The 56,453-nt window shown below is 70.4% G+C and carries 56 protein-coding genes (1 of these 56 running past the window's edge); 24 read left to right on the plus strand and 32 right to left on the minus strand.

Annotation, left to right across the window (positions count from 1 at the left end):
* Positions 1–1,056, plus strand: the 3' portion of a protein-coding gene (locus tag GVL05_RS06410) for a beta-galactosidase family protein (protein WP_159572342.1). Its footprint begins 774 nt before the window's first position; only the last 1,056 of its 1,830 coding nucleotides appear in the window; the start codon falls outside the window, past its left edge; the stop codon is at positions 1,054–1,056.
* A gap of 88 nt (positions 1,057–1,144) precedes the next feature.
* On the opposite strand, the gene GVL05_RS06415 is transcribed toward GVL05_RS06410, so the two are convergent.
* Positions 1,145–1,609, minus strand: a complete 465-nt coding sequence (locus GVL05_RS06415) for a hypothetical protein (RefSeq protein ID WP_123938473.1) — start codon at positions 1,607–1,609, stop codon at positions 1,145–1,147.
* Positions 1,606–1,905 (minus strand): biopolymer transporter Tol, encoded by a 300-nt coding sequence (locus tag GVL05_RS06420; protein ID WP_123938474.1) that lies wholly within the window; start codon positions 1,903–1,905, stop codon positions 1,606–1,608. Before GVL05_RS06420 ends, GVL05_RS06415 begins: the two co-directional genes overlap by 4 nt.
* A 44-nt stretch (positions 1,906–1,949) precedes the next feature.
* Here GVL05_RS06420 and GVL05_RS06425 point away from each other — a divergent pair, with 44 nt between their 5' ends.
* The gene (locus tag GVL05_RS06425) at positions 1,950–3,023 is read left to right on the plus strand and encodes a spore photoproduct lyase family protein (RefSeq protein ID WP_123938475.1); all 1,074 of its coding nucleotides are present in this window, start codon (positions 1,950–1,952) and stop codon (positions 3,021–3,023) included.
* Here GVL05_RS06425 and GVL05_RS06430 read toward each other — a convergent pair.
* Entirely contained in the window at positions 3,011–3,667 is a 657-nt protein-coding gene (locus GVL05_RS06430; protein WP_159572344.1) for a TetR/AcrR family transcriptional regulator, read from the minus strand. The two genes, GVL05_RS06425 and GVL05_RS06430, sit on opposite strands and share 13 nt — an antisense overlap.
* Before the next feature lie 92 nt (positions 3,668–3,759).
* Here GVL05_RS06430 and GVL05_RS06435 point away from each other — a divergent pair, with 92 nt between their 5' ends.
* Complete coding sequence (locus GVL05_RS06435) at positions 3,760–4,107, plus strand: DoxX family protein (RefSeq protein WP_159572346.1); 348 nt, start codon at positions 3,760–3,762, stop codon at positions 4,105–4,107.
* A gap of 22 nt (positions 4,108–4,129) precedes the next feature.
* On the opposite strand, the gene GVL05_RS06440 is transcribed toward GVL05_RS06435, so the two are convergent.
* Together GVL05_RS06440 and GVL05_RS20130 are read right to left on the minus strand one after the other, a co-directional pair.
* On the minus strand, positions 4,130–5,230 hold the full coding sequence (locus GVL05_RS06440; RefSeq protein WP_132099949.1) for an SDR family oxidoreductase: 1,101 nt from the start codon (positions 5,228–5,230) through the stop codon (positions 4,130–4,132).
* 37 nt (positions 5,231–5,267) lie between these two features.
* Positions 5,268–5,519: a DUF3253 domain-containing protein gene (locus GVL05_RS20130; RefSeq protein ID WP_235035881.1), complete on the minus strand. Its 252-nt coding sequence runs from the start codon at positions 5,517–5,519 to the stop codon at positions 5,268–5,270.
* A 228-nt stretch (positions 5,520–5,747) separates the two neighbouring features.
* On the opposite strand from GVL05_RS20130, the gene GVL05_RS06450 reads away from it, so the two are divergent.
* Positions 5,748–7,088 (plus strand): alpha-amylase family glycosyl hydrolase, encoded by a 1,341-nt coding sequence (locus GVL05_RS06450; RefSeq protein WP_235035882.1) that lies wholly within the window; start codon positions 5,748–5,750, stop codon positions 7,086–7,088.
* A 78-nt stretch (positions 7,089–7,166) separates the two neighbouring features.
* Here GVL05_RS06450 and mmsB read toward each other — a convergent pair whose 3' ends face one another.
* The 3 genes from mmsB to chvE form a co-directional block, all read right to left on the minus strand.
* Positions 7,167–8,348, minus strand: a complete 1,182-nt coding sequence (mmsB, locus tag GVL05_RS06455; RefSeq protein WP_111086259.1) for a multiple monosaccharide ABC transporter permease — start codon at positions 8,346–8,348, stop codon at positions 7,167–7,169.
* Positions 8,335–9,885, minus strand: coding sequence for a multiple monosaccharide ABC transporter ATP-binding protein (gene mmsA / locus GVL05_RS06460; protein ID WP_159572348.1), 1,551 nt, complete (start codon positions 9,883–9,885; stop codon positions 8,335–8,337). The genes mmsB and mmsA overlap by 14 nt, the downstream gene beginning before the upstream one ends.
* 102 nt (positions 9,886–9,987) lie before the next feature.
* Positions 9,988–11,118: a multiple monosaccharide ABC transporter substrate-binding protein gene (gene chvE / locus GVL05_RS06465; RefSeq protein WP_111086261.1), complete on the minus strand. Its 1,131-nt coding sequence runs from the start codon at positions 11,116–11,118 to the stop codon at positions 9,988–9,990.
* A gap of 181 nt (positions 11,119–11,299) precedes the next feature.
* Here chvE and GVL05_RS06470 point away from each other — a divergent pair, with 181 nt between their 5' ends.
* Positions 11,300–12,349: a substrate-binding domain-containing protein gene (locus tag GVL05_RS06470; RefSeq protein ID WP_159572350.1), complete on the plus strand. Its 1,050-nt coding sequence runs from the start codon at positions 11,300–11,302 to the stop codon at positions 12,347–12,349.
* 210 nt (positions 12,350–12,559) lie between these two features.
* Here the strand turns inward: GVL05_RS06470 and GVL05_RS06475 are convergent, their stop codons facing one another.
* From GVL05_RS06475 to GVL05_RS06490, 4 genes are read right to left on the minus strand one after another with little or no spacing between them, the layout of a single operon-like run.
* Entirely contained in the window at positions 12,560–13,513 is a 954-nt protein-coding gene (locus GVL05_RS06475; protein ID WP_159572352.1) for a carbohydrate ABC transporter permease, read from the minus strand.
* A gap of 3 nt (positions 13,514–13,516) precedes the next feature.
* On the minus strand, positions 13,517–14,485 hold the full coding sequence (locus tag GVL05_RS06480) for a carbohydrate ABC transporter permease (protein WP_123938482.1): 969 nt from the start codon (positions 14,483–14,485) through the stop codon (positions 13,517–13,519).
* A gap of 58 nt (positions 14,486–14,543) precedes the next feature.
* On the minus strand, positions 14,544–15,851 hold the full coding sequence (locus GVL05_RS06485; protein WP_159572354.1) for a sugar ABC transporter substrate-binding protein: 1,308 nt from the start codon (positions 15,849–15,851) through the stop codon (positions 14,544–14,546).
* 4 nt (positions 15,852–15,855) lie between these two features.
* Positions 15,856–17,853 carry a glycoside hydrolase family 127 protein gene (locus GVL05_RS06490; RefSeq protein ID WP_159572356.1) on the minus strand — a complete coding sequence of 666 codons (1,998 nt, stop codon included), beginning with the start codon at positions 17,851–17,853 and terminating at the stop codon, positions 15,856–15,858.
* A gap of 172 nt (positions 17,854–18,025) precedes the next feature.
* Here GVL05_RS06490 and GVL05_RS06495 point away from each other — a divergent pair, with 172 nt between their 5' ends.
* The 11 genes from GVL05_RS06495 to GVL05_RS06545 all read left to right on the plus strand — a co-directional run bounded on the left by GVL05_RS06495 (position 18,026) and on the right by GVL05_RS06545 (position 32,252).
* Positions 18,026–19,039 (plus strand): LacI family DNA-binding transcriptional regulator, encoded by a 1,014-nt coding sequence (locus GVL05_RS06495; RefSeq protein WP_159572358.1) that lies wholly within the window; start codon positions 18,026–18,028, stop codon positions 19,037–19,039.
* A 430-nt stretch (positions 19,040–19,469) separates the two neighbouring features.
* Positions 19,470–21,161, plus strand: coding sequence for a xylulokinase (locus tag GVL05_RS06500; RefSeq protein WP_159572360.1), 1,692 nt, complete (start codon positions 19,470–19,472; stop codon positions 21,159–21,161).
* Positions 21,158–21,916: an L-ribulose-5-phosphate 4-epimerase gene (locus tag GVL05_RS06505; RefSeq protein WP_228504864.1), complete on the plus strand. Its 759-nt coding sequence runs from the start codon at positions 21,158–21,160 to the stop codon at positions 21,914–21,916. The genes GVL05_RS06500 and GVL05_RS06505 overlap by 4 nt, the downstream gene beginning before the upstream one ends.
* Entirely contained in the window at positions 21,913–23,442 is a 1,530-nt protein-coding gene (gene araA, locus GVL05_RS06510; RefSeq protein WP_159572362.1) for an L-arabinose isomerase, read from the plus strand. The genes GVL05_RS06505 and araA overlap by 4 nt, the downstream gene beginning before the upstream one ends.
* A 26-nt stretch (positions 23,443–23,468) precedes the next feature.
* Positions 23,469–24,734: a D-arabinono-1,4-lactone oxidase gene (locus GVL05_RS06515; RefSeq protein WP_327785632.1), complete on the plus strand. Its 1,266-nt coding sequence runs from the start codon at positions 23,469–23,471 to the stop codon at positions 24,732–24,734.
* 88 nt (positions 24,735–24,822) lie between these two features.
* Positions 24,823–25,287 (plus strand): DUF2510 domain-containing protein, encoded by a 465-nt coding sequence (locus GVL05_RS06520; protein ID WP_123938488.1) that lies wholly within the window; start codon positions 24,823–24,825, stop codon positions 25,285–25,287.
* 505 nt (positions 25,288–25,792) lie between these two features.
* Positions 25,793–26,704: a cation-transporting ATPase gene (locus GVL05_RS06525; protein ID WP_159572366.1), complete on the plus strand. Its 912-nt coding sequence runs from the start codon at positions 25,793–25,795 to the stop codon at positions 26,702–26,704.
* Positions 26,705–26,921: 217 nt separating this feature from the next.
* Entirely contained in the window at positions 26,922–28,586 is a 1,665-nt protein-coding gene (locus tag GVL05_RS06530; RefSeq protein ID WP_200849171.1) for an ABC transporter substrate-binding protein, read from the plus strand.
* Complete coding sequence (locus GVL05_RS06535) at positions 28,583–30,325, plus strand: ABC transporter ATP-binding protein (RefSeq protein ID WP_159572370.1); 1,743 nt, start codon at positions 28,583–28,585, stop codon at positions 30,323–30,325. Before GVL05_RS06530 ends, GVL05_RS06535 begins: the two co-directional genes overlap by 4 nt.
* Positions 30,322–31,257 carry an ABC transporter permease gene (locus GVL05_RS06540; RefSeq protein WP_159572372.1) on the plus strand — a complete coding sequence of 312 codons (936 nt, stop codon included), beginning with the start codon at positions 30,322–30,324 and terminating at the stop codon, positions 31,255–31,257. The genes GVL05_RS06535 and GVL05_RS06540 overlap by 4 nt, the downstream gene beginning before the upstream one ends.
* Positions 31,254–32,252, plus strand: coding sequence for an ABC transporter permease (locus tag GVL05_RS06545; RefSeq protein WP_159572374.1), 999 nt, complete (start codon positions 31,254–31,256; stop codon positions 32,250–32,252). Before GVL05_RS06540 ends, GVL05_RS06545 begins: the two co-directional genes overlap by 4 nt.
* Before the next feature lies 1 nt (position 32,253).
* Here GVL05_RS06545 and GVL05_RS06550 read toward each other — a convergent pair whose 3' ends face one another.
* The 5 genes from GVL05_RS06550 to GVL05_RS06570 all read right to left on the minus strand — a co-directional run bounded on the left by GVL05_RS06550 (position 32,254) and on the right by GVL05_RS06570 (position 37,137).
* Positions 32,254–33,231, minus strand: a complete 978-nt coding sequence (locus GVL05_RS06550; RefSeq protein ID WP_159572376.1) for a squalene cyclase — start codon at positions 33,229–33,231, stop codon at positions 32,254–32,256.
* A gap of 38 nt (positions 33,232–33,269) precedes the next feature.
* A complete protein-coding gene (locus GVL05_RS06555) occupies positions 33,270–34,589 on the minus strand; it encodes a GNAT family N-acetyltransferase (RefSeq protein WP_159572378.1) in 1,320 nt (439 codons plus the stop codon).
* A gap of 29 nt (positions 34,590–34,618) precedes the next feature.
* On the minus strand, positions 34,619–36,094 hold the full coding sequence (locus GVL05_RS06560) for a cryptochrome/photolyase family protein (RefSeq protein WP_159572380.1): 1,476 nt from the start codon (positions 36,092–36,094) through the stop codon (positions 34,619–34,621).
* A gap of 38 nt (positions 36,095–36,132) precedes the next feature.
* A complete protein-coding gene (locus tag GVL05_RS06565) occupies positions 36,133–36,495 on the minus strand; it encodes a hypothetical protein (RefSeq protein ID WP_123291944.1) in 363 nt (120 codons plus the stop codon).
* A 102-nt stretch (positions 36,496–36,597) separates the two neighbouring features.
* Positions 36,598–37,137 carry a hypothetical protein gene (locus tag GVL05_RS06570; protein ID WP_159572382.1) on the minus strand — a complete coding sequence of 180 codons (540 nt, stop codon included), beginning with the start codon at positions 37,135–37,137 and terminating at the stop codon, positions 36,598–36,600.
* A 99-nt stretch (positions 37,138–37,236) separates the two neighbouring features.
* Between GVL05_RS06570 and GVL05_RS06575 the strand changes: the two genes are divergently transcribed.
* A complete protein-coding gene (locus tag GVL05_RS06575; RefSeq protein ID WP_159572384.1) occupies positions 37,237–37,914 on the plus strand; it encodes a DUF402 domain-containing protein in 678 nt (225 codons plus the stop codon).
* Between the two features lie 6 nt (positions 37,915–37,920).
* Here the strand turns inward: GVL05_RS06575 and GVL05_RS06580 are convergent, their stop codons facing one another.
* Positions 37,921–38,427 carry a hypothetical protein gene (locus GVL05_RS06580; protein WP_159572386.1) on the minus strand — a complete coding sequence of 169 codons (507 nt, stop codon included), beginning with the start codon at positions 38,425–38,427 and terminating at the stop codon, positions 37,921–37,923.
* Positions 38,428–38,498: 71 nt separating this feature from the next.
* Between GVL05_RS06580 and GVL05_RS06585 the strand changes: the two genes are divergently transcribed.
* Complete coding sequence (locus GVL05_RS06585) at positions 38,499–39,110, plus strand: hypothetical protein (protein WP_159572388.1); 612 nt, start codon at positions 38,499–38,501, stop codon at positions 39,108–39,110.
* Positions 39,111–39,162: 52 nt separating this feature from the next.
* Positions 39,163–40,011, plus strand: coding sequence for an ornithine carbamoyltransferase (locus tag GVL05_RS06590; protein ID WP_159572390.1), 849 nt, complete (start codon positions 39,163–39,165; stop codon positions 40,009–40,011).
* Here GVL05_RS06590 and GVL05_RS06595 read toward each other — a convergent pair.
* From GVL05_RS06595 to GVL05_RS06620, 6 genes are all read right to left on the minus strand, one after another.
* Positions 40,005–40,145 carry a hypothetical protein gene (locus tag GVL05_RS06595; RefSeq protein WP_159572392.1) on the minus strand — a complete coding sequence of 47 codons (141 nt, stop codon included), beginning with the start codon at positions 40,143–40,145 and terminating at the stop codon, positions 40,005–40,007. The genes GVL05_RS06590 and GVL05_RS06595 overlap by 7 nt on opposite strands.
* A gap of 17 nt (positions 40,146–40,162) precedes the next feature.
* A complete protein-coding gene (locus GVL05_RS06600; RefSeq protein WP_159572394.1) occupies positions 40,163–40,690 on the minus strand; it encodes a hypothetical protein in 528 nt (175 codons plus the stop codon).
* A gap of 11 nt (positions 40,691–40,701) precedes the next feature.
* A complete protein-coding gene (locus tag GVL05_RS06605) occupies positions 40,702–41,355 on the minus strand; it encodes a signal peptidase I (protein ID WP_235035883.1) in 654 nt (217 codons plus the stop codon).
* Entirely contained in the window at positions 41,352–42,248 is an 897-nt protein-coding gene (locus tag GVL05_RS06610; protein WP_159572398.1) for a hypothetical protein, read from the minus strand. Before GVL05_RS06610 ends, GVL05_RS06605 begins: the two co-directional genes overlap by 4 nt.
* A complete protein-coding gene (locus GVL05_RS06615; protein WP_159572400.1) occupies positions 42,245–42,841 on the minus strand; it encodes a TasA family protein in 597 nt (198 codons plus the stop codon). Before GVL05_RS06615 ends, GVL05_RS06610 begins: the two co-directional genes overlap by 4 nt.
* 133 nt (positions 42,842–42,974) lie before the next feature.
* The gene (locus GVL05_RS06620; protein WP_159572402.1) at positions 42,975–43,529 is read right to left on the minus strand and encodes an alternate-type signal peptide domain-containing protein; all 555 of its coding nucleotides are present in this window, start codon (positions 43,527–43,529) and stop codon (positions 42,975–42,977) included.
* Positions 43,530–43,885: 356 nt separating this feature from the next.
* Here GVL05_RS06620 and pnuC point away from each other — a divergent pair, with 356 nt between their 5' ends.
* The 4 genes from pnuC (at position 43,886) to GVL05_RS06640 (ending at position 46,193) form a co-directional block, all read left to right on the plus strand.
* Positions 43,886–44,551 (plus strand): nicotinamide riboside transporter PnuC, encoded by a 666-nt coding sequence (gene pnuC / locus GVL05_RS06625; RefSeq protein WP_159572404.1) that lies wholly within the window; start codon positions 43,886–43,888, stop codon positions 44,549–44,551.
* A 103-nt stretch (positions 44,552–44,654) separates the two neighbouring features.
* Positions 44,655–45,377 (plus strand): hypothetical protein, encoded by a 723-nt coding sequence (locus GVL05_RS06630; protein WP_159572406.1) that lies wholly within the window; start codon positions 44,655–44,657, stop codon positions 45,375–45,377.
* A gap of 64 nt (positions 45,378–45,441) precedes the next feature.
* Positions 45,442–45,876, plus strand: coding sequence for a chemotaxis protein CheY (locus tag GVL05_RS06635; protein ID WP_159572408.1), 435 nt, complete (start codon positions 45,442–45,444; stop codon positions 45,874–45,876).
* Complete coding sequence (locus GVL05_RS06640) at positions 45,873–46,193, plus strand: transcriptional regulator (RefSeq protein ID WP_131845806.1); 321 nt, start codon at positions 45,873–45,875, stop codon at positions 46,191–46,193. The genes GVL05_RS06635 and GVL05_RS06640 overlap by 4 nt, the downstream gene beginning before the upstream one ends.
* Positions 46,194–46,247: 54 nt before the next feature.
* Here GVL05_RS06640 and GVL05_RS06645 read toward each other — a convergent pair whose 3' ends face one another.
* From GVL05_RS06645 to GVL05_RS06670, 6 genes are all read right to left on the minus strand, one after another.
* The gene (locus GVL05_RS06645) at positions 46,248–47,471 is read right to left on the minus strand and encodes an ABC transporter permease (protein WP_123291959.1); all 1,224 of its coding nucleotides are present in this window, start codon (positions 47,469–47,471) and stop codon (positions 46,248–46,250) included.
* Positions 47,468–48,394: an ABC transporter ATP-binding protein gene (locus GVL05_RS06650; protein WP_123338726.1), complete on the minus strand. Its 927-nt coding sequence runs from the start codon at positions 48,392–48,394 to the stop codon at positions 47,468–47,470. Before GVL05_RS06650 ends, GVL05_RS06645 begins: the two co-directional genes overlap by 4 nt.
* Before the next feature lie 145 nt (positions 48,395–48,539).
* A complete protein-coding gene (locus tag GVL05_RS06655; protein WP_131879595.1) occupies positions 48,540–50,201 on the minus strand; it encodes a glycoside hydrolase family 13 protein in 1,662 nt (553 codons plus the stop codon).
* Between the two features lie 68 nt (positions 50,202–50,269).
* Positions 50,270–51,175, minus strand: coding sequence for a carbohydrate ABC transporter permease (locus GVL05_RS06660; protein WP_123291961.1), 906 nt, complete (start codon positions 51,173–51,175; stop codon positions 50,270–50,272).
* Entirely contained in the window at positions 51,175–52,122 is a 948-nt protein-coding gene (locus GVL05_RS06665) for a carbohydrate ABC transporter permease (RefSeq protein WP_159572410.1), read from the minus strand. The genes GVL05_RS06660 and GVL05_RS06665 overlap by 1 nt, the downstream gene beginning before the upstream one ends.
* Positions 52,123–52,133: 11 nt before the next feature.
* The gene (locus GVL05_RS06670) at positions 52,134–53,432 is read right to left on the minus strand and encodes an ABC transporter substrate-binding protein (RefSeq protein WP_159572412.1); all 1,299 of its coding nucleotides are present in this window, start codon (positions 53,430–53,432) and stop codon (positions 52,134–52,136) included.
* 132 nt (positions 53,433–53,564) lie between these two features.
* Here GVL05_RS06670 and GVL05_RS06675 point away from each other — a divergent pair, with 132 nt between their 5' ends.
* Entirely contained in the window at positions 53,565–54,821 is a 1,257-nt protein-coding gene (locus GVL05_RS06675; protein ID WP_159572414.1) for an ROK family protein, read from the plus strand.
* Here GVL05_RS06675 and GVL05_RS06680 read toward each other — a convergent pair.
* Both GVL05_RS06680 and GVL05_RS06685 read right to left on the minus strand, forming a co-directional pair.
* Positions 54,727–55,458, minus strand: a complete 732-nt coding sequence (locus GVL05_RS06680) for a CoA pyrophosphatase (protein ID WP_235035884.1) — start codon at positions 55,456–55,458, stop codon at positions 54,727–54,729. The genes GVL05_RS06675 and GVL05_RS06680 overlap by 95 nt on opposite strands.
* Before the next feature lie 144 nt (positions 55,459–55,602).
* The gene (locus GVL05_RS06685) at positions 55,603–56,433 is read right to left on the minus strand and encodes a siderophore-interacting protein (protein ID WP_185040922.1); all 831 of its coding nucleotides are present in this window, start codon (positions 56,431–56,433) and stop codon (positions 55,603–55,605) included.
* Positions 56,434–56,453: the final 20 nt, after the last annotated feature.

Raw genomic sequence — 56,453 nt, forward strand, 5'->3', positions numbered from 1 at the left:
GACGTCCTGCTCGCCGCCGGCGGCTCGGTCAACATCTACATGTTCCACGGTGGCACGAACTTCGGCTTCACCAACGGCGCCAACGACAAGGGCGTCTACCGTCCGATCGCGACGTCGTACGACTACGACGCCCCGCTCGACGAGGCTGGTCGGCCCACCTCGAAGTTCCACGCCTTCCGCGCGGTCATCGAGCGCTACGCGCCCGTCCCGCCGCTGCCGGCATCCATGGAGCCGGGTGGGTCGGGTCGACTCGCGTCCGATGCGGCGGACGGAGTCGGCCTGGAGGCCCGGATCACCCCCGCCACGGACCTCGCCGTCCGCCTCGACCGCGTCGCGTCGCTCCGCTCCCTGCTGCCCACGCTCACGACGTGGTCGGCGCACGACGAGCCGCCGACGTTCGACGCCCTCGGTGCGGCCAGCGGCTTCGTCCTGTACCGCGCCGAGGTCGACCTGCCGACCGGCGGTGTGCTGACCATCGGGCAAGAGGTCCGCGACCGCGCGATCGTGTCCGTCGACGGCGTCGTCGTCGGCGTCCTGGAGCGCGAGCACCACGACCGCGCCGTCGTCCTGCCGCCGGTGACCGGCACGCTCGAACTGCTCGTCGAGGACCAGGGCCGGGTCGACTACGGCATCCGCATCGGCGAACCGAAGGGCCTGATCGGCGGAGTCGCCGTCGACGGTGTCCCGCTGTCGCGCTGGACCGCGGCACCGTTGGCGCTCGACCCGATCGCACCGTCCGCCCTCGATGCGCTGTCCGCGGTGGAGCCGACCGACGGCGAGGCGCTCGCCGGACCGACGTTCGCCACCGGGTCGTTCGACCTCGACGCGGTGGACGACCGCTACCTGTCGCTCGACGGCTTCCGCAAGGGTGTCGCCTGGGTCAACGGGTTCTGCCTCGGCCGGTACTGGTCGCGCGGCCCGCAGCAGACCCTGGCGATCCCCGGCCCGGTCCTGCGTCGCGGCCGGAACGCAGTCGTCGTCCTCGAGCTGCACGCGTCGGCATCCCGCACGGCCCACCTGCTCGTGCAGCCCGACCTGGGCCACACCGAGGGCTGACGCGGCTCGCCGCGTAGCTGGTCGAATCGGGCGTACCGGGTCGGAACTTCCGACCAGGTACGCCCGATTCCGCTTTCCACCGCGGGTGTCATGGGACGTTTCGGACTTCGTGAGTCGCTGCCCACGCCCGCACCTCGAGGAGCGCCTCGTGTCGCCAGCGCCAGAGCGGGGCGAACTTCGTGCCGTCGTCCGCCCAAGCCCGGGTCAGCAGCCAGATCTGCCGTCGGTGGCCGACCCCGCGATCATCGCGCCACTCGACGTACGCGTCGTCGAGCACCGCGGTGATGCCCGCACGCGGTGCGGTCCACGACGACAGGAAGCCGGAGTACCGGAGGGTTTCGTCGGACAGGTGCACGGCGACGCGACGGAGCCTGGCCGTGGCCCAGGTCCCACCGGCGATGAAGGCGACACCGAGGACGAAGACGAACACCCGCGCCGATGCTCCGGGAACGAAGGCCACGCTCGCGAGTGCGACTCCTGTCCCGATCATCACCGGGCCGAACACGATGAGGTTCAGGATGCGATCCAGGCGCGGCGGACGGATCGTCGTCACGGCAGGGCGTCCAGATCGGCGAGTGCCCGCTCGGCGTCGGCGATCCGATCGGCCTCGGGGCGCGTCCACCACTCCGGGCCGCGTTCGCCCAGACCGTGCTTCGCGAGCCCGTTCCGGTGCCGAGCCGCGGCCAGCGCAGCGTCGTCGCCGGCGCGCTTCGCGGTCTTCACCGCGTTGCGCCCGCGCCCCAGGTGGGAGCGGAGCGCGGCCGCGAGTTCCTCGGGCAGGGCCGGGTCGGTGCGGCGCCAGCGTCGGCCGTTCACCACGAAGTAATGGTCGTCGGCTTCGGCGGTCATGCCCCGAGTCTGCACCGTCAGTGATCCCCGGTAGACAGGAGTCGATGAGCAACGACCGCGCCCGCCCGATGCTCGACGTCCGTCGGATCTACGCCGAGCCCGCTGCCCTCGAACTGCAGCGCGGGCAAGAGGTGATCGGGCGCTGGCCGGACGCCGAGATCGTGCCGGTGGAGTCCCACTGGAACATCCCCGAGGTGCACGGCGACGAGCGCAACGTGCAGCGGTGGGTCCGGATCAAGACCGAGGCGCTGGTGCTCGGCGTGAAGAAGTCGTTGATCACGCGACCGAACGGCCGCTCCGCCGACTTCATCGCGCCCTCGACGGCGAACGGCTGTGCGATGGCGTGTGCGTACTGCTACGTCCCGCGGCGCAAGGGCTACAGCAACCCCGTCACGGTGTTCGCCAACATCGACCAGATCACGAAGCACGTCGCTCGCAACATCGCGAAGCAGGGGCCGAAGACCGAGCCGAACCAGTGCGATCCCGGGTCGTGGGTGTACGACATCGGCGAGAACAGCGACTGCTCGGTCGACGCGATGATCAGCGACAACGTCCGTGACCTGTGCGACCTGTTCCGGATGACCCCGACCGCGAAGGCGTCCTTCGCGACGAAGTACGTCAACCGCGAGTTGCTCGACTGGGACCCGATGGGCCGCACGCGCATCCGGTTCTCGCTCATGCCGCACGACACCGCGAAGGTCACCGACATCCGGACGAGTCCCGTCGCCGAGCGGATCGCTGCGGTGAACGAGTTCGTCGACGCCGGCTACGAGGTCCACCTGAACTTCTCGCCCGTCATCGTCACCCCGACGTGGGAGTCCGACTGGACCGAGCTGCTGCGGCAGGTCGACGACGTACTGTCACCGGCCGCCAAGGCGCAGATCGCGGCCGAGGTGATCTTCCTCACGCACAACCAACCCCTGCACGAGGTCAACCTCGGCTGGCACCCGAAGGCCGAGGACCTGCTCTGGCGCCCCGACCTGCAGGAGCAGAAGGTGTCGCAGAACGGCGCGGTGAACGTCCGCTACCGGTCCGGGATGAAGGGGCAGCTCGTCGAGCGCTTCCGCGAGCTCGTCGCCGAGCACCTGCCGTCCTGTCGGATCCGCTACGCCTTCTGACGGCCGGCGGGCTGGTTGCGCTCCGCCAGGGCCCGACGGACCTGATCGCCGCGCAGGGGGCGTCCGGCCAGCACGCCGCGCGGGACGTCCACCGCCCGGAACCCGTCGAGCACCAGGTCCACCCAGCGTCGGTACGCCTCGGGTGCGACCCGGCCGAACGTGCGGATCGTCTCCGCGATCGACAGCTGCAGGAGTGCGACGTCGGCCAGGGTGGCGTCGGCGCGGATGACCGCGGCCGCCTGTCCGGCTGTGAAGAGGGCGTCGATCCCGTCCTGCACGGCGATGCGGAGCCGGAGCAGTTCCGGAGCGTCGCGGTAGTCGGTGGTCATGAGTTCGCTGAAGCCGGTGCGGCGCGCCTCGATCGCCGCCGTCTCGCGGACGAAGGTCGCGAAGCCCTCCCACGGGTCCGAGGCGGACAACTCGCGGCAGTGCTCGACGAGGTCGAGCACCTCGTGCATCGGCTCGACCAGGACGGCTTCCCACAGCGCCGCTCGGGTCGGGAAGTGCCGGTACAGGGTCGCGTTGCCGAGTCCCGCTGCGACCGCGATCGGTTCCAGTGCAGCCTGGAGGCCGTGGTCGGTGAACGCGGACCGGGCCGCGTCGACGAGCGCCTGACGGTTCCGGGCGACGTCTCGGCGGGTCATGCACCGAGCCTAGATCGCGTGGCCGGGAATACGGGGAGCAGTCCCCGGTTTGAAACGGGGACAACCATCCGTTTCACCACCTGGAGTTCCCCGTGCACATCGCAGCCATCGTCCTGTCCCTCGTCCTCGCCGTGGCCCTGCTCGGGTCGGGCGTCATGAAACTCGTCCGCAACCCGAAGATCGTCGCCTCGATGCAGGCCGTCCACGTCACTCCCTCGCAGATGACCGTCCTCGGTGTGCTCGAGGTCGCCGCTGCCGCCGGGCTCGTCATCGGCATCTGGTGGGTGCCGCTCGCCATCGCCGCGGCCATCGGCGCGGTGGTCTACTTCGTCGGCGCCGTGGTGGCGCACCTCCGAGCGCACGACAAGGACCTGCAGGGCGCCGTCGTCCTGCTGGTGCTGTCGGTCGCGACGCTCGTGGTGCTCCTGCTCGCGCTGTAGCCCGCTGTTCCGGGCCGACGGCTCAGGGGATGAGTCGGTCGGCCCGGTAGCGCGCGAACAGGTCGGCGAACGCGCGTTCGGTCCGGCGGAAGGCCGTGAACCCGGCCTCGCGGCTCTTCCCCATGTCGGTGACGACCTCCATCGCGCGACCGAGGTCGGCGTCGGTGTGCCACCACGAGGCGAGCCGCGTGATGTCCGCCTCTGCCAGACCGTGTCGCTCGGCGATGCCGGCCCACTCCGACTCGTACGGCGCCATCTGCTGCTCGAGCGGACGCGGCTCGTCCTGGTACCCGACCACACGGGCCGGGTCGACGCCGAGGTGTGCAGCCAGGCGCGGCCACATCCAGCGCCACCGGAAGACGTCGCCGTTCACGATGTTGAAGGCCTCGTCGGCACCCTCGGGTGCGGTCGCCGCCCACACCATCTGCTCGGCGAGGATCCCCGCCTCGGTCATGTCGGTCAGGCCGTTCCACTGCGCCTCGCTGCCCGGGAACACGAAGTCCAGGTCGAGCTCCTTCGCGAGCGTCGCCTGCACCGCGATCGTCAGGCCCATGTTCATGGCGTTGCCGACGGCGTGCCCGATCACGGTGTGCGAGCGGTGCACCGACCACGTGAAGCCCTGGCGCTCGGCGGCGGCGAACAGCTCGTCCTCTTGCGCGTAGTAGAAGTTCGGGGTGTCCAAGCGGGGTTCTTCCTCGTGGAAGGGTGTGTCCGGCATCTCGCCCGCGGCGTAGGCCTCGAACGGGCCGAGGTAGTGCTTCAGCCCGGTCACGAGCGCCACGTGCGCCAGCGGGGCGTGCGCGAGTGCGGCGAGCAGGTCGCGGACCATGCCGCCGTTCACGCGGATGTTCTCCGCTTCGGTCTCCTGGCGCTGCCACGCGGTGAAGAACACGTGCGTGGGACGCTCGTCGGCCAGCGCGGCGCCGAGGCTGTCGGGATCGCGGAGGTCCGCGGCGACGGTCCGGACGTCCTGCTGGGGGAGCGGTCGGCGGGACAGCGCGGTCACGTCCCAGCCGAGGTCGAGCAGGTGGCCCACCAGGGCGGAGCCGGTAATGCCGCTCGCTCCCACGACGAGGGCTCGGGGCTGGGCGGAGGTCGGTTCGGTCGATCCGGTTGCAGTCATCCCCGTCCCCAACCGACGGTGCACGACAGGTGTTCCCTCACCGCGGGCGGCGGATGCGGATCGGACCCTTCGCTGTCGACGGGTCCACGACGGAGCCGCCCTGGGTGATCTCGACCTCGCCGCGCGCCATCATGCGCTGGGCTGCTCGACGGGCGGGTTCCATGAGCGGGCGCCAGTCGTCCGGTTCGAGCGACCGAGCGACCTCGGACGGGCAGATGCTCGAGGTGCGTGCCCGTGCGGCGAGCAGCTCGTCGATGCGCTGTTCGAGTGCCAGGTCCGTTCGGTCCACTCCGTGGCGACGGCAGGCGCGGGAACACCACTTGGTTTCGGGTGCCGCCGTCGACGGCATCCGACGGCCGCACGACGCACAGGTCCGATCGGCCTGTGCCGACTCCGACGCCGCAGCGTCCGCTTCCGTCCTGATCGCACGTCCCATGGGCACATCCTCGTCCTGCCGTCCCTGTCCGTTCCCAGCACGGGAGCGCCCAGCACAGGCGCGGCTGGCAGCATCGGAGCGGTGAGCACCGACACCGCACCCTCCCGTCCGCCCGAGCCCGCCTGGGTGCCGCACGTCATGTGGTGGCACGTGTACCCGCTCGGGTTCGTCGGGGCGGACGTCCGCCCGGGAGTGCCGGTCGAGGAGCGCGCCGTCGAGCACCGTCTCGGCCGCATCGAACCCTGGCTCGACCACGTGGTGGACCTCGGCTTGAACGGCCTGGTGCTCGGGCCGGTGTTCGCGAGCTCCACCCATGGCTACGACACGGTGGACCACTTCCGGATCGACCCTCGGCTCGGCGACGACGCCGACTTCGACCGTCTGGTGTCCGGGGCGCACGAGCGGGGGGTCCGGGTCCTGCTCGACGGTGTCTTCAACCACGTCGGCCGTGAGCACCCGGCGTTCCGGGCGCTCGAAGAAGAGGGACCGGACGCGGCGACCGCTGGCCTGTTCGCGATCGACTGGTCGGGGTGGACGCCGGGGCAGCCGGTTCCCGTCGGGTTGTTCGAGGGACACGACATCCTCGTGGCGCTGGACCACGACAGCCGAGCGACCGAGGACCTCGTCGTCCAGGTGATGACGCACTGGCTGGAGCGCGGGATCGACGGCTGGCGCCTCGATGCTGCGTACGCGGTGCCACCGGCGTTCTGGGCCAGGGTGCTGCCGCGGGTGCGGGAGCGGTTCCCGGACGCGTGGTTCAGCGGTGAGGTGATCCACGGCGACGCGGCGGCGATCGCGCGGGAGTCGACCATGGACTCGTTGACGCAGTACGAACTGTGGCAGGGCATCTGGCACGGCATCGCGGACGGCAACGGCCACGAGCTGGCGCACGCGATCGAGCGGCACGACGCCCTGCTCGAGACGTTCGCCCCGACGACCTTCATCGGCAACCACGACGTCACCCGCATCGCGAGCGCCGTGGGGGAGCAGTTCGCCGGGCACGCGGCCGCGGTGTTGTTCACCGTCGCCGGCACCCCGATCGTCTACGCGGGCGACGAGTACGGCTGGACCGGGGTGAAGGAGGAACGCGAGGGTGGCGACGACGCGGTCCGACCGGAGTTCCCGGACACACCACCCGCAGCGGGGGACCTGACGCACGCGTACGAGGCCCTGATCGCCCTGCGCCGCCGCAACCCGTGGTTGCACCGGGCGCACACCGACGTGGTGCACCTGACGAACACGGCGGTCGTCCTGCGGACCGCGACGTCGGACGCGGCCGTGGTGACCGCCCTGAACCTGTCGGCCGATCCCGTCGAGGTGCCCGCGGCGGATGCGACGCAGGTGGAGGCGGGCGGTGCCGATCTCGGGGACGGAACCCTGCGCCTCCCGGCCAGGGGTTGGGCCGTCGCGTCGCGATCGTGAGCAGAAAAGGTCGGGTCCCCACAGAGGACCCGACCTTTTCTGTTCACCAAGCGACCGCGAACGCGACCGCGGACGCCCCTACTTGCGCGCGGCGGCCGCCCGACGCTTGTTGAACACGTCGAACGCGACGGCGGCGAGCAGGACCAAGCCCTTGATGAGCGACTGGTACTCGGTGCCGACGCCGAGGATCGACATACCGTTGTTGAGCAGACCGATGATGAGACCACCGACGATGGCGCCGGGGACCGTGCCGATGCCGCCGGTGACCGCTGCGCCACCGATGAACACCGCGGCGATGGCGTCGAGTTCGAAGCCGTTGCCCGCACCGGGTGCCGCCAGGTTGAGCTGACCGGTGAAGACCACGCCGGCCAGGGCCGAGATGACCCCCATGTTGACGAACAGCATGAACGTGACGCGCTTCGTCTTCACGCCGGACAGCTGCGCGGCCAGGGCGTTGCCGCCGATGGCGTAGACGTGGCGGCCGAACACCGCGCTCCGCATGATGACCGAGTAGATCACCACGAGCGCGCCGAGGATGACGAGCACGATCGGGGTGCCGTTGTAGCTCGCGAGCAGCAGGGCCACGTAGACGACCAGCACGACGCCGAAGACGAGCTTCACGATGAACCAGGCGAACGGTTCGCTCTCGAGCTGGTACTTGCGGCGGGTGGCCCGGCCGCGGAACGCCGTGACCGCCATGACCGCCGCGGCGGCGAAGCCGAGGATCATCGTGAGCGGCTCGTACCCGGTGGTGCCGAACGACGGCAGGAAGCCGGAGCCGAGAGCACGGAACCCGTCCGGGAACGGCGAGATCTGCTGGTTGTGCAGCACGATCTGCGCCGCACCGCGGAAGGCGAGCATGCCGGCCAGGGTGACGATGAACGCCGGGATCCCGAAGTAGGCGATCCAGAACCCCTGCCAGGCGCCGACGAGCGCACCGACGACCAGGCACAGCACGACGGCGATCGGCCACGGGATGTGCCACTGCGTGATCATCACGCCGGCCATGGCGCCGGTGAAGGCGACGACCGACCCGACGGACAGGTCGATGTGCCCGGCGATGATGACCATCACCATGCCGATGGCGAGGATGAGGATGTAGCTGTTCTGGACGATCAGGTTCGAGACGTTGATCGGGGCCAGGGTGATGCCGTTGGTCGTCACCTGGAAGAAGACGACGATGACGATCAGCGCGATGAACAGGCCGATCTGTCGGAGCTGCCCGGTGAGGTAGCCGGCGGCGGACTTAAGCGCGTTCATTGACAGGGGTCTCCCGTTCCTGGGTCATGTACTGCATGAGGACCTCTGGGGTGGCCTCGGAGCGGGGCACATCGGCGGTGATGGTGCCCTCGGAGAGTGTGTAGATGCGGTCGCAGATGCCGAGGAGCTCCGGGAGCTCCGAGGAGATCACGATGACCCCCTTGCCCTGGTCCGCGAGGCTGTTGATGATCGTGTAGATCTCGTACTTCGCACCGACGTCGATGCCGCGGGTCGGCTCGTCGAGGATGAGCACGTCCGGGTCGGTGTACATCCACTTCGACAGGACGACCTTCTGCTGGTTGCCGCCGGAGAGCTTGCCCGTGATGACGTCGACGTTCGGCGCCTTGATGTTGAGGTTCTTCAGGAACTGCCCGGCGACCGTGGTCTCCTCGGACGCGTTCACGAAGCCCCAGCTGGCGAGCTTGCCGAGCGCCGACCCGGAGATGTTCCGTTTGATGTCGTCGATCAGGTTCAGGCCGTAGCGCTTGCGGTCCTCGGTGACGTACGCGATGCCGTGGTCGATCGCCTGCGACACCGTGTGGGTCTTGATCGGCTCGCCGCGCTTGTAGACGGTGCCGCTGATGCCGGATCCGTACGACCGGCCGAACACGCTCATCGCGAGTTCGGTCCGCCCGGCGCCCATGAGCCCGGCGATGCCGACGATCTCGCCGGCGCGCACGTTCAGGTCGACCTGGTGGATGATCTCGCGCGACCCGTCGAGCGGGTGGTGGACCGTCCAGTCCTCGATCCGCAGGAGTTCCTCGCCGATGTTCGGCTCGTGCTCGGGGTACCGGTTCGACAGGTCGCGGCCGACCATCCCGCGGATGATGCGGTCCTCGGAGACGTCGTCGGCGTGCATGTCGAGCGTCTCGATGGTCTTGCCGTCGCGGATGATCGTGACCTTGTCGGCGATCGCCTTGATCTCGTTGAGCTTGTGGCTGATGATGATCGCCGTCATGCCCTCGGCCTGCAGCGAGCGGATGAGCTCGAGCAGGTGCGCGGAGTCGTCGTCGTTCAGGGCAGCGGTGGGCTCGTCGAGGATGAGGAGCTTGACCTTCTTCGACAGCGCCTTCGCGATCTCGACGAGCTGCTGCTTGCCGACACCGATGTCCACGATCTTCGTGACCGGGTTGTCCTTGAGACCGACGCGCTGCAGGAGCTCGGCGGCTGCCAGGTTCGTCTTGTTCCAGTCGATGAAGCCGCCCTTGGACCGCTCGTTGCCGAGGAAGATGTTCTCGGCGATCGACAGGAACGGGCTCAGCGCGAGCTCCTGATGGATGATGACGACGCCAGCGGCTTCGGAGTCGTTGATGTTCGCGAACGAGACAGGTGCGCCGTCGAGCAGGATCTCGCCCTCGAAGGAGCCGTGCGGGTAGACGCCCGACAACACCTTCATGAGGGTCGACTTGCCGGCGCCGTTCTCGCCGCAGATGGCGTGGACCTGTCCACGCTCGACCTCGATCGAGACGCCCTGCAGGGCCTTCACGCCGGGGAACGTCTTGGTGATGTCACGCATCTCGAGGATCGTGTCCGTCACGTCGACCGCCTTCCGTGGTGCGCGCCGTGGCGCGCGGATGGGGCGGACGGGAGGCACGGGGCGGGGTCGACCCGTGCCTCCTGTCCGACAGGTGGGTTGCGACTACTTCAGGTCGGCTTCGGTGTAGTAACCCGAGTCGACGAGGACTTCCTTGTAGTTGTCCTTGGTGACGACCGTCGGCTGGAACAGGAAGGTCGGGACGACCTTGACCTTGTTGTCGTAGCTCTTCGTGTCGTTGACCTCGGGCTTGTCACCGGTGAGCAGGTCCTCGGCCATGGTGACCGACTGCTTGGCGAGCTTGCGGGTGTCCTTGTAGATGGTCGAGTACTGCTGACCGGCGATGATCGACTTGACCGAGGCCGCCTCGGCGTCCTGGCCCGTCACGATCGGCAGCGGACGGTCGCTGGTGCCGTAGCCGGCACCCTGCAGCGCCGAGATGATCCCGATCGAGATGCCGTCGTACGGCGAGAGCACGCCGTCGAGCGTGGTGCCGCCCGAGTAAGACTTCGCGACCAGGTTCTGCATGCGGGCCTTGGCGGTCGCCGGGTCCCACTGCTGCGTGGCGGCCTGCGAGAGCTGGTCCTGACCCGACTGGATCTTCAGCGTGCCGTCCTCGAGGTACGGCTTGAGGGTCTTCATGGCGCCGTTGAAGAAGAAGCTGGCGTTGTTGTCGTCGAGCGAGCCGGCGAAGACCTCGATGTTGAACGGGCCCTTCTCGCCGGTCTTCTCGCCCTTGTCGTCGAGGACGCCGAGGCCGGTGAGCAGGCTGGTCGCCTGGTCGACGCCGACCTTCTCGTTGTCGAACGACACGTAGTAGTCGACGTTCTTGTTGCCCGTCAGCAGGCGGTCGTAGGAGATCACCTTGATGCCGGCCTTGGCGGCGGCGTCGAGCTGGTCGGAGAGGGCTCCGCCGTCGATCGACGCGATGATGAGGACCTTCGCGCCCTTCGTGATCATGTTGCTGACCTGCTGGGCCTGCTGCTGGACCTTGTTGTCGCCGTACTCGAGGTCGACCTTGTAACCGGCCTTCTCGAGGTCGCTCTTGACGGCGTCGCCGTCCTTGATCCAGCGTTCCGAGACCTTGGTCGGCATGGCGACGCCGACGAGGGCGCCCTTGTTGTCGTTGCTGCTGCCGCCGCCGTCGGTGGACGCGCGGCCACCGGCCGAGCAGCCGGCGAGTGCGATCGCGATGCCGAGGGCTGCAACGCCCGCGATGATCCTGCGCTTCGTCATCGAAGTACCTCTGTTCCTCTCGCGTCGTCCTCGACGCGCTCAGGTGCCGGGGCTGCTGTGCCCCGAGGGATGTGCTCGTGTGAGCGCTCACATACTGGGGCTTTCGTAACGGGGTGTCAACTCGACCTGACCGTTTCGCGATCTTGCCGCGCGGGCCGGACTGCGCGGTACGGTTGGCCTCGTGACGACCACGACCGCCCCAGGGGGCACGGGCGGCAAACGCCGGAAGGCTCCGACGATCTTCGACGTCGCCGAGCGCGCGGGCGTCTCCCACCAGACCGTCTCGCGCGTCATCAACGGCGACCCGACGGTCCGCGACGCCTTCCGCACGCAGGTCACCGACGCCGTCCACGACCTCGGCTACCGGCCCCGCGCCGCCGCCCGCGCACTCGCCGGGGGGCGGAGCCGCGCGCTCGGCATCATCACCGCCGGCGACGCGCTGTACGGTCCGTCGAGCACCGCGATCGGCTTCGAACGCGCAGCCCGGTCGGCCGGGTACCACGTGCTGCTCTCCACCCTGCCCGAGGAACCGACGCCGTCCGACCTGTCCGGTGCACTCACGACGCTGCTCGCGCAGGACGTCGCCGCGATCGTGCTCGTCGCCGCGGACAACCGGGTGCTCGACGCCCTCGGGTCGCTCACCGTGCCGGTCACCGTGCCGGTCGTCGTGTCGAACGCCGTGCAGCGCGACGCCGTGCGGACCCCGGCGGCGTCGACCGTCGCCGCGGTCGCGATCGACCAGGCCGCCGGGACGTCGCTCGTGATGGAACACCTGTTCGCGCGCGGGTACCGGCGGATCGTGCACATCGCCGGCCCGCCCGTCTCGCAGGAGTCCGAGGTGCGTCGCGCCACGTACGTCCGGATCATGCAGGACGCCGGCCTCGAGCCCGTCGTGCTCGACGGCGACTGGACCCCGGGGAGCGGGTTCGCGGCCGCACGGCACATCGACGTGACGGCCGTCGACGCGGTGTTCGCCGGCAACGACCAGATGGCGCTCGGGGTGCTCCACGCCTTTGCCGACGAGGGCCTGCGCGTGCCCGACGACATCGCGGTGGTCGGGTTCGACGACGTGCCGGAGGCCGCGCACTTCACCCCGCCGCTGACCACCGTGCGGCAGGACTTCCGGGCGATGGGGGAGCGGGTGCTCGACACCGTGCGGGCCCTGGTCGAGGGCGAGCCGCGCGACGAGACGCTGCTGGCGCCCGAGCTCGTGGTGCGCCGGTCGGCGTAGAGCGCACGGTGCGGGGTTCTCCGGCCGGGGCGACGTTCTGCCGTGCGCGGGGCAGCGGCGCACGGTGCCGCCTTGCCCATCCGGTGCGAGGTTGGTCGCTCGGTGCGGCGCTACAGCCCCTCACCGAGCGAGCAACCTCGCACCGGCCGGACAGGGGCGCACGGTGCGGGGCCGTGCCTACCTCGCACCGGCCGGAGGCCGACCCGACCGTCAGCCCTTCAGGGCGCCCGACGACAGGCCTGCGACGTAGAACCGCTGCAGCCCGACGTAGAGCGCGATGCACGGGATCATCGCCACGACCGACCCGGCGACGAGGTTGCCGTACGATACCTGGCCGTACGCCCCGGTCTGCAGGTTGAGCAGCGCCACCGGCAGCGTGTAGAGCGAGTCCTTCGTCAGGAACGTCAGCGCCCCGAGGAACTCGGTCCACGACGCCAGGAACGCGTACAGCGCAGCGGTCGCGGCCCCGGGCAGCAGGAGCGGGCGCAGCACCGACACGACGACCCGGAAGCGTGAGGCCCCGTCGACGAACGCCGAGTCCTCGAGCTCGGTCGGGATCGACTCGAACGCGTTCCGCATCACGAACACCCCGAACGGCAGGTTCACCGTCGTGTAGAACAGCACGAGCCCGAGCAGCGAGTTCGTGAGTTTCATGGCGTTCATCTCGAGGTACAGCGGGGTGAGGATCGCCTGAAACGGCACCATCATCGTCAGCAGCACCAGACCGAACACGATGCCCGACCCGCGAAACTGGAAGCGGGCGAACCCGTACCCGGCCATCGTGGCGATCACGGCGGTCAGCACCGCGGTGGCGATCGACACGATCAACGAGTTGAACACGCCGGTCAGCAGGTGCGACGACGAACTGAAGACGGCCGCGAAGTTCTGCCAGCCGAGCTGGAAGAAGGTCGCGGGGTCGGCGGCCTGCGTGATGACGGCCTCGGACTGGAACGCCCGCAGGATCGACCACAGCAGTGGGACACCGAAGACGAGCACCGACCCGACGCCGGCGATCACGTACAGGGTGCGCTTGACGGCGGTGTCGCGGGGGTGCCGGACGCTGCCCTGGTGGTGTCGTCGACGGCGTCCGTCGCCGGTGGTGGTCAGCGTGCGGGTGGACAGGTCCGGCGCCGCGAGGCCGGCACGGGAGGTCGTGGTGCTCATGGCTCAGTCCTTCTCTCGCAGTGCCCAGAACTGGAACACCGTGACGGCGGCGATGACGACGACCAGGGCGATCGACTCGGCGGTCGCGGCGCCGAGCTGCAGGTTGACGAAGCCACGGTTGTAGATCGCGTTGACGATCGTCGTGGTCTCGGTCCCCGGCCCGCCCTGGGTCAGGATGTAGAACTGGTTGAACGCGAGCAGCGAGCCGATCACCGAGATGATGGCGCTGAGGGCGATGGTCGACCGGATCATCGGCAGGGTGATGAGCCGTTCGGTCTGCCACCAGGACGCGCCCTCGAGCTGCGCCGACTCGTACACCTCGTCGGGGATGCCCTGCATGGCCGACATCAGCAGCACCATCGTCAGGCCGGACACCGCCCAGACCACGAGCACGCAGATGAGCAGCGTGGCGAGGGGGCCGTTGACGAGCCAGGCGGTGCTGCCGTCGGTGATGCCGAGCCAGCGGAGCACCATGTTGACGGCTCCGGAGTTCGGCTGCGCCTCGAGCACGAGCATGAACGACAGCGTCGTCAGGCCGACGACGTACGGCAGGAAGAACACCGTCCGCAGCAGGGTGCTACCCCGTCGCCGCGCCCGGATGAGCACCGCCAAGAAGTAGCCGAGCACCAGGATCGGCACCGTCACGATCGCGGTGTACAGCAGCGTGTACCCGATGGCGTGCACGAACGTCGGGTCCTGGAACAGCGTCAGGTAGTTCTGCAGCCCGATGAACCGGTACGGGCCGATCAGGGGCCAGTTCGTGAACGAGATGTAGAGCGCGAACACGAGCGGGGCGAGGACGAACACCGCGACGAAGACGATCGCCGGGGTGACGAGCACGGCGCCGGCGCGCGGCGGGTGCGTGAGCGACCCGCGGGACGGACCCGAGCGACCCTGGCGGCCCGGGCGGCCGGCGCCGCGGCCGACGGTGGGGCGGCCGGCGCCGGTCCGTCGGTTGGAGATGGTGGTCATGTCTGCACCTCTCTGTGCAACGAGCGAACGAACGAGCGAACAGGCGAGCGAGCGACGGTCAGGCCTGGACCTGGTCGAGGATGCGGGTGTAGTCCGCCTGCGCCGTCTTCATCGCGGCAGCGGTGCCCGAGCCGAACACGGCCTCGCGGAACATCGCGAAGTACGGTGACGACGGCTGGTTGTTGAGCAGGTTGTACGCCAGGGTCTGCGGCGCGTAGCCCTTGTCGATGGCGTCGAGCGGGCCGAACGCCAACGGGAACCGCTTGCGGTACTCGGGCGTCGCGGCGTCCGAGCGGGTGGGGAAGTAGCCGCCGTCGGGCAGGGCCTGCTGTTGCTGCAGGCCGTTCGCGTACTGCATGAACGCCCAGCCGCCGGACGGGTTCGCCGCCCCGTTCGGGATGCACATGTTGTCGCCGCCGTCGAAGAACGACCGCTGGCCGTCCCACGACGGGATGAGCACCGTCTGCATCTTCGCCCGCATGGCCTTGGTGGCCGCGGGCACGGTGGCGCCGTACGAGGTCGGGAAGATCCCGACCTTGCCGGCCCGGAAGTCCGCGCCCCACGTGGTGCCGGCGTCCGAGTACGTCGCCTTCGACAGCGCGCCGTCCTTCCAGAGCTGCCGGTAGAACTCGAGCATCCGTTCCAGCGCTTCGTTGCCGGTGATGTTCGCCGTCTGCTTGCCGACCTCGCCGGACATCATGTCGACGCCGGTCGCCCAGACGTGCGGCTGCGTGACGAAGCCGATGATGCCGGCGGCGTTGCCGGAGATCGACCACCCGTAGACGTCATCGTCGAGCTTCCGGATGGCCTTCGCCGCGTCGAGCAGCGTGGAGAGGTCCTTCGTCGACTCCTCGACGTCGAGCCCGGCCCGGTCGAACAGTTCGGTGTTGACGAACAGCTGCGAGTTGTCCGCCAGGTAGGGCAGCCCGTAGTACCGGTCGCGGTACTCGAGCAGTCGCAGGTGGCCCGGTGAGATCGCGTCGAAGTAGTCGAGGCCCTTGACCACGTCGGTCAGGTCGGCGAACGCCTCGCGGAAGATGAACAGCTGCGAGTTGATGTCGTCGATGTCCACGACGTCCGGCGGTTCACCACCGCGGATGGCCGTCGCGAGCTTCGTCACGTACTGACCGTCCGGCACCGGGGTCAGCTCGACCTGCAGCTTCGGGTTCGCCTTGTTGAACCCGGCCACGGCCGAGGTCAGTCCGGCCTGGGTCGCGGACCGGCACCAGACGTGCACGGTGCCGGTCGCGTCCTTCCCGAAGCTCGCCACCTCCGCGTCGACCTTGGGCAGGGTGCCGGAGCACCCTGCCAGGGCGAGTGCTGCGCCGCCGGCGACACCGCCGACCAGGAACGCTCTGCGGTCCATCACGTCACCGCGCCAGCGGGAGCCACACGCGCATCGGCGCCGCGCCCCGGTTCGCCCAGGCGTAGTAGGGAACCGCGGTCGCGGTGACGGCCGGGAGGTCCGTGGTGGCGCCCTGCGAGCCGGCCGCGTCGTCGACGCTGGTCGCGTCCACGGCGTGATCCGCTCCTCCAGACCGGGTCGCGTCCAGCCGCTGGTACGGCCACGATGCCTGCTCGTGTCCGGCCGGGGCGTGTCCGGGCACGCGCAGCGTGACGATGCCGTCGAGCAGGTCGTCGCGACGTTCCTCGGTGATCGGTGCGACCGCGTCGACCGTCAGGTCGTCGACCGTGAAGCCCTGCTGGTCCGCCTGCTCCACGGCGTACACGAGGGGGCCGCGCTCGATGGCGACCTGACCGCGGGCGGCGTCGATGCGGGTGTCGGCCACGTACCGGTGCGGCGTCGTGTCGAAGACGAGCTCGACCGTGTCCCCGGCGGTCCAGTGCCGGTCGACGACGTGCAGCGTGCCCGGCTCCGGGTGCGCCGTACCGTCCGGTCCCTGCACCGTCGTCGTGTCCGACCAGACCGGGATCCGCAGGCCGAGGGCGAGCGGGCCGTCCTCGGTGACCGTGACGACCACGCGGCCGTCGTGCGGGTAGCCGGTCTCGACCGACACCGGCCCGAGGTCCGCGGTCGCGTACTGGTGGATCTGCAGGCCGCCGTCGGTCGCGGTCGCCAGGTAGCCGTCCAGGCTCGCGAACGTGCGCATGATGTTGGGCGGGCAGCAGGCGCAGTCGAACCAGCCGCGGCGCCCGTGAGCGGGGGAGCGGTTCTCGTCCTGGTGCGCGTGGTCCCGCTGCTGCAGGGGGTTCACGTAGAAGTACTCGGTGCCCGCCAGGCTCACGCCGGCCAGGAACGCGTTGTACAGCAGGCGCTCGATCGCGTCGGCGTAGACCGGCTTGCCGGTGGCGAGCAGCAGGCGCCACGCCCACTGCACACCGCCGATGGCCGCGCAGGTCTCGGCGTAGCCACGGTCGGTCGGCAGCTCGTAGGGGTCGCCGAACGCCTCCCAGTCCCAGCGCGCCCCGAGGCCGCCGGTGATGAACGCCTTCGTCGCCATCATGTCGGCGAACTGCCGCTCGCTCGCGGCCAGCAGCTCGGTGTCGCCGGTCTCGATCGCGACGTCGACGGCGCCGGCTGCCAGGTACACGGCGCGGACGGCGTGGCCCTCGACGGTCGTGGCCTGCCGGCTCGGCACCCGGTCGGAGAAGTACGTCGGCTCACCGCCGGCGCGCTCGATGATGCCCGTGCCGCGGGCGTCGACGAACCAGTGCGCCAGGTCGAGGTACTCACGGTTGGCGGTCTCGCGGTACAGCTCGACGAGGCCCATCTCGACGACGGGGTGGCCGTCGACGTCGCGGGTCTTCGGCGTGCCGTCCGGTGCGGTCCCGTCGCCGAACGTGCGGACCAGGTGGTCGGCGTTCTTGATCGCGACCTCGAGCAGGCCGGTGTCGCCCGTCGCACGGTGCTGCGCCACGGCCGCCTGGTACAGGTGGCCGGCGCAGTACATCTCGTGGCTCCACTTGAGGTCCGTGTACCGCTCGCCCTTCCCACGGATCTGCTGCACGGAGTCGAGGTAGCCGTCGTCGGCCTGCGCCTGGGCGTACAGGGCGGTGACCTCGCGCTGCAGTTCGAGCAGGTCCTCGGACGGGGCGCGGCCGTACTCCCACGCCACCGCCTCGAGCCACTTCGTCACGTCCGAGTCCATGAAGATCGGGCCGGTGGCCTCGCCCTCCTCGAGCCCCGCGGCGATGCGCAGGTTCCGGAAGTTGCCGGCGGTCTCGAGGAGGGCGTACCCGCCGCGGACCGCGTCACGGCCGTTGCGCTCCTGCCGGAGTGCCCAGAAGCCGCCGGTGATCCGGGCGTCGCCCGTCGGCAGGGGCCGGAGCGTGAGGTGCGCGTCGGCGGTCGGGAGGACCGGGGTCGCGGTGTGCGCACGGCTGTCGGTCGCGAGCGTGGTGGTCATGTCGCCTCCTTGCGATGTGACTGGGACCGTCCCGGTGCCGCCGTTCGTGCAGCGTTTCGGAAAACGGTTTCTGCGGTGGACGTTACGACACTGGTCTTCGCCGCGCAAGAGGAGTGCTGGGTTTTCTGCGTATGCTCATCGTCACGTCCCGCGATCCGGAAAGGAACTTGCCGTGACCCTCGAGCGCACCGGTGCCGACCGCAGCACGCAGCCCGTCCGGATCACCGACGTCGCCGCGCTCGCCGGGGTGTCGATCGGCACGGCGTCGAAGGCGCTCAACGGCACCGGACAGCTCCGCGACTCCACGCGGGCACGGGTCAAGGACGCCGCCGAGAAGCTCGGGTTCGTCGGCGACGCCCGGGCCCGTGCGCTGTCCTCCGGTCGGACCTACACGGTCGGCATGATCACCACCGACTCCTTCGGTCGGTTCTCGATCCCCGTGCTCCTCGGTGCCGAGGACGCCCTGTCCGCCGGGCAGATGGCGGTCCTGCTCTGCGACACCCGCGACGACCACGTCCGCGAGGCCCACTACCTCCGCTCCCTCGTAGCCCGCGGCGTCGACGGGATCATCGTGACCGGACGCTCCGCCGACCCGCGACCGCCGATCGACGTGGCGATCCCGGTCGTGTACGCGTTCACGCCGTCGACCTCGGCCGACGACGTGTCGATCACCCTCGACGACTCCGCCGGGTCCGCGCTCGTCGCCGCGCACGTGCTGACGCTCGGGCGGCAGCGGGTCGCCGTCGTCACCGGGCCCGCGCGGCACCGTTCCGCCGAACGTCGCGTGGCGGGAGCGGCCTCCGTGCTCGGGTCACGATTGGTCACGCCGCCGCTGTTCGGCGAGTGGTCGGAGCGGTGGGGGCGCCAGGCCGTCGACGTGCTCGCGCGGCAGTCGCCCGACGTCGACGCGATCGTGTGCGGCAGCGATCAGATCGCCCGCGGCGTGTGCGATCGGCTTCGGGAGCTCGGACGCTCGGTCCCCGAGGACGTCGCCGTCACCGGGTACGACGACTGGGACGTGATGGTGCTCGCCTCGAGGCCGCCGCTGACGACGGTGGACCTGCGGCTCGAGGAGCTCGGGCGCGTGGCCGGGCAGGCGTTGCTCGGGCTGATCGACGGCGGTGCGGCGGCCTCGGCGACGGTCACCCCGTCCCTCGTGATCCGCGAGAGCACCGCCGGCGCGTAGCCCGCCCCGCGCCGTCGCGCCCGCCGCGCCCGTCCGCCGAGGTTCCGAAATCTCGGCATCTGGGCGGGACTCCGAGCCGTTCGTGGAACCTCGGCGCACCGGCGGCGGCGAGTCGTGGAACCTCGGCGGGGAAGGGTCGGGCGAGTCGTCGCCGCGTCGGGGTCCGTCGGGGCGCGCCGAAGGCCGTTGCCCGGAGTTCCCGCTCGGCGCCCGGGGCTCCGAGATTTCGGCATCTGGGCGAGGATCCGAGGCGGTCGTGGAACCTGGGCGCTGCGCGGGCGGCGAGTTGTGGAACCTCGGCGGACGTGAGCGGGGTGTCTCGACTGGTGGGGTAGGCGAGAAGGGCGGCGCGCGCGGACGTTGCGAGAGTGAGCGCTCACGTGCCAGGATGTGAGCGCTCACGGAGGACGACGGAGTTCTGGAGGAACGCATGGGCGACGACCCCACCCAGCAGGTCGCGAACGGCCGCACGACACTCGGGATCGAGCTCGGCTCCACCCGCATCAAGGCATGCCTGGTGGACGAGGACCTCGTCCCCATCGCCGCCGGCTCCCACGAGTGGGAGAACGAGTTCGTCGACGGCCGCTGGACCTACTCGCTCGACGCCGTCGAGACCGGCCTCCGGGCCGCGTACGCCGCGCTCGTCGCCGACGTCGAAGCGCAGTTCGGCGTGCGTCCGACCACGTTCCGCGCGGTCGGCGTGAGCGCGATGATGCACGGCTACCTGGCGTTCGACGCCGCAGGCGACCTGCTCGTGCCGTTCCGGACCTGGCGGAACACCTCGACCGGACCCGCAGCCGAACAGCTCAGCGAGGCACTGGCCTTCAACGTGCCGCTCCGCTGGTCGATCGCACACCTGTACCAGGCGGTCCTCGACGAGGAACCGCACGTGGCCGAGGTCGCCGGCATCACGACGCTCGCGGGCTACGTGCACCGACGACTCACCGGACGGAACGTGCTCGGCGTCGGGGATGCCTCCGGCGTGTTCCCGATCGAGGGCGGACCCGTCGACAGCGGCCCCGGAGACCCGGGCGCGAAGGACTTCGACCAGGCCATGCTCGCCACCGCGCAGGACCTGATCGGTGTGCGGGACCTGCGGTCCCTGCTGCCCGAGGTCCTCGTCGCCGGTGCCGAAGCCGGTGAGCTGACCCCTGAGGGCGCCGCGTGGCTCGACCCCACCGGCACGCTCGAACCCGGCGCGCCGCTCTGCCCGCCCGAGGGTGACGCCGGCACCGGCATGGTCGCGACGAACGCCGTCGCACCCCGCACCGGCAACGTCAGCGTCGGCACGAGCATCTTCGCGATGGTGGTCCTCGAGCACCCGCTGAGCACGCCGCACGAGGAACTCGACGTCGTGACCACCCCGGCGGGCGACGCCGTGGCGATGGTGCACTGCAACAACGGCGCCAGCGAGATCGCGAGCTGGGCGAAGGTCTTCGGACGGTTCGCCGAAGCGGCCGGGCAGCCCCTCGACGTCGACACCGTCTACGCGACACTGCTCACCGAATCGATCGCGGACAGCACCGACCCCGACGCCGGCGGCCTGCTCTCGTTCAACTACCTGGCCGGCGAACCCGTCACCCACGTCGAGGACGGCCGGCCCCTGCTGCTCCGCACCCCCGACGCCCGCTTCACCCTGGGCAACCTGGTCCGCTCCGAGGTACACGGCGCGTTCGCCACCCTGGCGATCGGCATGGACGTGCTGCACGGCGAGCGGGTGCAGGTCGACCGGATGACCGCGCACGGCGGGCTCTTCCGCACGCCCGGCGCCCCGCAGCGTCTGCTCGCCGCGGCACTGCGGGTGCCGATCGCCCTCGAGGAGACCGCGGGCGAGGGCGGAGCGTGGGGCATCGCCGTCCTGGCCGCCTACCTCGAGCACACCGACCAACAGCTCCCCGACTTCCTGTCGGACACCGTGTTCGGCGGGGACGCCGTGCACGTGGCCGAGCCCGAGCCGGCCGACGTCGACGGCTTCCAGACCTACCTGGGCCGCTACCGGGCCGCACTGCCCGTGCAGGACGTGGCGGCGGCGGCGACCCGCCCCAGCGCGACCACGCGCCCGACCGAGCAGACCGACGGCGCCGACCCGCGCCTTCCGGCAGAGCAGGAAGCGACCCGATGACCGACGCGACCCAGCAGGACGCGACCCAGCAGAACGCGACCCAGCACGCCGACGCGACCGACCCGACCACGCGCCAGGCAGTGGCGACCACCCGGGAACGCGTCGCCCGCCTGCACGGCGAACTCGTCCGCTACGGCCTGGTGATCTGGACCGGCGGCAACGTCTCCGAGCGTGTGCCCGGCACCGACCTGTTCGTCATCAAGCCGAGCGGCGTCTCGAGCGACGACCTGACCCCCGAGAACCAGGTCGTCTGCACCCTCGACGGCGAGCCGGCCGACGGCTGGGGCAACGAGCACGGACCGAGCTCCGACACCGCCGCGCACGCCCACGTGTACCGGAACATGCCCGAGGTCGGCGGTGTCGTGCACACCCACTCGACGTACGCGACGGCGTGGGCCGCACGAGCGGAACCCATCCCGTGCGTGATCACCGCGATGGCCGACGAGTTCGGCGGGCCGATCCCGGTCGGCCCGTTCGCGATCATCGGCGACGACTCCATCGGCCACGGCATCGTCGAGACGCTGACCGGCCACCGATCCCGCGCGGTCCTCATGCAGAACCACGGCGTCTTCACGATCGGCAAGGACGCGAAGGACGCCGTCAAGGCCGCCGTGATGTGCGAGGACGTCGCCCGCACCGTGCACATCGCGAAGCAGGGCGGGGACGTGGTCCCGATCGCGCAAGCAGACATCGATCGACTCTTCGATCGCTACCAGAACGTCTACGGACAGAACCCCGAAGGAGCCATGCAATGACGCAGGAGACCACCGTCGACCCCCAGGCCACGCTCGACGGCTACGAGGTCTGGTTCCTCACCGGCTCCCAGGGGCTGTACGGCGAGGAGACGCTGCGCCAGGTGGAGGAGCAGAGCAAGGCCGTGCACGCCGAGCTGGCCGGCGCCCTGCCGGTCAAGCTCGTCTGGAAGCCGGTCCTGAAGGACGCCGACGGCATCCGGCGCGCCCTGATCGAGGCCAGCGCCGACGACAAGGTCATCGGCGTCACCACCTGGATGCACACCTTCAGCCCCGCGAAGATGTGGATCGGTGGCCTGCAGGCGCTGACGAAGCCGCTGCTGCACCTGCACACGCAGGCGAACGTCACGCTGCCGTGGGCGGACATCGACTTCGACTTCATGAACCTCAACCAGGCCGCGCACGGCGACCGTGAGTTCGGCTACGCGCTCGCACGCCTCGGTGTCCGACACGCCACCGCCGTCGGGCACGTCTCGGATCCCCGCGTCCAGCAGCGGGTGTCGAACTGGACCCGTGCCGCAGCCGGTGCCGCAGCAGTCCGTGAGCTGAAGCTCACCCGCTTCGGCGACAACATGCGCTACGTCGCCGTCACCGAGGGCGACAAGACCGAGGCCGAGATCGAGCTCGGCGTGCAGGTGAACACCTGGGCGGTGAACGAGCTGGCAGCGGCCGTGTCCGCCGCGTCGGACCACGAGATCGACGCGCTCGTGGCGACCTACGAGCGCGACTACGACGTGGACCCGTCACTCCGCAGCGCCGGCGGCGAACGACACGCGGCGCTCCGCGACGGCGCCGCCATCGAGATCGGCCTCCGCACCCTGCTGGCGCAGAACGGCTCCGCCGCCTTCACGACCAACTTCGAGGACCTCGGCACGCTCAAGCAGCTGCCCGGCCTCGCGGTCCAGCGCCTGATGGCGGACGGCTACGGCTTCGGCGCCGAGGGCGACTGGAAGACGGCCGTCCTGGTCCGTGCGATGAACGTCGCCGGCGCCGGACTGCCCGGTGGTGCGAGCCTGATGGAGGACTACACCTACGACCTCACGCCCGGTGCTGAGAAGATCCTCGGTGCCCACATGCTCGAGGTCTCGCCCACGCTCACCACCACGAAGCCGACGCTGGAGATCCACCCGCTCGGCATCGGCGGCAAGGACGACCCGGTCCGCCTGGTCTTCACCGCCGACTCCGGCGAGGCCGTGGTGGTCGCGCTCTCCGACACCCGCGACGGCTTCCGCCTGACCGCGAACGTCGTCGACGTCGTGCCGCCGACTTCCGCGTTGCCCAAGTTGCCGGTCGGCCGTGCCGTCTGGGAGCCGCGTCCGTCGTTCCCCGTCGCCGCCGAGGCCTGGCTCACCGCCGGCGCCGCCCACCACACCGTGATGACGACGGCCGTCGGTCTGCAGGTGGTCGAGGACCTCGCGACCATGGTCGGCACCGAGTTCCTGGTCATCGACGAGCACACCACCGCCCGCGGCTTCCGTGACGAGCTTCGTCTCCAGCAGACGTGGCACCGTCTCGACCGCGGCTTCTGAGGGACGCGGACCGTACGATGAGCGACGTGATCGCAGAGCAGCGCACGCGGACGAACTGGGCGGGCAACGTCACCTACCGGGCGTCCGGTCTGGCGCGTCCGACGTCGGTGGCCGCGTTGCAGGAACTGGTCGCGTCGACCCCGCGCCTGACGGCGCTCGGCTCACGGCACTCCTTCAACACGATCGCCGACACCGACGCCGTGCAGGTGTCGCTGCAGGACCTGCCGCCGGTCCTCGACATCGACACGTCGCGTCGTGTGGTCCGCGTGGCCGCCGGCATGACGCACAGTCGGGTCGCGGCCGGTCTGGAGGCCCGTGGCTGGGCACTCGGGAACCTCGCGTCCCTGCCGCACATCTCCACGGCCGGGGCCGTCGCCACGGGCACGCACGGCTCCGGCGTCCGCAACCCGTCGCTCGCGCAGGCGGTGGTCGGGCTCGACGTCGTCCGCGCTTCCGGCGCGATCGAGCACGTCGATGCGTCCTCGCCGGACGGGGCCCTCGACGCCCACCGGGTGGCCATCGGCGCGCTCGGGGTCGTCACCACGGTGGAGCTCGCGATCGAGCCGACGTTCGAGGTCGCCACGACGGTGCACCTCGACCTGCCGTGGGACGCGGTGTCCGAGCACTTCGACCAGGTCATGTCCGACGCCTACTCGGTGTCGATGTTCACCTCGTTCGACGACCGCGGTGCCCGGCAGGTCTGGGTGAAGCACCGCGTGGACGAGCCCTCGCCCACCGTCGACCTCGTCGCCCTCGGAGCGCGGCCCGCCACCGGCCCCGTGCACCCGGGGGAGAACGACCCCGCCGGCGTCACCGAGCAGGGCGGCGTCCCCGGGCCGTGGGCCGAGCGGCTGCCGCACTTCCGGTCCTCGTTCACGCCGTCGACCGGTGCCGAGATCCAGGCCGAGTACTTGATCCCGGCAGCGTCGGCAGTGTCCGCGCTCGAGGCCCTCCGTCCGCTCGAGTCGGTGTTCGCGCCGATCCTCATCGCCGCCGAGATCCGTACGATCGCGCCCGACACCGCCTGGCTCGCGCCGTCGTCCGGTCGGCAGTCGGTCGGCATCCACTTCACGTTCCGCCGGGACGCCGCAGCCGTGGCGGCCGCGGTGACGCGGATCGAGGAAGCGCTCGCGCCCTTCGACCCGCGGCCGCACTGGGGCAAGGTGTCCGGCGTGAGCGTCGAGCGTCTGCACGAGGCGTACCCGCGGCTGTCGGACTTCGCTGCGGTCGCGCGCGACGTCGACCCCACGGGCCGGTTCCGCAACGCGTACCTGGCGCGCGTCCTGTCCTGACGGGGCGTGCCGCGTGGCACCACGACTGGGGCGTGCGCGTGACGACACCGGTTCCGTAGCCTCCTCGGAGGCAACGGAGGGGAGCACAGTGACGCTGCCGATCGCCGGGTGGTACCCGGACCCGCAAGACTCGAACCGCACACGGTGGTGGGACGGAGCACGTTGGGGAGCACTCGCACCCCAACCTGCTGTAGCTGTCCCCGCGCCACAGTGGGAGCCGGCACCGCGTCCGCCCGCGCCGTCGGAGTACCGCGCGGCCGTCACCGAGCAACCGCTCCGAGGGCGGAAGGCCCGGATCGCCAAGGACCGGGCGACCCGTGCAGCGAATCCGTTCGGGTACGCCGGGCTGGTCCTCGCGCTGCTCGGGTTCATCGTCAACGTGTTCGCGATCCCCGGGATCCTGGGGATCGTCTTCGGCGCGATCGGTCTGGCACGCGCCGGGCAGCTCACCGGGCAACGGATCACCGGGTTCGGAGTATCACTCGCAGCGGTCATCCTCGGGTTGGCGGCGTCGGCTGCCTTCGTCGTGCGAGCGGCACAGCTGCTCGCGTGACGACAGGTGTCCCGCACCGTTGAGCGCGATGCGGGACACCCGGGTCCTCAGTCCCTGCGGGACAGGTCGATCAGGAGCCTGACCACGGTCACGAGCAAGCTCGCGATCCCCAGCCAGGGCACCCGACGCCTGGACCGATCATCGGTGTCGTTCGACATCGGTGACCTCCTGGTGTCGTCGCCGGCTGACACGAGGAGCTTCGACCAAGGGACGCGTCGCCGAGCGTGCTCGGCTACCATCGGTTCCGAGCGTTGGACTCGGGATGGTTGGTTCATCCCTTGGCTTTCCACTCGGAAGGCAAATCGAAGCCCGGAACTGTTGTCGCAGTCCCGGGCTTCGTGCTTTCGCCCGGATCGCGCTCCGGCGGTGGCGCGACCGGGTCAAGCCTACGACGAGCTGTCCGGTGACATTCCGGTCGTTGCTCACAGCGGTTTCCCGCCGGATGTGCGGGCGGCCCGCCGGTTCGTCGCTGGGAGCGCACATGTGCATCCACAAAGGTCGGGGGATGGCGAACTTCAACCGCATCCTCGGCATGGCCTCGAAGGTCATCGACAAGCAGCTCCAGAAGCGTGGGCAGGGGGACGGTGCGCCCGGCAACGGAGCGCAGCGCGCTGGCGGGACCGACTGGCGTGACGTCGTCCGCGGTGCAGCGGACCGGCTGACGGGCGACGACCGGAGCCAGCAGCAGCGGCCGCAGCAGCAGTACGGCCAGCAGCAGTACGGGCAGGCGCCCCAGCAGCAGTACGGCCAGCAGCAGCCCGGCCAGCAGCAGCAGCACGGTCCGGCCGACTCGGACAAGGTCGCCCTGGCGAAGTACGACTACCTGCTCCGCACCTCGTCACCGGACCAGCTCGAGCAGGTCCACCACGACGCCTTCGCCCGCCTCACCCCGGCGCAGCGGCAGCAGGTGCGCAACCGCCTGAACTCCGAACTCCCGCCGCACGAGCACCTGCGCGACGACTCGGCGGGCGGCATGGCGCGCGCGATGACCCGCGGCGAGGTCCGCCGTCCGGGCCTGATCCGCCGCGTCCTCGGCGGCTCGAGCAACGGCAACGGCAACGGCCGCGGGCGTGGTGGTGCCTTCGCCGGCGGTGCCGCGGTCGGCGCCGGCGCGATGGCGCTCGGCGGCATCGGTGTCGCGGTCGCCGGGGGAGCGGTGCTGAGCGCCGCCGCCGGGCCCGTGCTGGCCGAGGCAGCGAACCTCGGCGTCGACTTCGACGGCATCGCCTCGGGCATCGGCGACCTCGGACTGGCCGACCTCGGGGCCGACCTCGGTGCTGACCTCGGCGGCGGCTTCGAGGGGATCGCGGGCGAGGGTGAGCAGCTCCTCGGCGGCCTCGGTGAGCAGGCGTCGGGCCTCGGCGAGCAGGCCTCGAACCTGGGCAACGACTTCCTCGGGGGCCTGTTCGACCGCTGACCCACGCCCCTCGGGTGGACTCGGTGCAGATCCATCGGGAATAGACGGACGTCGCACGGCACTTGGATTGTTTCGTCGTGCGACGTCTGTCGCACGCGGGATTCGGACGGGCGACCGCCGCGGTGTCAGGATGGACGCCGCCCGGCGACCCGGTCCGTGCAACCACAGCGGCTGCAGCACGGTCGCCACCACCCTTCCCACGAGGAGCACCACCGTCATGAGACGCCCGAACCGCCTGACGATCACCGCGGCCGTCGCCGCAGCAGCAGCCCTGGTCCTGACCGGCTGCTCGGGTGGGAGCTCGTCCGACGACGGTGACGGCACGGCCAAGGGCGGCACGCTCAACATCCTGACGACGGCCACCGCGGTGCACCTCGACCCGGCGACGAGCCAGAACCTGAACATCACCACCTTGGGTCTGGTGCTCCGCCGGCTGACGGCGTGGGACGTCGAGCCCGGCAAGGCCGCCAAGGTGGTGCCGGACCTGGCGACGAACACCGGCGACTCGAGCGACGGCGGCAAGACCTGGACGTACCACCTGAAGGACGGGCTGAAGTTCCAGGACGGCACGCCGATCACCACGAAGGACATCAAGTGGGGCATCGAGCGCTCGTTCGCGCCGACCCTGACCGGTGGCCTGAGCTACCACAAGTCGCTCCTGGTCGGTGGCGAGGACTACAAGGGCCCGTTCGACGGCAAGACCCTCGACAGCATCGAGACGCCTGACGACTCGACCATCGTCTTCAAGCTCAACGCCGCGTACGGCGACTGGCCGTGGCTCGTGTCGATGCCGGCGTTCGCTCCGGTTCCCGACGGCGACGGCACGGACACGGGTGCGTACGACAGCAAGCCGGTCGCGTCCGGGCCGTACCAGGTGCAGTCGAACACCCAGGGCTCGCAGATCACCCTCGTCCGGAACAAGCAGTGGAGCGCGAAGACCGACGACGTCCGCACCGCCGGCCCGTCGAAGGTCGTGTTCAAGGAGAGCCAGGATCCGTCGACCGTCACGCAGACGCTGATCGCCGACAACGGTGACGCGAAGGACTCCTTCGGCGCGAGCTACCTCGGCGCAGCCGAGCTGAACCAGGTGCGGAGCAACCCCGCCGCCCAGGACCGCCTCGCCACGTCGAAGGCCGGCCCGATCAACTACATGGCGATCAACACCCAGAAGGGATCGCTCAAGGACCTCAAGGTCCGTCAGGCCCTGCAGTACGCCGTCGACAAGAAGTCGTACCGGATCGCTGCGGGCGGCGCGCTCGCCGGTTCGTACGCCACGACCCTCATCACCCCGGGCATCGCGGGCCGCGAGGACTACGACCTGTACAAGCCCGCCGCGAACGGTGACGTCGCGAAGGCGAAGCAGCTCCTCGAGGACGCGGGCGTGTCCGACCTCAAGCTGACCCTGGCGACCCAGAACGACCCGACCTACCTCGCCCAGGCGCAGGCGCTGCAGTCCGGCCTCAAGCGCGCCGGCATCACCGTCACGCTGAAGCCGCTCGACGCGGACTCGTTCTACACCGCGACGACCGACGGCACCGACTTCGACCTGGCGCTGTTCAGCTGGCAGCCGGACTTCCCGAGCGCGAACGCCAACATCCAGCCGCTCTACGACTCGTCGCAGATCGGTGGCGGCGGCTACAACGTCTCGAAGTACAGCAACCCCGACGTGGACGCCCTGATCAAGAAGGCCAGCGCCACCGTCGACCAGCAGGACGCGCAGAAGCTGTGGGTCGAAGCGGACAAGAAGATCATGGCCGACGCGCCGATCGTCCCGCTGACCTACGCGAAGCAGTCGTTCCTGGCCGGTTCGAACTTGCAGAACTTCCAGATCGCGGACTTCCCGGCGTACCCGAACTACCTCAAGGTCTCGCTCGCGAAGTGAGTTCGCCGCTGCTCGAGGTCGAGGGGCTCCACGTCGCGTTCGGCGACGCGGAGCCCGTCGTCCGTGACGTCTCCTTCACCCTGACCCCCGGTCGTGTGCTCGCCCTCGTGGGGGAGTCCGGCTCCGGCAAGTCCGTCAGCGCCATGAGCGTGCTCGGCCTGCTGCCGCCCGAGGCGCGGGTCTCCGGCAGCGTCCGGTTCCGTGGCGAGGAGCTCGTCGGTGCCTCCGACGACACGCTCCGTGCCGTTCGCGGCGCCGGCATCGGCGTCGTGTTCCAGGAACCGATGAACTCGTTCACGCCGGTGCTGTCCATCGGCACGCAGGTCGCCGAGGCGATCCGGGCGCACCCGACGGACCTCGACCGTGCGGCGGTCTCCGCGCGCGTCGACGAGCTGCTGCGTGCCGCAGGCCTCACCGACCCCGAGCGCATCCGCAAGGCCTACCCGCACGAACTGTCCGGCGGGCAGCTGCAGCGCGCCATGATCGCGATGGCCCTGGCCGGGGACCCGGTCGCGCTGATCGCCGACGAGCCGACGACCGCGCTGGACGTCACGGTGCAGGCCGGGATCCTCGACCTGCTCCGCCGACTCGGTCGCGAGCGCTCCTTGGCCGTCCTGCTCATCACGCACGACATGGGTGTGGTGGCGGACGTCGCGGACGAGCTCCTGGTGATGCGCCGCGGCGACCCCGTCGAGCACGGCATGGTGGCCGAGGTCTTCGCGCACCCGTCCGCCGACTACACGCGCGAGCTCCTCGCCGCAGTCCCCAGCCTGGAGGCCCGTCCCGCGCCCGCCACGCCGGCTGCGGGCCCCGAGACTCGGCCTGGACGACAGGACGCGGCCCCCGGGACGCACGCCGTGTCGTCGAACGCGAGTCTCGGTCCGACCGAAGCGAGTCTCACGGAGGCGAGTCGCGCCTCCCGGCTGCCGGTCGCGCAGCTGCGCGACGTCGCCGTGCGGTACTCGCGCCGCGGCGGACCGACCGTCTCGGGCATCGAACTGGACCTGCGGGCCGGCGAGACCGTCGGCCTGGTGGGGGAGTCCGGGTCGGGCAAGTCGACCATCGGACGCGCCCTGGCGGGGCTGGTGCCCGTCGTCGCCGGCTCGGTCGAGGTCGACGGCAGCGACCTGCGGACCGCCAAGGGCCGACGGCTCCGCGAGCTCCGCAGCCGCGTCGGCATCGTCTTCCAGGACCCGGCGTCGTCACTCAACCCACGGCAGACCATCGGCTGGAGCATCGCCGAACCGCTCCTCGTGCACGGGACGGCCTCGGCTGCCGACCGTGCGGAACGCGTCCGTGACCTGCTGACCGCCGTGCAGCTCGACCCCTCGTGGGCCGAGCGGTTCCCGCACCAGCTCTCCGGTGGACAGCGCCAGCGGGTCGCCGTCGCGCGGGCACTGGCGCTCCGTCCGGCGCTCGTCATCGCCGACGAGCCCACCTCGGCGCTCGACGTGACCGTGCAGGCGGCCGTGCTCGACCTGCTCGCGCAGCTGCAGGACGAGTTCGGGTTCGGCATGCTCCTCATCAGCCACGACCTGGCCGTCGTCCGACAGCTCGCCGACGAGGTCGTCGTCCTGCACGACGGTCGCGTGGTCGAGCGGGGGACCACGGACGCCGTCCTCGACGACCCGCAGCAGGACTACACGCGCATGCTGCTCGCAGCGGCGCCCGTCGCCGATCCCGTGCGACAGGCGGCCCGCCGCGAAGCCTGGCGCGCCTGGGAAGGAGTGTCCTCGTGACCGCCAACGTCGTCGAGCGCCCCGTGGCCTCGTCCGGACGCACCACCGGCTTCCGCGCCGTGGTGCGCCGCATCCGGCAGGACCGCTGGGCCGTGACCTCGGCCGTCGTCATCGTCGTGTTCCTCGTGGTCGCCGTCGCGGCGCCGCTCATCAGCGCCGTCACCGGCCAGGACCCCTACGGGTACGACATCGACGCGCTCAACTCGTTCGGGGCGCCGAAGGGCTTCGGCGGGGGGATCAGCGGCGAGCACTGGTTCGGCGTCGAGCCGCTGACGGGTCGCGACCTGTTCGCGATCGTGACGTACGGTGCGCGGACGTCGCTCGGCATCGGGCTCGCGGCGACCTTCCTGTCGATCGTCATCGGGGTGCTCGTCGGCGTCACCACCGGCTTCTTCGGCGGCTGGTACGACCGCGTGCTCTCCCGCGTGGTCGACGTGATCTTCGGCTTCCCGTCGCTCGTCTTCATGATCGCCCTGACCGCGATCGTGCCGACGTCGTTCCCGAAGCCCGTCCTGGTCGTGCTCGTCATCGGGTTCTTCGGATGGCCGTCCGTCGCCCGCGTCGTCCGCGGCCAGACGCTGTCGCTCGTCAGCCGGAACTACGTCGTCGCCTCCACCGCGATGGGCGCCGGCCGGTGGCACGTCATCCGCACCCAGCTGCTGCCGAACCTCGCGGCGACGATCACCGTCTACGCGACGATCTCGATCCCGTCGATGATCGGCGCCGAAGCCGCGCTGTCGTTCCTGGCGGTCGGCGTGACCCCACCGACGCCCTCGTGGGGCCGCAGCATCGGCGACGCCGTCGGCTGGGTGCAGACCGACCCCATGTACCTCGTGTTCCCCGGAGCGGCCCTGTTCCTCATCACCCTCGCGTTCAACGTGCTCGGCGACGCCCTGCGTGACGCCCTCGACCCGAGAGGAGCACGCCGATGAGCACGCTCCGCTTCATCGCGATCCGCGTCCTCGGTGCAGCCGTCGTGCTGCTCGTCGTCGCGGCGATCACCTACGCACTGTTCATGCTGCTGCCGACGAACCCCGCGCGGGCGATCTGCGACAAGCCCTGCACGCCGGACCGGCTGCGCGAGGTGCAGGCGTTCCTGGGCACCGACAAGCCCTGGCTGGCGCAGTTCGGCGCCTACCTGGCGGGGATCTTCACCGGCCGCACGTTCGGCAGCGGCGCATCCGTGATCACCTGCGCCGCACCGTGCTTCGGGTACTCGTTCCAGCTGCACGAGAGCGTCACCGACCTGATCCTGTCCCGGCTGCCCGTCACCGCGTCGATCGCTGTCGGTGCCGCCGTGCTCTGGCTCGTCGCCGGGGTGTTCGGCGGAGCGGTCTCGGCGCTCCGTCGCGGCACGTTCGTCGACCGGGCCGTGATGACCGTCGCGGTCGCCGGGGTCTCGTCGCCGGCGTACCTGATCGGGTTGCTCGGCATCCTGCTGTTCGGGTTCGTACTCGGCATCCTGCCGACGAGCGGGTACGTCGCGTTCACCGACGACCCGGTCGGCTGGTTCACCCACCTGATCCTGCCGTGGTGCGTGCTCGCGTTCATCAGCGCCGCGATCTACGCGCGCCTGACCCGTGGCGAGATGCTCGAGTCGATGTCGCAGGACTTCGTCCGGACCGCTCGGGCCAAGGGCCTGCGCGAGCGACAGGTCGTCGTGCGGCACGGACTGCGCACCGCGATCCTGCCGGTGGTGACGCTGTTCGGGCTCGACCTCGGGTCGCTGCTCGGCGGTGCGGTCATCACCGAGAAGGTGTTCTCGATGCAGGGCCTCGGCGCGCTGCTCATCGACGCCGTGCACACCCTCGACCTGCAGGTCGTCGTCGGCTTCACGTTGTTCTCGGCGCTGCTGATCGTCACCGCGAACGTGATCGTCGACGTGGTCTACGCGTTCGTCGACCCGCGGGTGCGGCGCCGGGCGTAGCTCAGGCGGCGTCCCACCAGCGCAGCACGCGGGTGCCGTGGAGCGTGAGCCACTTCGACGGCTCGCCCTCGGGGACGTCGACCTCGAACCACTGCCGACCCGGTGGCCGCGTTCCCTGCGTCCACGTCCCGTCGTCGTTCCTGGCGGCTCGGACGACCTCGATCGCCTCGGCCGCTCGGGGGTCCGGCGCGGTACCATCCTGCAGCGCAGCAACCCGCAGGTGGTCGGTGACCCGCAGCGCCGAGTAGATCCACCGCAGCGGGTACGCGAACCGGGTCGCCCACGGCCCGACGAGCTCGCCGTCGTGCTTCCGGAACAGCAGCCGTCGTTCGAGCAGGTACTCGGTGCCGCGGAGTCGAGCCGCTCGGAGTTCCGCCGCGCGGGGGTGGGTGCCGCCGGTCAGCTGCTCGTGCTGCAGGAGCCCCTCGATCACGTTGAGGGTCGAGTGGAACGACGACACCGTCGACCCCTCGATCCACTCGCAGTTCCAGCCGCCGTCGTCCAGCTGGTGGTCGAGGAACCACTCCGCCAGCTGCCCGACGTCGGCACCGAGCCATGCGCCGTTCGCCAGGGTGAAGGCGTTGATGCAGCAGTCGACCTCGCCGCTCCAGTACGGAAGGTCCTCGTACTCCCAGCGGCTGTTCGTCGCGAGGCGTGCAGCCGTGTCCCCGAGGACGGCCGGATTGAGCCCCCAATCGCGCAGGGCGTTCAGCGACCAGGTCGTCGCCGTGTAGGGCTGTCCGGGCTCGTCCGCCTCGGGACCGTCGAAGTCGAAGTCCGCCGGGAAGTACGCGCCGCCGGCCCACTGCCCGTCGGGGTCCTGGTGCGCGAGCATCGCCGCCCCGAGGCCCTCGGTCGCGACCCGTGCCCGGGTCTGCTGCCACACCGACGGCGGCGCACCGGTCAGGTCACGCTCGACCTGCCACCGGACCGCCGGGTCCGAGTCGAGCAGCCACTCGACCACCGCGTCGTCGCTCATGGCGCGGAGGCTACGCCGTGCGGCGCACGCGCGGTGGATCAGAAGTAGGTGATGCCGTGCGGGGTCCGAGGGGGCAGGAGCATCGCGCGCAGCAGCTCGACCGACGCGGGGTCCGCAGCGCGGACCAGGCCGGCGGCCGCCAGGGTGACGGGCGAGACCGACCCGATGAGCAGCGCACCGAGCTCTGCCACGTCGAGCTGGACGTCGGAACCGGCCGCGTCGGCGTCGTCGGCGATGCGCGTGACGCTGCCACGGGCCTCCTGGACGTCCAGCCGGTACGTGCCGGTCGTGTGGCCGAGCGCATCGGTGACCGCGAGGGTCAGCGAGCCGTCGACGGCGAACGGCCGCGACTCGAGCACCGCGGCCACGTCGAGGACGCGCAGCCAGACGTGGTCCTCTTCGTGGTCGACGTCGTACGCACGGTTGTCGCCGAGGGCCGCGACGATCGGGTCGTCGAGCCGCGAGCGGTTGTACTTCACGACGTCGTTCAGGTCGATCGAGAGCACGAACTCCCACAGCGCCGTGTAGGCCTGGTCGTTCGCGTAGACCAGGTCGACGATCTCGAGTGCGGTGTCGGAACCCCGGTCCTCCTTGACGCGCCATGTGACGTAGCCGTCGATCTCGTCGGTGCCGTCGGCACGGTGCACCGCCGCACGGACGTCCTTCGCCTTCTGGCCGTCGTTGCCGAGCAGTCCGAAGACCACCGGCCAGGTGCCCGCGTTGCGGACCATCGAGCCGGGCGTGCGGGTGTGGAAGCGCTCGAAGACCGCCTTGCCGGGGCCGTCGGCGAGCCACTGCGGCGTGACGACGGACACCGCGCCCGACGTCGGGGAGAGGAGGGGGAGCGCGCGTTCGCGACGCACGCGCACCGCGCGCTCGCGGATCGCGCTGCCGAAGCCGAAGCGGCGGTAGATCGTGCCCTCGGACGCGGTCAGGGACGCCACGGCGTAGCCCTCGGCGACACCGCGCTCGAGCGCGTGCGTCATCATGCGGCGCAGGATGCCGCGGCGACGCTCGGTCGGCCGGACCGTGACCGCGGAGATGGCCTGCGTGTCGACGGACGACCCGTCGCCCCAGCTCAGCGCCTTGCGGAACCACGTGAAGGTGCCGGCGGGCCAGGTCTCGTCGACGGAACCGGGGAAGGGCTTCCGGACGTAGACGCCCAGGAAGGTCTCCTCGTCGGCGATGAAGTGGGACGCCATGCGCGCTGCACCTTCGGCGTCCGGATCGGCTTCGTGGAAGCCGAGGCCGACGGCCTGCATCCACGATCCGGTCTCGGCGTTCGGTGCCCCCTCGTCATCCGTCCCGGGCGCGAACTCGCGCAGCTCGTAGCGGTCGTCGAATGCCTCGTTGCTCACGCTCACGACCCTATCGGGACCGGGTGACGTCACGGCAAGGTGCGACGGGCCTCCTGCGCGACGACCTCGTCGAGGTCCGCCAGCGACCGCATCTGCTGCAGCGGGCGAGCCATCCGGTGGTTGTCGCGGAGCGCCGGTTCGACGCGCGACAGGAACGCCCAGTACCCGGCCGTGAACGGGCACGCGTCGTCGCCGACCCGCTTCGTCGGGTCGAACCGGCAGCCCCCGCAGTGGTCCGACATCCGGTCGATGTAGCGACCGCCCGACGTGTACGGCTTCGTGGCGACCATCCCGCCGTCGGCGTGCTGGGACATGCCGATGATGTTCGACGGCATCACCCAGTCGGTGCCGTCGACGAACACGTCGGTGAACCACTCGGTCAGGTGCACCGGGTCGTAGCCGCGCTGCAACGCCCAATTGCCGAGCACCATGAGGCGCTGGATGTGGTGCAGCCAGCCGTGGTCGTGCAGGCCCTCGATCGCGGTCCGCACGCAGACGGCGTCGACCTCGGAAGCGTCGAGCTCCCGCCACCAGTCGGGCAGCCGTCCGTGCGCGCCGAGGGCGTTCTCCGATGCGCCGTAGTCGTCGCCGAACCACCAGTAGAGGTGCCAGACGTAGTCGCGCCATCCAGCGACCTGGCGGACGAAGCCCTCGACGCTGGCGAGCGGGGCGGCCTCGGTGCGGTGTGCTTCGAGGGCGGCGTCGATCGCCTGCCGCGGATCGAGCACCCCGAGGTTCATCGGCACGCTGAGGAGCGAGTGCGCCATCGTCCAGTCGTTCGTCAACGTGGCGTCCTCGAACGGCCCGAAGTCGCCGAGGCGCACCGCGACGAAGTCGTCGAGCGCACGCTGGGCCTCGTCCGCCGTCACCGCGAACCGACGGGTGTCGTCGCGGCCGACGAACCGGGCGGTGCCGTCCCGCTCCCACCGGTCCAGGTCGTGCCGCACCTGGTCGTCGATCTCGTCCTCGTCCGGCCACCACGGCTCGGGCAACCCGAGGGTCGTCGCACCCTTCGGCGGCGGCTGGCGGTTCTGGTCGTCGAGGCTGAACTTCCCACCGATCGGCTTGCCGTCGCGCAGCAGCCAGCCCTCACGGCGCCGGACACGCTCGTAGTGGTCCTCCATGCGAAACCGACCCGTGCCCTGCGCCGCCCACTCCGCGAACTCGTCCTCGTCGGTCACGAACCCGCGGCTCGGCAGGACCACGGTGCCCCGGCCCCAGTGCCGGATCTGCGCGCGGAGGGTGCGGGACGGCGGATCGATCGCCTCGAGGTCGTCGCGGCCGGTCAACGCTTCGCGGAGGGTGTCGACCTGGACGTGCTCGGCACGGTCACCGAGTTCGTGGACGCGGTGGCGCAGGGCACTCAACCAGAGGTGGGCCTTCGCCCGGTGGACGGGGCGAGCGGTGAAGAACTCGCGTGCCTCGACGACGAGGGCCGGGCCACCGTCGTCGAACAGGGGCCCGTACTGGCCGGGGAGGACCAGGCGACGACGTTCGGAGGGCATGGGTGGACCGTACCCAGCGGGTTGGGTCGAACTGTCAGTCAGGGGCGTTCGTCGACGAGGGCGATGAACCGGCTGCCGATCCCCTCGACCTCACGCCGGGTGAGCCCCGCGGTCGGTTCCGGCGCCTGGTACGGCTCGTGGTAGTCGCACATCAGGTAGTCCCACTCCGGCCACCACTTCTTCGGCCGCGCTTCTTCGGCGAACGCGCAGACGACGCACTCGAGGCGGACCCAGACCTTCTTGGCACCCGTGCGGTTCGCTCGGGACTGCACGAGCCACGCGGGCGGATCCTGTTCGATCGCGTCGAGTTCGGCTTCGCTGAGACGCGAGGGGATTCCGTGGTGGGTCGCCATCTCGAGGGTGATGTCGAGTCGAACGGCGGCGTCGCGTCGGGAGAGCATCCGACAAGATTAGGTTCTGTCGGGGCTCAGTGTTCGTCGGACCGCTCAGTGTTCGTCGGACCGCTCAGTGTTCGTCGGACCGCTCAGTGCTCGTCGGACCGCTCAGTGCCCGTCGAGGGCGTGGCATCCGCCATCGAGGACCCAGCCCGCGGTCGTGACCTCGGCCGTGCCGTCGCGCTGGACCTCGCCGATCAGGCACCCGGACATCTCGACCTGTGCCTCGAACAGCACCTTCTCACCGGTCTGCGTCGTCACGATCCAGCGGTTCGGTGCTCCGACACCGTCGAGGATCTCCTCGACCGCGGGCTGCAGGACCGGGGTCGACTGCGCGGCGAGCTCCCGCTCCACCTGAGCACGTGCGACGTCGAGCGCTGCCGCCGACTCCGCGCTCAGGTCGGTGCGGTCGTGGTGCCGCTTGTTGAGCCCGTACTGCGGTGGGCTGTCGGCGCCTGGGCCGGCGCCGTCCCCGGAAGCGGCGTACGTGCCCGCGGCGCCCGTCGGCTCTCCGGCCGTAGCGCCGGCCTGCGCGCTGCTCGTCGACGGGCCGCTCGAGGCCGTGCTGCTCTCGACCGCGCAGCCCGTCAGCACGATCAGCGCGAGCAGCGCCCCGGTCACCGATGCGGTCGTTCTGTGGTCCCCCATGGGCGGCATCCTGACAGAGCGCGAGGGAGAGCACGGGGCTCGACACCGGATCGTGATACGGGGTGCGGTGACCGAGAACTCCTGTGAGAGCATCACCGGATGCACGACGATGTTGCGAACGACGTGCGGAGCGAACCGTTCCGCGCCGGTGAATCCGTGGTCCTCCGCAGTCTGCAAACGCTCGGTTCGCACGGTCGAGCCGTCGCCTTCGCCGTCGCGGGTCGAGTCCTCGTCGATGACGACGACGTCGCGGTGGTCGCGAGTCCGCTCGGTTCCGCGGTCCGTCGCCGGGCCGGTACCGGCAGCGGACCGAACGCGCGGCTCGTCCTCCCCTCGGACTGGGACGGCTCCTACGTCGAGGACAGCTGGTTCGGAGCGACCGTGGTCCGCGTGCACCCGAAAGGCGCAGCGTGGTCGGTGTGGCGCTGGCACGACGGGACGCAGTGGCTGCCGGACTGGTACGTCAACCTCGAGCTGCCGTGGGTGCGTACCTCCGTGGGCTTCGACAGCCAGGACTGGACCCTCGACGTCATCGCGACCCGAGACGATGCGGGCCGCTGGTCGATTCGGTACAAGGACGAAGACGAACTCGCGTTCTACAGGGACGAGGGCCTGGTCACGGAAGCGGACCGCGCGATGATCGAACGCATCGGCGAGGATGCCGCCGCGGCCGTGCACGCGGGCTCGTTCCCGTTCGAGACCGACTGGTCGCGGTGGGTGCCGGACCCGAACTGGTCCGCTCCGCAGGTGCCCGCAGGGTGGGATGCCGTCCGCTAGCTCCGCTCAGTGCGTCTGCGCTGCGAGGTCCGCGTAGGCGGCGGCGTACCAGCTGACGGTCGAGTCGCCCGACGTGGGCCCGATGGTGATCGAGTTGGCCGAGGTCACGACGTAGAGGACTTCGTCGTGGCCGCACTGGACCGAGCGCGCCGCGAGCTCCCTGCCGGTGTCAGCGCCGTCGGCGATGCGACCGCCCCATACGGCCATGCGGACGGTTCCGTGTCCCTGGCAGGCGAGGGACACGCGGACGTGTGCGCGCTCGCCGCCGTCTGCGACGCCCAGGGACAGCCGACTCGACGCGTCGTTGGTCCCGGCACCAGCGCCGAGTTCGCCGGGCTGCTCCGCCCACCGATCCTGGACGTTCTCCATCCAGGAGGAAGCGACCTCGACGTCGTCGACCGGCGTCGCACGGCCGGAGCAGGCGGTGAGCGACACCACGATCACGAGCGTCAGCCCGATGACGCTGCTCCATCGGCCGCGGCGAAGGTGGTCGTGCACAGACGAAGCAATCATGTCGATCACAGTGTCGTGCACGCCTCCCGAGCCCGCACCCTCCCTTTCTGGCGTCGTACGCTGGGCGAGTGGTGAGCGCGATCGTCCTCGTGATGGCCGAGTACATGGCGGACGACTCCCCGCTCTGGTACCGCGGGTCGCGCGAGTGCATCGGGAGCGTTGATGCGGGAGCACTCGGGCTCAGCGCGCCGCTGCGCGACGACCTCCGGGCGTGGAACGACGTCTTCGATTCCCGCGGGGAGCCCGACTTCGACTGGCCTTCCGGAGCGGTCCGTGACGCTCATCGCGTCGAAGCGTTCGTGCTCGCGAGTCGTGTGCAGCTCGAGCTCGGTGACGATGCTCATGTCTGGTGTGGAGCCGGCGCCGGCATCGACACGGTGGCCGAGGCGGGTACTGCCGTCGTGCTGCCGAGTGCACGGCCCGGAACCGATGTCGAGTTCTTGCGTGACGGGGAGCGGGACGTCCGGTCGGCACGCGCCGCGGGTACTGGTGATGGCACCGCCAAGGCGATCGTGCACTGGCGTGCGCTCACCGAACGGGTCGGGACGCCGTTCGGTGACGCCGAGACCCGCGCACTCGGGCTCCGGACGGCAGCGCGCATCCAAGCCGATGTCGGCGTTGGCGCCCAGGTGGTCTTCCTCAGCGGCGCATCCGTGGCGTATCGATTGGACGAGTTCGGCTGAGGCTGACACCCTCCAAGCACACGCTGTTCCGGACAGTCCCTACGGTGGTGGGATGCGTTCTCTCGCCAAGCTCGATGACTGGTCTCCGTCCGACGTCCATGCGGTCTTCGAGCTTGCCGACGCGTACCAGCACGGCCGGGGACCGGTGACGGCGGGGTCGGCAGCCATGTTCTTCCCGCCGACCAGTCTGCGAACCAGGGTGACGTTCGAGCAGGGTGCTTCGCTGATGGGGCTCGATCCGATCGTGTTCCCGGACACGACGCTCGACAAGCCAGAGGCGCTGGCAGACGTCGCCCGGTACCTCGACAACTGGGGCGACATCATCGTGGTGCGTCATCGTGACCTCGCCGTCATCGAGGGACTGGCTGCCGCGCATGCGCTGCCTGTCGTGAACGCCATGACCGACGAGAACCACCCGTGCGAGGTCCTCTCCGACCTCTACGCACTGCGGCAGCGTGGGGAGATCTCGTCGCTCCGCTTCCTCTTCGTCGGGGCGGACGGCAACATCGCCAGGGCATGGCAGGAAGCTGCTCGAGTCCTGCGACTCGACCTGGTCCAATGCTGCCCGGCCGGCCTCGCAACGCCGGGCGCTGCATGGACCGACGACCTCGAGACTGCCGTGCGGTCAGCGGACGTGATCCTGACGGACGGCCCCGGAGCGCACGCCGACGCCCTCGAGTCGTACCGGATCACCGCGGCGCTCCTCGACCTCGCGCCCACGGGAGCCCGCTTCGACCCGTGTCCGCCGTTCGTGCGTGGCCGTGAGGTCAGCGCCGATGCCGTGGAACACCCCGCGTTCGTCGGGCACGGGTTCAAGGCCGCACTGCTCCCGGTGCAGCAAGCAGTGATGGCGTTCTGCCTCGGTCTCGGACCGTCGGGCGGCTCCGCCAGCCGTCAGTAGTCGGGGTCCTGCCGGTCCTGGTCCTGCCAGGGGAGCATCCGACCGGCGACCAGCGACAGCACGCCCCCGAACATGAAGACGAGCAGCACCGCCCACCAGGGGTTGTGTCGTTCGCGCGGCTGCTGTCCGTCCATGCCGTCACGATAGCGGCTCAGTCGGTCGCACCCCGGGGCGGTTCGACGAGCAACCCGACGCGATCGGCCAGGTAGTCGGCGAGCGGGACGGCGGAACCCGCGGCCGGTGACCAGCGGACGAGCGGCACGTCGTCCTCGACGAAGAGCACGCCGGTCGCGTCGACGAGCGTCCCGTCCAGCGCGATCGCCGTGGCGCCGTGGTTGACGGTGTCGCCGGCCGCGAAGTGTCCCTTCGCCGCAGCAGCACGGTAGGCCCGACGGACCTCGGCCGAGACCGACTGGAACTGGGCGCGGCCCGGGTCCGTCACGCGGGTGATCGCCCCGGTGGCCCAGACCCGGCTGCCGGACTCGAGCGACGACCCGATCAGCAGCACGCCGACGCGCCACACGCGACCGAGGGGCCGCATGGTCGCATCGCGGCGGATGCCGAGGACCGCCTTCGGCTGCACGTACTCGCCGAGCGCTTCGTCCGGCACCCCGGCGGCGCGGAGCCGACGTGCGGCGTCGTCGAGCAGTTCGCGCGCTCGCTGCACTCCGTCGGTCACGTCCACCAAGCCTAGACCGGGGCCTGCCCCGAGCCCCGGTGCGATGCCCTGCGGCGCCCGTGACCGGCCGTCGCACGTCGCCCGCGCCCGGACGCCCCACGTCGACGGCGAGCGGCCGCGACGGTGCCGATGGTGATCATCACGCCGCCGTACGCCAACAGGACCCCGGCGACGGTCGGGATGAGCCAGCTCCGCGAGCCGTTGACGAGCTGGTTGACGACACCGACCTCGGGGATGCTGTACCAGACCACGCCCCGGATCTGTGCGGCGGTGACGGGGTGCGGGTCGGCCTTCGCGTTGTTGTCGCCCTTGAGGACGAACGTGCGCGCCCCGTTCGACGACGAGGACACCGAGGTCACGCGGTGGCTGATGACGGCCGGCTGGCCGGAGACGATCTGGTAGGTGACGACGTCGCCCACCTCGATGTCGTCGACGGCGGTGGGACGGACGACGAGCAGGGTGCCCGGGGGCAGCGTCGGCTCCATCGACTGGGTCAGGACCGTCAGCGGCATCGACCCGGTGGCCTTGGGGACGACGATGAGCACGACGGCGAGGGCTGCGACCAGCAGGAGGAGTCCGGTGCTGAGGCCGAGGACGACGGCGTGCACGACCGCACGCCCACCGGAGCGCTCTGCACGTTCGGGACGAGCCGCCGCGCGGGTCACGCGCCGCACCGGATCGCCGCGCCGCTGTTCTGCGTGAAGAGCGTGACCGGGCCGCTGCCGGCGACGGTCGAGGTCGGGTTGCCGGCGCTGTCGAGGACCTTGACCGTGACGGTGAGCGTGCCGGAGGTACCCGCGCTCGCCGGGATGTCGCTCGGGGCGATGGTGATGAACGCCGAGTAGTCCTGCGCCTTCTGGCCGACCGCGGTGGTGCCGACGAAGGCGCCGTACCAGGTGTCCTTCGGTCGGTCCGCGGCGTCCCAGCGCACCTCGACGTACCAGCCGTCGTGGTCCGTGCAGACCAGTGCGGGACCGGTGTCCGCGGCCGTCGCCGGGGTGGTCAGGGTGAACCCGCCCTGCACGACGCCCGAGGTCCAGCTGCCGCTCGCCACGGTGAGGTTGACGTTCACGGTGGCCGTGGCGGATGCCGGCGCCGAGGACTTGAGCGTGCTGCGGGTGCACCAGATGGCCGAGGCACCGGCGGCGAGCTTGGATGTCATGCTCGGCAGCGACGCCCAGGTGCCCGTGACCGATCCGCTGCCGACCGCGGTGTTCGTCGTGCACGCCGCGGTCGAGGCGACGGGCCACGCGACGACGGTGACCGCCTGCGCGAGCGCGGTCGAGCTGCCGGAGACGACGGACACGGTGGTCGTCGCGGTGCCGGCGATCGTGCCCGAGTCGGTGAGCGTGATCGGCTTCGTGACCGACGTCACCGTGGACGAGAAAGTGGTGGTCAGCGCGCTCGTGCCGGCGATCGAGGCGGAGACCTTGCCGATCGCGACGCTCGAGGCCGTGGTGCCGGACGCACTCCACAGTGCCCAGGCGGCGCTCGACCCACCGCCGACGAACACGGCGGTGAGCAGCACGGCGACGACGAGCCGGAGTCGGCGGTTCATGCGGAGACCTGCGTTCCCGTGACGGTGAGGGTGAAGTCGGTGACGGCGCCGGAGACGCTCTGCGGTGCGTCTGCGTCGAGGACCAGCTCGACACAGCCGACGGAGCTCGCACCGGGCTGCAGCGTGAACGAGCTGCTGCCGGTGTCGAAGGCGGCGAGACGGCCGCTCGCGCCGGACAGCCCGGCGGTGCAGGTCGCAGCCGATGACACGTTGGTCAACCGGAGCGTCAGTTCGCCGAGCACGGCCGCCGACGAGGCGTTCGTTGCGGAGGCGACCTTCGTGGACGTCGTGGCGACGCGCATCGACAGCGGGATCGAACCGGTGTTCATCACGGCGAAGGTGCCGGTGACGCCGGTCCCCGGTGCGAGGACGGTGGTGTTCATCGTCGAAAGGGTGCCGACGGTGATCGTCGCCGTCGCGGACTTGACGGTGGTGGCAGCGGTGCTGGCGGTGCCGTTCCAGAGGGCGTAGGTCCCGCCGACGCCGAGGAGCGCCGTGGCGACCGCGACGACCAGGGCGAGCGCGACGGGCAGGACCCACCGGTGGCGTCGTGCTGCGCGGTGGCGGCCCGTCGTCCTCGGTGTCCCGGTCATGTGCGTCCCCTGGTGCTCGTGAGCCTCTGCTGGTGCGGACCACAAGGGGCCCAGCCGGGCCACAAGGGCCCAGCACGGGCCACGACCGGCGGATCAGGGGCCGGTCGTGGCCCGCGTCAGTGCGATCGGTGGATCAGGAACCGATCGCGGTCTGGGTGAGCGTGAAGGCCAGGGCGCCGACGTTGATCGACCCGTTCTGCCCGGTCGTCGCCGAGGACGGCAGCGTGATCGTGAAGACGACCTTGACGGTCGAGGTCGCCGCCGACGGCGAGACGACGAAGGTGTTCGCGTTCGACGTGGACTGCACGACGGTGGCGCTCGAGGACGTCACGGCGAGGGTCTTCTGCGTCGCGGCGAGGAGTGCGGAGTCACCGGTGACCGACTGGCTGGCGTAGGTCAGGTTCGCCTTGAGGTCCTGGCCGGTCGCACCGATGTTCAGCGTCTGCGTGAACTGGAACGTGTTGCCCGGCACCATCAGGGCGGTGGTGGGGTTGATCGCGGTCGAGCGGCCGTTCGTGATGTCCGTCCAGGCGCCGTCGTTGTTCGCGCTGAGGGTCAGCGTGCCGGAGCTCACCGAGGACGCGGCGCTGGAGGCACTGGCGTTCCAGAGGGCGAAGGTGCCTGCTCCACCGAGGAGGAGGGCGATGCCGGCTGCGCCGGCGATGGCACCGGTGACGATCTTGTGCATGGTGGCGGGTCCGTTCTGTGCGTTCGGGGCGCACTGGATTCCACCGGCTCGTGATTCGGGTCGTCGTGCCGGTGGGACGGTGTCATCGACCTCGCGGGTGAGGGGTCGCGGCTGACCTTTGCCGAGAGCGGTCGCCGGGCTCCGGAGCGCAGATCTGCTGCTCGGGCGGGCTGGACTCGCTCTGGTGACGACGGTACTCGTCCCCCGAAGTGCGGACAAGTAGGAACATGCTTTCGCATGGACCCAAAACGGGGGTGATTTTTGTCCACCCTGTGGAGGACATGTTTGTACCCCGATCATCACCGGAATGCCGGACGTCCCCCGACCGTTGCACCGACCGGAAACGAGGAGGGCCCATGGGCATCGTGCGCTGGCTGTTCGACGCGCAGATCGTCATCGGCGACCAGACGGTGCTCTGGCGCGAGGTGATCGGCAACGTCTTCGGGCTGCTCAGCGCGCTCGGCGGTATGCGCCGCAAGGTCTGGGCCTGGCCCGTCGGGCTGGTCGGCAACGCGCTCCTGTTCACCGTCTTCATGGGCGCACTGTTCGACACCCCGAACCCCGTCAACCTGCTCGGCCAGGCCGGCCGCCAGGTGATGTTCATCATCGTGAGCATCTACGGCTGGTACCGCTGGACCCACCGCCCCGACGACACGTCCACCGTGATCGAACCGCACTGGGCCTCGTGGCGGACCCGGGTCCTGCTGGTCGTCGGCATGGTCGGTGGGACCGCGCTGCTCACCCCGGTGTTCCGCGCCCTCGGGTCGTACGAACCGGTGTGGAGCGACGCGTGGATCTTCGTCGGTTCGCTGCTCGCCACCTACGGCATGGCGAAGGGCTGGGTGGAGTTCTGGCTCATCTGGGTCGCGGTCGACCTGGTCGGCGTCCCGCTCCTGTTCTCGGCCGGGTACTACGCGTCGGGTCTCATGTACGTCTTCTACGGCGCCTTCACGCTGACCGGTTTCTTCGTCTGGATGAACCAGCGGGTCAAGCCCCCGGCAGCGCCGGTCACGGTCGGCTGAACGGCCCGCCCACACCGAACCGGTCCACGACGACCCGGCGCGGATGTGACGGCCCCCGGTCTGGGACGAGACAATGGGGTACCGCACACGATGGGATGGTCCGATGGAACCCCTGCACGGCGAACGCGTCGAGGATGATGAGTCCCTCGCCGAGCGCACCGTCCGCGGAGCGATCCGCGCCTACCGACTGCACTCCTTCGACGCGGTCGACGCCTCGGTGGTGGCCGAGGTCGCGGGCATCCCGCTCGAGACCGTGGAGCGACTGTTCCCCGCGTGGGAGGCGTTGTTGCTGGTGACGTACGACCGGTGGACGCAGCTGCGGGGCACCCGTCGGAAGACCCCGCCGGCGTGCACGATCGACCACGTCCGATTGACCCTGGCCGAGGACGTCGCCGATCCGGGGCTCGTCCGGGTCCTCGCGGGCGTGATCACCGTCGCGAGTTCGGAGTCCGGGTTCGCCGAGCTGTTCCGCAAGCGCTTCGACGAGTACGTCGAGCAGCTCAGCAACGGTCTGCAGCGCGACTTCGACAGCGGCGCCGAGGAATCGGCGATCCCGGCGTACCAGGCGGCCACACAGCTGCTCGCGGTCTACGAGGGGCTGCAGATCCAGATGCTCGTCCGGCCGCACATTGACGTCATGGTGGAGTTCGACCGCTCGGTCCGGACGCTCCGACAGGGCTGGAAGCAGCACGAGCTGCCGTCGTGGGACCTCGATGCCGACGTCCCCGAGCGCGGAACGCGCGAACAGCAGCAGGCGCTGCCCCACCAGCAGGCGCAGCGTCACCAGCAGCAGGCGGAGCGGCAGCCGCACGAGAACCACATGTGAATCCAGCAAGTGCTTGCCGAATTGGAAAGTACTTGTAAGAATGGTGTCAACGAGAGGGGACACCATGGAACACATCACCGCACGACCCGGACCGGCGGAGGCCGCCCGACTGCTCGACCACGCCGACAGGGTCACCCGGCGGGCACACGACGCGGTCCGGTGGCCGTACATCACCTTCATCACCGCGCTCGGGGTGGCCACTGCACTCGGCACGCTCGGCATGGGGCTCACCACCGGAGACGCCTTCGCTGCGGTCTACGTCGGGACGCTGGCCGCTCTGTTCGCACTGCTCGTGTTCTTCATGATCGGGATCCGCGGGCGGTCCGCGTTCGCCCGCAGCCGACGTTGGACCGTGTACATCGCGAGCTGGGCCGTGACCTACGTCGGCGCGATCGCCGTGGTCGGGTGGGTTCACGGCTCGGTCCTCTGGTCGGGCATCACGTCCGGGCTCATCCTGGTCGTGTCCCTCGCCTGTGCTGCCTGGGAGTCGCGATCGTGACCGCCGTCGACCAGACGCACCCCCGGCACGAACTCGACGACCTGCTGCTGCACCCGGTGCGGTTCTCGGTCGTCGCGGCGCTCGCTCGGGCGGGCACGCTCGGCTTCCGCGAGGTCCGTGACGCCGTCGAGGTCAGCGACTCGGTGTTGAGCAAGCAGATGTCGTCACTCGAGGACGCCGGCTACGTCACGGTTGGCAAGGGCTTCGTCGGCAAGACGCCGAGGACCTCGTTGACGCTCACCGCACGGGGCCGTGCCGTCTGGGCCGCCCACCTCGACGCCCTGCGACGGATCGCCGGGTCTTCGCCGATCGCCTGAGCGGGCGACGCACAGACCGACGGCTCGGCCCGGCAGTGACCGACCGACCCGTGCTCAGCGGGAGACCGACCGCCGCCGCCACGACACGATCTGGCGCAGCGTCACCTTCGACCCGTACTGCGCGACCGAGTGCCGGAACAGGTACTCGGCGAACCAGAGCAGCAGGCCGGCGGCGACGAACACCTCGACGATGCAGACCACCGACTCGGTGACGCTCAGCGAGCCGACGGCGTTCCGCACCATGGCGGTGACGGGCGTGAACGTCGGGAAGTACGTGAAGAACGCGGCGACGGGCGACGTCGGGGTGGTCATCACGAAGAACGCCGCGTAGAGCGGGATGATCAGGGCGAAGATCGCCGCCGACTGCAGCGCCGAGGCGTCCTTGATCGACGGCACCGCTGCACCGACGGCGACGAACAGCCCGGACGCCAGCAGCACGCCGCCGACGAGCAGCAGGGCACCGACGAGCATCCGCCACGGGTCGATCGTCAGCCCGCCGAGCTGCGAGGCGACGAGTGGCAGGACGGCGAGCATCCCGACCAGCCCCGGGATGACGAACACCCCGACCTGCACGAACCCGACGAGCAGCATCGCGATCACCTTGCCGCGGATCAGGTCGCCCGCGGTGACGGCGGTCAGGATCATCTCGGAGATGCGGTTCTCCTTCTCCTCGACCACGACGGTCACCATGCGTGCCGCGAGCAGGATGACGAGTCCGAAGAAGGCGGCGACGTACAGGAACGGCGGAACGATCGACAGCCAACCCGGCGCGACCTGCCCGTCGGCGTAGGTCGTGACGTCGGTGGCCGGTGGGGAACGCAGGAGCTCGACGGTCTCGGGGTCGTCGACGGTCGCGGCGACGCTCTGCTCGAGCACCCGTTCGGCGAGCGACGAGTAGCCGCCGTTCGCGAACAGGCCGCGGTCGGCGGCGTCGACGGTGATCGGCGAGGTCGAGGGGGAGGACGGGAACGAGATGAAGGCGTCGAGGTCCCCGGAACGCACGGCGGCGCGGTCGGCGTCGGCGTCGGTGGACGGCGACCCGCCCCACTTCGCCGCGACGGACTCGGACACCAGCCCGGAGTGGTCGACGTAGCGGAACGGGGTCTTCGTGGCCGACGAGCCCGAGACGACCGAGTCGGTGCCGGCTGCCTGTCCGATGCCGACGAGCAGGGACACGATGACGATGACGACCGGCAGCGCGAGCGTGCCGATCCAGAACGCGGGCTTCTTGACCGCGCGGACGAACTCGAACCGGACGACGGTGCCGAGGCGGCTCACGCTGCTGCCCCCGCGGCGGCGAGCGCGTCGTGGCCGTAGACCTGCACGAAGATCTCGTCGAGCGGGATCCGACGCATCTCGAACGCGGTGACGCGGACACCGTCCGCCACGAGCGCCGCGAGGATGTCGGCACCGTCCGGTGCGGCGGCGGACGTCGGCACGAGGTAGGCGACGTGCCCCTCGTGCCGCGCGAGCTTGTACAGCGGCGAGCGGGGGACCGGTCCGTCGAGGCCGACCCGGGCGACGGCGCCGCCGAAGGCGTCCTGCACGTCGGGGATCGACCCGTAGGCGGCGGCGGTGCCGTCCTTGAGCAGCAGGATCCGGTCGCAGAGCCGCTCGACCTCGTCCATGTGGTGGGTCACGAGGATGACGGTCGCGCCGTCGGCCTTCCGTTCGTCGACCAGGTCGAGCAGCAGCCGTCGGTTCACGGGGTCGAGGCCCTTCGTCGGTTCGTCGAGGATGAGCAGCCGCGGCCGGTCCATGATCGTGATGCCGAGCTGCACCTTCTGCTGCTGCCCGCCGGAGAGCTTGTCGACGCGGAGCTTGGCGCGGTCGGCCAGACCAACGCGTGCCAGGTAGTCCATGCTCCAGGCCGTCGCCTCGGGGCCGCGCAGCCCGCGGAGCCGTCCGAAGTAGGACATCACGTCGATGACGGATTCCTTGCGGTAGAGCCCGCGCTCTTCGGGCAGGTACCCGATGCCACCGGTGGCGGGCCGGTAGGGCTGGCCGTCGATGGTCAGGGTGCCCGCGGTCGGGGTGGTGATGCCGAGCAGGGCACGGATCGTCGTGGTCTTGCCGGAGCCGTTGCTGCCGAGCAGGCCGAACGTCTCGCCGGCGGCGACGTCGAACGACAGTCCGTCGACCACGTTCCGGTCCCCGAACCGCATGACGAAGTCCTGCACGCTGATCGTCGCCCCGCTCATGCGGCGACCCTACCGTCAGCGGCTGACGTCTCGGATGCCGGTCGCGGCCCGAGATGGTGACCCCACGGCGGACGGGAGGCCCGGTGCCTGCCTGCACCGTGCCTCCCGTCCGTCACCTGGTCGCGTCCACGACGCGCACCCTGCGTCAGGAACGCAACCAGGCCGTCCCCACGCCCGTGAGAGCACCGTCTGCCACCGGTGCCGAGGCGAGCAGCAGCTCGCCGGCGGGGAGTTCGTAGGGCTCGTCACCGAACACCGTCACGCTCGTCCAGCCGTTCGGGCGTCGGAACGCGAGCACGTCGTCGCGGCCGGTCTCGAGCCACTCCAGGTGCTCCTCGGACTGCAGCTGGCCGCGCAGCCCGAGGGCCTTCCGGTACAGGCTCAGGGTCGAGTCGGGGTCGGTGTCCTCGGCCTCGACGCTGGCGTCCGCGAACCACGCCGGCTGCGGCAGGTGCGCGGAGCCGGAGCCGAAGCCGAACGACGGGCCGGACCGGGTCCACGGGATCGGGACACGGCAGCCGTCGCGGCCGACGTCGACGCCTGGGTTGCGGAAGAACGCGGGGTCCTGGCGGTCGGCGTCGGGGATGTCGCCGACCTCGTGCAGACCGAGCTCCTCGCCCTGGTACAGGTAGGCGGAGCCGGGCAGTGCGAGCTCGAGCAGGGTCGCCGCCTGCGCGCGGCGCAGCCCGAGCGAGCGGTCCAGCGCGTCCTGCGACCCACCGGCGAGCAGCCACTTGCCGCCCTGCTTGTCGGGGGAGCCGTTCCGCGCAGGCAGCGCGTAGCGGGTGGCGTGCCGGACGACGTCGTGGTTCGAGAACACCCACGTGGTCGACGAGCCGGACTGCTCGGCCAGGCCGAGGTTGAACTCGATGATCTCCTTGAACGAACCGGCGTCGAAGTCGGCCTCGAGCAGGTCGAAGTTGAACGCCTGCCCCAGACCGTCGGCGCTGGCGTACCGGGCGCGGCGGTCGGCGGCGACCCAGGCCTCGGCGACCGCAGTGCGCGCCGGGGTGTACTCGTTGAACACGGTCCGCCACTCGGCGTAGATCTCGTGCACGTCGTCGCGGTCCCACAGCGGGTGCGAGCCGTCCTTCGGGATCTCGGCGAGCTCCGCCCAGGTCGGCAGGGCTCCGGACGGCAGGTCCTTCGCGAGCCCGTGGGCGACGTCGATGCGGAAGCCGTCGACGCCACGGTCCGACCAGAAGCGCAGGGTGTGCAGGAAGTCGTCGCGGACCTCGCGGTTCGCCCAGTTCAGGTCGGGCTGCTCCTTGGCGAAGGAGTGCAGGTACCACTGGCCGTCGCCGACCGCGGTCCACGCCGGGCCGCCGAAGATCGAGATCCAGTCGGCCGGAGCCTGTTCGCCGGACGGCCCGGTGCCGTCGCGGAAGACGTAGCGGTCGCGGGCGGGGGAGCCCTTCGGAGCGGCGAGCGCCTCGCGGAACCACTCGTGCCGGTCGCTCGTGTGGTTCGGCACCACGTCGACGATCACCCGGATGCCGGCGGCGTGCAGCGCCTCGACCATCCGGTCGAAGTCGTCGAGCGTGCCGAGCTTCGGGTCGACGTCGCGGTAGTCGTCGACGTCGTAGCCGCCGTCGGCGAGGGCGGACGGGTAGAACGGGCTGAGCCAGACGGCCTCGACACCGAGCGACGCCAGGTACGGCACGCGCTCGGTGATGCCGGGCAGGTCGCCGATGCCGTCGCCGTTCGCGTCCGCGAAGGAGCGGGGGTAGATCTGGTAGACGCTCGCCTGGCGCCACCAGGTCTCGTCGGCGCTGGTGGTGGCGGGCTGGGCGAGGGTGTCGGTCACGACGGGCCTTTCGTGGTTCGTGGCGGTGTTGGTCGGTTCGGTCGTACCGGCCGGGTTGGTCGTCGTGCTCACTTGATGGCGCCCTGGGTCACACCGGCCATCACCCATCGCTGCGTGACGAGGTAGACGATGATCGCCGGGGCCATCGCCATCAGGTACGAGGCGAACGACACGTTGTAGTTGTTGCTGAACTGGGTCTGGAACATCTGCTGCAGCACCGGCAGGGTCTGCAACGCCGGGTCCGAGGTGATCAGCGACGGCATCACGAAGTCGTTCCACGACGCCAGGAACGCGAAGATGCCGACGGTGGCGCTCATCGGTGCCAGCAGCGGGAACACGAGCCGCCAGAACACCTGACCGGTGCTCGCGCCGTCGATGCGGGCGCTCTCCTCGAGCTCGGCCGGGATCGACCGCAGGAACGCGGTGAAGAGCAGCACGCTGAACGACAGCTGGAACATGACGTGCAGCAGCGCGACGCCGAAGGGGTTGTCCAGGTGCGCGAGGCCGGTGAGCTTCACCTGCGACAGCGCGAGCACCGGGAACGGCAGGAACATGGCGGCGAGCAGGTAGAAGAACGACCAGCGGAACAGCCGACGGTCCCAGTTCCGGGCGATCGCGAACGCCGTGAACGACGCGAGCAGGATCGTGCCGACGACGGTGATCGCGGCGACGAGCACCGAGACGCCGAACGCCCGCGGGAAGTCGGTGAGCTCCCACGCCTGCACGAAGCCGTCGACGCTGAACGGAGCCGGCAGCGAGAACGCGTTGCCGTCGACGGCCTGGCCGGTCGTCTTGAACGCCATCGTCAGGGTGACGTAGAGCGGCACCAGGATCGAGAGCGCGCAGAGCACGAGGACGACGGTGACGGGCCAGTTGGCGTTGCCGCCGCGGCGGCCGGCGGTCCGGTCGGCGTCGACCGATCGGATGCTGCCCGTCTTCGTCGTCCCCGGACGGAGGGGTGTCTGGATGGTCATCAGAGCGCTGCCTTCCCGCGGGTCGCCCGCAGCTGGATCACGGCGATGACGACCGCGATGATGAAGAAGATCGTGGCGTTGGCCATCTGGTAGGCGTAGTCGCCACCGTTGAAGCCCTTGAAGATCGACATCGCGACGCTCGTGGTCGAGGTGCCGGGGCCACCGTCGGTCAGGCCGACGATGATGTCGTACGAGTTCAGGAAGTTCTTGAACCCGATCACCAGGTTGATCAGGATGTAGCCGGCCGTCAGCGGTGCGGTGATCGAGATCAGCTGCCGCCACGCGCTCGCGCCGTCGAGGGCAGCTGCCTCGTAGACCTCGCCGGGGATGGACAGCACCCCGGCGATGTAGATGAGGAGCGTCGACGGGATCGCCTGCCACGCGGTGACGATCACGATGGCGACCCACGCCAGGTCGGGGTTCGCCAGGATGCTCTGCTCGAGCGGACCGAAGCCGATCGCACTGGCCAGGGCCGGCAGGCTGTTCGCGAACAGGAACGAGAACACGTACGCGATGACGATGCCCGAGATCACCATCGGCAGCACGAACACCGCGCGGAGGGCGATCTTGCCGCGGATCTTCGACGTCAGCGCGATGGCGAGCAGGAACGCGACCGCGTTGACGACGATCACGGTGACGAGCGAGAACCCGAGGGTGAACAGGTACGCCTGCAGGATCGCGGGGTCGGAGAATACCGCGACGTAGTTCGTGAGCCCGATGAAGCGGAACTCACCGAAGCCGACGGAGTTCGTGAAGCTGAGCACGATGCCCATCACGGCAGGCAGCGTGATGGCGAGCGTGAAGAGCAGCAGGGTGGGGAGCAGGAAGGCGAGGAAGAGCGGTTCGATCCGCTTCCGCTTGTGGGTGACGGACGGGAGGCCCGGGGCGGCTCCGCCACGTCGGCGGCGGTCCGCCGTCGTGATGGCTTCGGTGGTCGTGGTTGCCATGGGACGTCTCCTTACGCGGCCGTGCGGAGCGCGAGACGCGCCCAGTCGGCGTCGAGGGTGCGGAGCTGGCGCTGCGGGTCGCCGCCGAAGGCGATCGACTGCGCGTAGTTCGCGACCGGGATCTCGGCGGGGATGAGCTGCGACGCACCGAGGTAGAAGGCGGCGTCGTCGTAGTACGACTGCATGCCGGTCAGCGCCGGGTTCGACGCCGGGGGAGCGTCCTTCCGGACACCGAAGCCGTTGTTGTCGGCGTTGTACTTGTCGTTGACCTTCGACTGCATCAGGAACGTCAGGAACTCGCGGGCGGCCTCCTGCTTGCGGGACGCCTCCGGGATCCAGAGCGCCAGGTCGACGTTCACCCGCACCTTGTTGTCCGCGGCGTCGTCGGTGACGGGCAGCGGGAACGTGCCGAGGTCCATGTCCTTGTTCGTCTTGGCGATCTCGCCGAGCGCCCACGGCCCCTGCAGGTACATCGCGGCCTTGCCCTGTGCGAACGCGAGGTTGCCGTCGCCGTACCCGCGGCTGGCGGCACCGTCCTGGTGCCATGCCCGCAGCTGGGTCATGCGTTCCATCGGCGTCCGCAGGTCCTTCTCGAACGACACCGACGAGTCCTTGCCGACCTTGGTTCCTTCGTCGCGGAGTGCCGCGAACGTCTTCGGGGTGTCGATCGCACCGCCGACCGTGTAGTCGAACATGCCCTGCGCGATCGTCCAGTTGTCCTTGAACGTCCCGTAGATCGGGGCGATGCCGGCCTGCTGCAGGCGCTTGCAGAGATCGGCGAACTCGCTCCACGTCGTCGGCACCTCGAGCCCCTGCTCGGCGAACAGTGCCTTGTTGTAGATCACCGAGGCGGCGGTCACCGAGTACGGCAGGGCGCTCTTGCGACCCGGGTAGTCGGCGGTCTGCTGCATGAGCGGCCACAGGTCCGGGTTGATCGTGTCGGCCTGCGACAGGTCGGAGAGGTCCGTCAGGGCTCCGTGCTCGACGAACGGCACGACCGAGAAGTTGTAGTTCCAGCAGCCGAGGTCCGGCGGCCGGTTCCGGACGAAGTTCGCGGACATGCTCGAGGTCGAGTCACGGACGACCCGCACCTTCGACTGGCTGTCGTGGAACTGCGCGATGACGCCGTCGAAGTACCCGATGACCTCGGGCTTCGAGACGTAGAACGTGATGGTCTCCGGCTTGGCGCTCGAGGACCCGATCGGGGCGCACCCGGCGAGCGCGAGGCCCGCTCCGATGCCGCCGGCTCCGAGCAGGAACGAGCGTCGGCTCACCGATGCCGCCGTCCTGGTCGTGGCGTGTGGTTGCACGTCGTCTCCGTCCGTCCGGACCCGGCAGCCCTGCCGTTCCGTCCTGCGATCGGCTCCGATGCCGACCGCGAGACTAAATCTAGCGACAAAATCTAATTACGCAAGGAACTCGTTGCGCGATAAGGTCACGGCATGCCGCCACACCGTCGAACGAGCGCCGAGACACTGCTCGCGCACGCCTTCGACGCTGGCGCCTTCACCGCGACCGAGGCCATCGACGCCACCGGCCTGACCCGCTCGACCGTGCTGGCCGCGTGCGAGGAACTCGTCCGGCTCGGCTGGCTCCACGAGCTCGACGACGCCCGTGCCGCCGGGGAGTACCGGATCGGTCGGCCCGCCCGGCGCTACGAACTCGACACCGCCGCCGGGGTCGTCGTCGGCGTGGACGCCGGACAGCACCGGGTCACCGCCATCGTCGCCGACCTGCGCGGCACCGTGCTCGGTCGCGCCGAAGGGGCACTCGGTGAGTCGGGACTCGAGGTCCCCGTCCGGCTCGCAGTCCTCGCCGACACCGTGGACGACGCGCTCGCCGCCGCCGGAGCCGACCGCTCCCGCGTTCTGGTCACCGTCGTCGGCATCCCCGCGCCGGTCGACGCCGGCGGGGCATCGCCGGACGACGGCGGCTTCTGGGACCGGATGAACCCGGGCTTCGCCGGCGCCGTCCGGCACGGCCGCGTCGTCGTCGAGAACGACGCGAACCTCGCCGCGCTCGCCGAGCGGCCGTCCTCGGGGGACGCCTCGTTCGCCGCGCTGCTCTCCGGCGAGCGGTTCGGCAGCGGCCTCGTGGTCGACGGTGTGCTGCTCCGCGGTGCGCACGGCGGCGCGGGGGAGATGCGCGTGCTCGACATCGTCCAGGGCGTCGGGTCGTCGGACGGCATCGGCGCGACGGCGCGGACGCTGGTCGCCGAGGCGGTCGCTGCGGGCGAGGTCCGGCCGGGCAGTCCGCTCGCGGTGGACGCCGGTGCCTCCGCCGTGTTCCGCGCGGCGCAGGACGGCGACACCGTGGCGCTGGCGATCGTCGACCGCCTCGGCGACCGACTGGCCCGCGTCTGCGTCCTGCTCGCCAGCCTGCTCGACATCGACCGCGTGGTCGTCGCCGGTGCGATCGCCCAGCCCGCCGTCGCCGTCATCGACCGTGCCCGCGCGCTGCTCGACGGCTGGCACTTCGACCCCGTGCCCGACCTGGTGGCGTCGACGCTCGGCGGCGACGTCGTCGTCATCGGGGCCGTCGCCCACGCGGTGGACGCGGTCCGTGCCGACCCGCTGTCGTTCCCCCTGGGCGGTGCCGACCGGATCAGTGTCGACGATCGAGCGGCAGTTCCCGCTCCCGATCCCAGTCCTCGGTCCACCCGAGCCGGTCGAACAACGCATCCAGCAGCATCGCGGTGAACCCCCACACCAGGTGGTCGTCGTGGTGGTCGTCGTCGTCGTGGTCGCCGTGCTCCGCATCGACGGTGAAGCCCGGCCCGCGCCACTCCTGACCACCGCGTCGGATCACCGTGACCCCGCGGTTCGCCGGGTCGAGCAGGTCCGCCACGGGGACCCGGAACACCGCGGCCGACTCGCGCTCGTCGACGACCCGGATCGGAGACGGCTCGCGCCACCACCCCAGCACCGGGCGCACCAGGTGGTTCGAGAACGCCAGCGGCACCGCGGGCAGCGTGCCGAGGACCTCGACGCCCGTCGGGTCGAGCCCGGTCTCCTCACGCGCTTCGCGGAGGGCTGCGGCGACGGCGTCGACATCGCCCGGGTCGATCCGTCCGCCGGGGAACGCGACCTCGCCCGGGTGCGCGCGCAGGGTCGTGGCACGCGCGAGCAGCAGGACGTCGAGGTCGCGTGGGACGTCGGCGGCGACGGCCGGGCGGTCGTTGGGGGTGCGGTCGAGCGTGCCGAAGAGCATCAGGACGGCGGCGTGCCGCGGGCTGGACGAACCGGTGAGTTCGCCCGCCACGGGCCCGGCATCCGCCCACCCGTTCGCTGCGACGGTCGCGAGTGCCGCCCGTGCTCGCCCCTCGTCGTCCATCACCCGCCCACCCTAGGCGCGCGGCGCTGGTGGCCGTGCGCCGTGCTTCGTGCGTCCGCGTCGTGCTTCGTGAGCAGAAATGGTCGGGTCGGGAATCGGCACTCGACCATTCCTGCTCACGAAGTCGCCGAAGGTGCCCGAACGCAGTCAGCCGGACCGGCCCGCGCGCCAGTACCCGGTGAAGGCGATCCGCTCCTTCGGGATGCCCGCGCCGACCCAGTGCCGTCGTGCTCCGCCGGCGAGGGACTGCTCGCCGGCGACCCAGGCAGCGTGGTCGGGGCTCACCGACGATCGGGTGACCGCGTCGAGCGCCGCGGCTCCGGGACGTCGACCGGGTTCGCGGGTGATCCACGTCACGTCGATGCCGGTCGGCGCATCGATGGTCCGCACGTCGGCGTCCGTCGGGACCTCGAGGATCGCGGTGCCCTTGGTCGAACGGGGGAGCGACTCGAGGATCCCGGCTGCAGCGGGCAGGGCGCTCTCGTCCGCGACGATCACGATCGGACGACCGAGGGCGTCCCGGTCGAAGCCGATGCCCTCGTCGATGAGCCCGGCCACGTCGCCGGGCTGTGCGCCGAGTGCCCACCCAGCCGCGGTCGGTCCGGTCGGTGCGTGGTCGTCACCAGTGCCGTGCACCACGAAGTCGACGTCGAGCTCGTCGCCCTGGTGCAGTCGGCGGAGGCTCCGCACGGTGTAGCTGCGGAGGATCGGTCGGCTCGCCTTCGCCATCGTCAGGAACTTCAGGTAGCTCACGGTGTCGAGCTTCTGCGGGGCCCGCGTGAGGTCACCGCCGTCCACCGGCAGGAACAGGCGGAACCACTGGTCGTAGCCCATGTGGGTGAATCGGCTCAGGTCGTCGCCGCCGAACACAACGCGGATGAAGGACGGCGAGATCCGTTCGGTCCGCACGACGTGCAGGGTGAGGAGCTCGACGCGTTCCGGCTTCGTGCGGGTCGCCTGCATGTTCGTCCGTGCCATGTAGGTAAGGCTAACCTAAC

It is taken from the genome of Curtobacterium sp. 18060 (genome assembly GCF_902706105.1).
Lineage (GTDB): Bacteria > Actinomycetota > Actinomycetes > Actinomycetales > Microbacteriaceae > Curtobacterium.

Excerpts from the sequence above, each read along its gene's own strand:
- GVL05_RS06610 (WP_159572398.1), bottom strand. The coding sequence starts at position 42,248 with ATGAACCGCCGACTCCGGCTCGTCGTCGCCGTGCTGCTCACCGCCGTG.
- GVL05_RS06480 (WP_123938482.1), bottom strand. The coding sequence starts at position 14,485 with ATGACCACCATCTCCAACCGACGGACCGGCGCCGGCCGCCCCACCGTC.
- GVL05_RS06565 (WP_123291944.1), bottom strand. The coding sequence starts at position 36,495 with ATGCTCTCCCGACGCGACGCCGCCGTTCGACTCGACATCACCCTCGAG.
- GVL05_RS06685 (WP_185040922.1), bottom strand. The coding sequence starts at position 56,433 with ATGGCACGGACGAACATGCAGGCGACCCGCACGAAGCCGGAACGCGTC.
- GVL05_RS06665 (WP_159572410.1), bottom strand. The coding sequence starts at position 52,122 with ATGGCAACCACGACCACCGAAGCCATCACGACGGCGGACCGCCGCCGA.
- GVL05_RS06570 (WP_159572382.1), bottom strand. The coding sequence starts at position 37,137 with ATGGGGGACCACAGAACGACCGCATCGGTGACCGGGGCGCTGCTCGCG.
- GVL05_RS06615 (WP_159572400.1), bottom strand. The coding sequence starts at position 42,841 with ATGACCGGGACACCGAGGACGACGGGCCGCCACCGCGCAGCACGACGC.
- GVL05_RS06485 (WP_159572354.1), bottom strand. The coding sequence starts at position 15,851 with ATGGACCGCAGAGCGTTCCTGGTCGGCGGTGTCGCCGGCGGCGCAGCA.
- pnuC (WP_159572404.1), top strand. The coding sequence starts at position 43,886 with ATGGGCATCGTGCGCTGGCTGTTCGACGCGCAGATCGTCATCGGCGAC.
- GVL05_RS06525 (WP_159572366.1), top strand. The coding sequence starts at position 25,793 with ATGGCGAACTTCAACCGCATCCTCGGCATGGCCTCGAAGGTCATCGAC.
- GVL05_RS06420 (WP_123938474.1), bottom strand. The coding sequence starts at position 1,905 with ATGACCGCCGAAGCCGACGACCATTACTTCGTGGTGAACGGCCGACGC.
- GVL05_RS06635 (WP_159572408.1), top strand. The coding sequence starts at position 45,442 with ATGGAACACATCACCGCACGACCCGGACCGGCGGAGGCCGCCCGACTG.
- GVL05_RS06475 (WP_159572352.1), bottom strand. The coding sequence starts at position 13,513 with ATGAGCACCACGACCTCCCGTGCCGGCCTCGCGGCGCCGGACCTGTCC.
- GVL05_RS06675 (WP_159572414.1), top strand. The coding sequence starts at position 53,565 with ATGCCGCCACACCGTCGAACGAGCGCCGAGACACTGCTCGCGCACGCC.
- GVL05_RS06620 (WP_159572402.1), bottom strand. The coding sequence starts at position 43,529 with ATGCACAAGATCGTCACCGGTGCCATCGCCGGCGCAGCCGGCATCGCC.
- GVL05_RS06490 (WP_159572356.1), bottom strand. The coding sequence starts at position 17,853 with ATGACCACCACGCTCGCGACCGACAGCCGTGCGCACACCGCGACCCCG.
- chvE (WP_111086261.1), bottom strand. The coding sequence starts at position 11,118 with ATGACGAAGCGCAGGATCATCGCGGGCGTTGCAGCCCTCGGCATCGCG.
- GVL05_RS06630 (WP_159572406.1), top strand. The coding sequence starts at position 44,655 with ATGGAACCCCTGCACGGCGAACGCGTCGAGGATGATGAGTCCCTCGCC.
- araA (WP_159572362.1), top strand. The coding sequence starts at position 21,913 with ATGACGCAGGAGACCACCGTCGACCCCCAGGCCACGCTCGACGGCTAC.
- GVL05_RS06425 (WP_123938475.1), top strand. The coding sequence starts at position 1,950 with ATGAGCAACGACCGCGCCCGCCCGATGCTCGACGTCCGTCGGATCTAC.
- GVL05_RS06660 (WP_123291961.1), bottom strand. The coding sequence starts at position 51,175 with ATGACCATCCAGACACCCCTCCGTCCGGGGACGACGAAGACGGGCAGC.
- GVL05_RS06560 (WP_159572380.1), bottom strand. The coding sequence starts at position 36,094 with ATGCCCTCCGAACGTCGTCGCCTGGTCCTCCCCGGCCAGTACGGGCCC.
- mmsB (WP_111086259.1), bottom strand. The coding sequence starts at position 8,348 with ATGAACGCGCTTAAGTCCGCCGCCGGCTACCTCACCGGGCAGCTCCGA.
- GVL05_RS06430 (WP_159572344.1), bottom strand. The coding sequence starts at position 3,667 with ATGACCCGCCGAGACGTCGCCCGGAACCGTCAGGCGCTCGTCGACGCG.
- GVL05_RS06590 (WP_159572390.1), top strand. The coding sequence starts at position 39,163 with ATGCGTTCTCTCGCCAAGCTCGATGACTGGTCTCCGTCCGACGTCCAT.
- GVL05_RS06595 (WP_159572392.1), bottom strand. The coding sequence starts at position 40,145 with ATGGACGGACAGCAGCCGCGCGAACGACACAACCCCTGGTGGGCGGTG.
- GVL05_RS06575 (WP_159572384.1), top strand. The coding sequence starts at position 37,237 with ATGCACGACGATGTTGCGAACGACGTGCGGAGCGAACCGTTCCGCGCC.
- GVL05_RS06500 (WP_159572360.1), top strand. The coding sequence starts at position 19,470 with ATGGGCGACGACCCCACCCAGCAGGTCGCGAACGGCCGCACGACACTC.
- GVL05_RS06545 (WP_159572374.1), top strand. The coding sequence starts at position 31,254 with ATGAGCACGCTCCGCTTCATCGCGATCCGCGTCCTCGGTGCAGCCGTC.
- GVL05_RS06505 (WP_228504864.1), top strand. The coding sequence starts at position 21,158 with ATGACCGACGCGACCCAGCAGGACGCGACCCAGCAGAACGCGACCCAG.
- GVL05_RS06440 (WP_132099949.1), bottom strand. The coding sequence starts at position 5,230 with ATGACTGCAACCGGATCGACCGAACCGACCTCCGCCCAGCCCCGAGCC.
- GVL05_RS06580 (WP_159572386.1), bottom strand. The coding sequence starts at position 38,427 with ATGATTGCTTCGTCTGTGCACGACCACCTTCGCCGCGGCCGATGGAGC.
- GVL05_RS06530 (WP_200849171.1), top strand. The coding sequence starts at position 26,922 with ATGAGACGCCCGAACCGCCTGACGATCACCGCGGCCGTCGCCGCAGCA.
- GVL05_RS06550 (WP_159572376.1), bottom strand. The coding sequence starts at position 33,231 with ATGAGCGACGACGCGGTGGTCGAGTGGCTGCTCGACTCGGACCCGGCG.
- GVL05_RS06650 (WP_123338726.1), bottom strand. The coding sequence starts at position 48,394 with ATGAGCGGGGCGACGATCAGCGTGCAGGACTTCGTCATGCGGTTCGGG.